The organism is Belliella pelovolcani, assembly GCF_900156785.1.
In the GTDB taxonomy this organism is placed as follows: Bacteria; Bacteroidota; Bacteroidia; order Cytophagales; family Cyclobacteriaceae; genus Belliella; species Belliella pelovolcani.
Genome location: NZ_FTOP01000010.1, coordinates 57,672 through 115,342, shown reverse-complemented (window position 1 = coordinate 115,342; position 57,671 = coordinate 57,672). Strand labels below are relative to the sequence as shown.

The following is a 57,671-nucleotide window of genomic DNA, read 5'->3' as shown; positions in this document are numbered from 1 at the left end:
AGAGGAATGGTGGGACAGGTTGTTTTTGATGCTAAAACAGAATTTGTCTTTAGAGAACATTCAGGAAAACGAACAGTATTTAGCTAAGGATTATTCCGCTGAACTAATTGAATTGTATAGCCAAAGACTAACAAATTATGTTGAAAAATTTGTCGGTCGAAATCATTATCAAAATGCTTGCAGATACTTACGTAGAATGAAAAAACTTGGAGCAAAAGAGAGAGTAAATGAGTTAATTGAATTGTTTAGAAAAAAGTATCCACAGCGCAAAGCATTAATGGACGAATTAACAAGAGTATAAAATGCCAACCCTTCAAAGCCACACACAACTTGTCCCGACTCTGCGGGATTGCAAAGCCGCACCAGCCAACAAACCCAAGTTTGGCGTCAGCGTGTGTCTGCCCCCACGCACAACCAAAACGATCTATAAATTAACAGATGAAAAAGAACATCGAAGCGATCATAGCAAGTATTTGATAATAGCGGGTGGAGTGGTAAATCTGTGCCATGCCAGCAGGCCGGCGCTACTGCTTATACACTAGACCTTTATCTCGGTATTTAATTTTTCACGACGTCTTCGATCCCTCCCTTGATTGCTTGAATCCTGTAAGTGGATCAAGAAGGCGGGGGTAATGCCCTCGCCTGACTCGATTAGCGCCAAGCATACAAAACGACAGTGCGGAGATTAAGAGATTAATCTCCGCAGTATTTGCGGAGAATGAAGATTTGTATACACGAGAAAGAGAACTGGACTGGCTTCACTTGGGACAATAAAAAAGTGATGGTAAAACAGGGTGAAGTTAGAAATTTACAAGGAAGACTATTGGGTAAAATGGAATCGCTTGGTTCGATTTGCAAAATGAAGCGGTATTAACCACCCTTACTTTGGATGTCATAAAGTCATCAGAAATTGAAGGTGAAATTTTAGATATTGAACAGGTGCGTTCTTCAATTGCACGTCGGTTAGGAATTGACATTGCAGGAGCAGTGGAAGAAGCACAAATTACGAACTAAAAAATGGCAGCCTATAACATTTACCCTACTAGCCGAAAGCCATTGATACCGATCTCTTTCGGATAGTCCTGAACAGTAGATAATTATCCTTAAAGTTATCCAAACTTTTAATTTTTACAAGATTGGATAACTTGTTTATATCTTTGCTTAATGACTGATTTCCGAAGTGGGAAGGATTTACTAGAGATACAAGTGAAATGGGCGACTTAAAAAAGAAAAAGAAAAGAGAGTTGGGAATTTAATTATCCAAATCTTTTGACCATCAAAACTTTAATTTCGTAAATTGAAGAAAAAAATCATGGCAAACCTCACTTTAAACAACAAGACATTAGAAAAGTATTTTGGTCTATTGAAAGGTTTGGATAATCTTTCCAAGAAAAAACTGATCATTAAGTTGACCGAGTCTCTTGATATAAAAGAAGAGAAGGTGGAAATTCGGACGCTTTTTGGCGCATGGGAAGATGATAAAGATTCGGATGAAATCATTAAAGAAATTAGAGAATCCAGAATAGAAAGAATAGGAAATCCTGGTTTCGAATGAAGTAGCTTTTAGACACTAATATCTGCGTCCATTTTTTAAGAGGGAAGTATGGATTGATAGAAAAGTTTGAACAGCTAGGTACTGAAAATTTTGCTATTTCAGAAATTACTTTGGCAGAATTGGTTTTTGGAGCTGAAAACAGTAAAAACCCTCCTAAGAATCTTGATTTAATTGAAGTGTTTGCTAATCAAGTTGTTGTCCTTCCGATTTTTGAGCGCGATTTACCTTTATGGAAAAGAGAAAGCCCGACTAAGATCTATGGGCCTGCAGATCAGTGATTTTGACCTCTTGATTGGTTGCACAGCAATAGAAAAAGACCTCGTAATGGTGACAGAAAATTTGAAAGAGTTTCGAAGAATCTCTGGTATAAGGTTAGAAAACTGGGTTACCAGATAAGAAACAACTTTCGCTAACATCACCATGGAAGATACCGGGCGCTTCCAAGTAAATTGAAAGTTTAGTATCTTTAAAAAGCTAGGAGTAGGCTGATTTTAGGAAGTGGTTGTTTTAATTTTTTGGTTCTGTCTGGAATCAAACCTCTACATATAAAACTTTTTGACATCTACGCTTTAAAAGGTAACTTTGAAAGGTTATCTAAAAGGAGTGATTTTCTTGAATGGATGAATTACTCACTTTTTTCAAGCCCAAATATTAACGCTTTATGAAATATAACTTATTTGAGGACTTTGCTCCTTCAAGTAAAGCAGACTGGATCGCGCAGGTGACCAAAGACTTGAAAGGCAAGTCCTTTGAGGAGACCTTGATCAGTCAAGCAGCTGGAAATATTGAAATACAACCTTTTTATACCCAAGAGGACATAGCTCAAGCTTTGCCGCTGGAACCTATTCATCACCGTGTCAATCCTATATCAGAAATACCTGGACTATCTCCTAGGAGATGGGCCAATACGGTCAGGATTCGTCCACTCAATGAAAAGGAAGCAAACGCTAGGATCCTTCACGCACTTCAGATGGGTGCTGATGGACTTGTCTTAGCTTTGACTGGAGAGGAGGATTTAGAAGTTTTACTTCATGAAGTTCAGCCAGCTTATATTCAGCTCTATTTGGAGCCACAAGGTGACCCTTTGGGGCTTTTCACCAAGTTTCTGACATGGTTAAAAGCCGCTGAGCTAGACCTCAATCAAGTATATGGGGGTCTGCTGTGGGATCCTGCAACTGTTTTTCTGAAAACAGTTCAGGAGAAATCAAAGCTAATGGCAACTGCCAAAGAGCTGATGAAGGCTGGCAAGGAATTGCCAGAGTTCAAGGTTTTGGCGATAGATGCTGCGCATTACCATCATGCTGGCGCCAATGCAGTTCAAGAATTGGCTTTTGGAATTGGGGCTTTGATTGATTTGAATGATGAATTGACTGAGGATGGATACACTGCTTCAGCGATTTTTGATAAGCTGCTATTTACCACAGGGGTAGGTTCTGACTTTTTCTTAGAAATCAGCAAAGTGAAGGTGTTGAGATTGATGATCCATCAGCTATGCGAATTGTATGGTCTAGATGTCTCAGCAGCGCATATCACAATCTATGCGCAGACGAGCTATTGGACAAAAGCAGGGAAGGACCTCGATACCAATATGCTGAGGAATACCACAGAAGCTATGGCTGCCATCTTAGGTGGTTGCAATGCGCTGGAGATCCTGCCACATGATTTTTCGGATGGACTAGACAATGACTTCTCGGCAAGAATGGCCAGGAATATCTCTAATATCCTCAAAGAGGAAAGCTACTTGGATAAGGTCATTGACCCAGTATCAGGGACTTATTTTCTAGAGAAGCTTTCGGGAGAGTTATTTGAACAAGTAAAGTCCAAACTCGAAAAGCTAGAGGCTGATGGCGGATGGAGGATTGCCGCTGAGCAAGGGCGTTTGCAGCAGGAGGTCAAGGAAGAGAGACAGGTAAAGCAAGCTTTGGTACGTGATGGTGTGCAGGTGAAAGTAGGCTTGAATAAGTACCCGAACCCTAAAGAGTCGTCTGCCCAATTGCTTCAAGAGCAGACAGAGACCGCTGCGCTGCAGCTGCTATGGAGCAGAGACAGCCTGTTATGGGAAACCCAAAATTCTGAAAAGTCATGAGAGTAGATATCAGTAAGCTAAGCTTATCCCGCACAGCAGCAAACTCACAGCAGGAAGCTGAAGTACAAGTATGGGAAACTGCTGAGAAGATTCAAGTTCCCTCAATAGTGACAAAAGAAGCACTTGAAGGAGCCCGCCACTTGAATTTTTCGGCTGGGATTGCCCCCTATTTAAGAGGGCCATACAGCAGCATGTATGTCATGCGTCCATGGACAATCAGGCAGTATGCTGGATTTTCTACCGCTGAAGAGTCCAATGCATTTTACAGAAGGAATTTGGCAGCTGGTCAGAAGGGGCTGTCTGTAGCCTTTGACTTGGCTACTCATAGGGGCTATGATTCAGATCACCCGAGGGTAGTTGGGGATGTAGGAAAAGCAGGTGTAGCCATAGATTCAGTGCTAGACATGAAGGTGCTTTTTGATCAGATTCCATTGGATCAAATGTCCGTATCCATGACCATGAACGGGGCAGTGATTCCGATTATGGCGTTCTACATTGTAGCCGCAGAGGAACAAGGTGTGCAAGCATCGCAGCTAAGCGGTACTATCCAAAATGACATCTTGAAGGAGTTTATGGTCAGAAATACCTATATCTATCCTCCTCAACCATCGATGCGGATCATAGCGGATATTTTTGAATACACCTCCAAGAATATGCCCAAGTTCAATTCCATCTCTATATCTGGCTACCACATGCAGGAAGCAGGAGCTACGGCAGACTTGGAGTTGGCTTATACGCTGGCAGATGGCTTGGAATACTTGAGAACAGGTGTGGCAGCTGGTTTGGATATCGATGATTTTGCTCCTAGACTATCATTCTTCTGGGCTATTGGGATGAATCATTTCATGGAAATAGCCAAGATGAGAGCAGGGAGATTGCTTTGGGCAAAAATCGTCAAGCAGTTTAACCCCAAGAATTCAAAATCACTGGCGCTGCGTACGCATTGTCAGACGAGTGGCTGGTCACTCACAGAGCAGGATGCTTTCAATAATGTCACGCGTACGGCTGTGGAAGCCATGGCGGCAGCTTTGGGGCATACCCAGTCCTTGCACACCAATTCTTTTGACGAAGCGATTGCATTACCTACCGATTACTCGGCTAGAATCGCGAGAAATACACAACTTTACCTCCAAGACGAGACTGGTATCACCAAAGTGGTGGATCCTTGGGGTGGTTCTTACTATATAGAATACCTGACAGACCAATTGGTACAAAAGGCTTGGACGCTGATAGAAGAAGTGGAGAAGCTGGGAGGTATGGCCAAAGCCATAGAAGCAGGGATTCCAAAGATGCGCATAGAGGAAGCAGCTGCTAGGAAGCAGGCTAGGATTGACAGTGGAAAGGATGTGATAGTAGGAGTCAATAGGTATCAGACAGAAGAGCAGGATGATTTTGAAATTTTGGAGGTGGATAATAACTCTGTGAGACTTTCTCAGATAGCAAGATTGAATCAATTGAAGGCTGAGAGAGATGGAGTAGCTGTCGCAGAGGCATTATCAAACATCACAGAATCCGCAAAAAGCCGTCAAGGGAATTTGTTGGAACTAGCTGTGGATGCTGCTCGAAAAAGGGCTACTTTAGGAGAAATATCTGATGCCATGGAAGAAGCATTTGGAAGACATAAAGCCACAGTAAAGTCTATTTCCGGAATATACTCTGGAGAGGCCAAGGATGATCAGAGTTTTCAAGAGGCTAAAAAGCTAGCCGATGAATTTGCAGCTTTGGAAGGTAGAAGACCTAGAATCATGGTGGCTAAGATGGGGCAAGATGGGCATGACAGAGGAGCTAAAGTGATTGCAACAGGTTTTGCAGACCTTGGATTTGATGTCGATATCGGGCCATTGTTTCAGACACCAGAAGAGGTAGCGCAGCAAGCGGTAGAAAATGATGTACATATCGTAGGAGCATCTTCTTTGGCAGCAGGCCATAAGACACTCGTGCCAGCATTGATAGCAGCGCTGAAAAAGCTCGGTAGGGAAGATATCATGGTCATAGCAGGAGGGGTGATTCCTCCCAAAGATTATGATTTCTTGTACGAAGCAGGCGTAGCGGCGGTATTTGGTCCTGGTACCATCTTGCCCAAAGCAGCAAAAGAAATTTTAACTAAATTAATGGAAGGTTGATTTGATCAACCTTTCTTTTTTTAAATTGGGATATGAAATCAATTACATTGATATATGACGAGCGATTGGAGGAGGAGGTAGAGTCCAAAGTGCTCCCGCTTTTGGAGAATAATGTTAAAATCAAAATCCCTTACAAGAATCACAAGAAATATGAATTTTCAGAAGAGGACTTTATAGTATGCTACCTGTCTGATGAGCAGGTTCGTGAGCTGTTTGATGTGATTATTGAGCATCATTGGAAGATTGGTTTTCTACCCCACCCTAAGATGACCGAAGCAAGACAAGGTTTTGGTGTATCTTCTAAGTTGGAGATAGCAGTAGACAATATCCTGAATACAGATGAAGTAGTAGAAGTTGATGTGCTTTTTGCCAATGGGCAGCCCGTTCTGAATAAGTTGATTGTAGGGAGTTCATTTAGTTTGCTTTACTCTTTGGACAATGAGGAGTTTTTCTTCAAAAAGTACCTGAATCGTTTCAAGCGTTTTTTGAATTCATTCAAGAGGGTGAAGCTTCATCCTTATTCCATCAATTGGAGTAAGGATAATGGAGAAATGCAATCCAAAGCAGTAGATACTGCTGCCCTTGGGATGGTCGTGGTACAGCATGGGCAGAGTTCGATATTATCCAGGAGAATCATAGAGGATTCTTATGCCAATGATGGGATGCTTCACTGTTTGATTTTGGCGCCGAAAAGCATTTGGGAGATTATCAAATTTGGATTTTACAGTATTTTTAAATCTTCCAAGCGATCCAAATTGCCAGATTATGTAGCCCATATCAAAACTGATAAGGTGTCGATAAGTAGCAATCAGCCCATCAGTTATGCGATTGACGAAGTGCTGGTGAGTGCAAAGTCTATAGAGCTCGAGGTGCAGCCAAAGGCAATTGGGATTGTGCCAGGGACCGCTTTGGAGACCAACGATCAGGTGAAAAAGACCAAAGTCTTTAAAGTTCAAAATTTACCCCAAGGCGAACTGAAGAATGAATTGCTGGAGCGCTATCTTCCTTTTACCAACCATGCCACAACGGAGGAGTTTAAGTGGCTTTTTACTACGCTGAGGGAAAACTCAAAGACTACTTCAAGCTACCTGGTTTTGATGGCTCTTTCTACCATTATAGCGACTTTTGGGTTATTTGGAGATTCATCTCCTGTAATTATTGGAGCGATGATTTTGGCGCCGCTGATGTCTCCTATCATTTCCTTAGCAATGGGTGTATTGAGACAAGATGATCAATTAATTAGCCGTAGTTTCACAACCATCGGCTACGGAATGGCGATAGGTTATGTATTTGCAATTCTGATTACTTGGTTTACCCCTCTCAACATCATGAATGGTGAAATTTCTGCTCGTATAAGACCAAACTTACTTGATCTAGGAGTGGCAGCTGCTTCAGGCGTAGCAGGAGCTTATGCGCATTCCAAAAAAGAAGTTGCCAAAACTTTGGCTGGGGTGGCGATTGCAGTTGCCTTGGTGCCTCCTTTGGCTGTATCTGGTGTAGGTTTTGGCTGGGGGGATTGGGCTGTTTTCTGGGGTGCTCTCCTGTTATTGGGGACGAACTTGGCGGGAATGGTATTAGCAGCTGCTTTGACTTTCTTATTTTTAGGCTTTAGCCCGTTTAGGTTAGCCAAAAAAGGCTTGACGATTTCTTTATTCTTTGTAGTATTGATCAGTACACCTTTAGCCTTTGGTTTCTCAAAAATGGTTAAGGAAAATAAAATCATTCAAAATCTCAGTGGAAAAGAAATATCTGTGGGCGTACTTCGAGATGTAAAAGTGATCAGAGTATCTCCATTGAAAATTTCATTAACTGTAGTCTCAGAAAGCCCATTAGATATCAATCAACTCAATGAAGTCAAAGAAGATATAGAAGATGCGCTGGGTCAAGAAATTGAGCTAGAGCTTTCGGTAGCTGTAAAATTTTAAGTACAATGGTATTTGTGATAATAAAAAAGAGGCTGTCTCATAAGTCTCTTAAAGTTTAAGGCTAGTCGATTTCTCGGCTAGCCTTTCTTGTTTAACTCAAAATGTTTATTTTGAGGTGTGCAAAAACAAGACACGAATATAGTCTTTAAAGACTATGATAACAACCAGTTGATGCTCCTACCTCAATCCCTCGAGGAGCTATTGCCGTTGAGTCATCCGGCTAGGACAGTTAACTCCATCATTGATCGGATCAATATGGGGTCGATTTTGGATCACTATTCTACTTTGGGGGCAAGTAGCTACCACCCCAAGATGTTGATGAAGGTTTTGATTTACGGTTATCTTGATAATTGTTTTTCATCACGAAAGATTGAAAAATCTATAAAAGAGAGTGTTCCCTTCATGTGGCTAGCAGGCATGCAGAGGCCAGATCACAATACCATTAATCGTTTCAGATCAGCAAAGCTCAACGGAGTGATACGTGAAGTTTTTTCTCAAGTAGTTTTGCTCTTACATGATGAAGGCTTGTTAGACATTAAAGACATTTACACAGACGGGACAAAGATTGAAGCAAATGCTAACAGATATACATTTGTCTGGGGGAATACAATAAAGACCAATAAAGAGAAGATAAGCTCACAGTTACAACAGCTATGGGATTATGCTAAAAAAATAGCAACTGAAGAGCTTGAAGATCAGTCCGAAGACTTTAAGAATCCAAGTCCAGAGAAAGTGATCCAGACAGTAGATAAGATCAATAAAGCTTTGGAGGGAAAAAAAGCTGACAAGAAGGTTAGGCAAAAGTTAAACTACGCCAAAAGAAACTGGCCTGAAAAGCTTCAGGAATATGCAAAAAAGGAAGAGATTCTTCAAGGGCGTAATAGCTTTTCTAAAACAGATGAAGGCTCTACTTTCATGCGTATGAAGGAAGATCACATGAAAAACGGACAGCTTAAGCCAGGTTATAATCTTCAGTTGAGTACAAGTAAACAGTTTGTAGTCAACTATTCAGTTCATCAAAACCCAGGAGACACCATCACTTTAAAACCACACCTAGAAGCATATAAGTCGATGTTCAGACATCACCCAGACACTGTGACAGCAGATGCAGGATATGGGAGTGAAGAAAATTATGATTATCTAGAAAAGAATGGTGTAGACGCCTATGTGAAGTTCAATACTTTTCATAAGGAATTGAGAGATAAAAAGAAGAGAAAGAAAACATTTACATTACTCGAAAACCTACATTACAACCAAGAAGATGATACATATACTTGTCCGATTGGGCAGAAGATGACCCAAATCAACCAAGTTCATCGAAAAACATCAACAGGCTATGTACAACAATATACCTACTACATGGCAAGAAACTGTCAAGGATGTCCATTAGCAGGAAGTTGCAAGAAAGGAGCAGGAAACAAAATACTGAAGATAAACAGAAAGCTAGAAGAATACAGGAACAAGGCTAGAGCTAAGCTAACCTCAGAAACAGGAATTCAAAAACGAAAGCAAAGAGCCACAGATGTGGAACCTGTATTCGGACACTTTAAACAGAACAAAGGACTGAAGAGGTATGCCTTAAGAGGACTTGAAAAAGTGGAAATAGAGACTGGATTGGCAGTAATAGCGCACAACTTAGAGAAAGCTTCTAGAAAGTAGAGGCAAATGCTCAAAAATGCTTCTTTGGCACCCTTTAAGACGATTTACTAACTTTTAACGGAGACAAAATCTCAAAAGAAGAAAAGAGGAGTTTTTTGACCCAAAGTCAAAAAATAAAGGCCGAAATCTAAGAAATCGGCCTCCATTGCTTAAAATCAGCTGTCAGAATTTAAATTTTACTTTTTGAGACAGCCTCTTTTTTTATTAATTATCTTCTCCTCTGAGTTTGATCACAGCGCCTTCAAGCTCTGGACTGATCCTGACTTGACAGGCAAGTCGGCTTGTAGGAAAATACTCGGGTAGATTTTCTAACTGATCGAGTTCTACATCTGTAGCTTCACCTAATGCATCTTCTCCTTCTAGCACTTCCACATGACAGGTAGCACAGAGCGCCATGCCACCGCAAGTAGCTAATACGGGATATTCCGAGGCCTTCAATATTTCCATGAGGCTTAGCCCCATGTCGTCTGGAGCTTCTATTGATTGACGATTACCGTCGTGATCTTCTACTGTGAATGTTACCATGCTGCAAAGGTAAAATTAAAATGCATTTACACCATTGACCGTGGTGTATTTGAAGCTCAATTTTTGGTCAGGATATACATATTTGAATGCAGAGTGCATCATGATAGCGGCTTCGTGGAATCCGCAAAGGATCAACTTCAATTTGCCTTCATAGGTATTGATGTCTCCGATCGCATAGATTCTGTCTACTCCTGTTGAGTAATCAGTCGTATCTACTTCAATGGCATTTTTGTCAATGCTCAATCCCCAGTCTGCTATTGGTCCTAACTTAGGGCTCAATCCAAACAATGGAATCAGATAATCTGCATCAATAGTGATTTCCTCCTTCGCTTTATTTTCCAACTTGACTGTTTCTAGTGTTCCATCTCCATTGATCTCTTTTAGGTTTGCTGACAGGATCAAGTCGATTTTGCCATTGTTAGCCAAATCAAAAACTTTGGACGCAGAATCAGGAGCTCCTCTGAAGGTTTCGTTTCTATGTACTAGTGTAACCCGCTCTGCGACATCAGCCAAGTAGATCGTCCAATCAAGAGCAGAATCTCCACCACCAGCGATTACCACCTTTTTGTCTCTGAAAGTCTCAGGGTTTTTGACCATGTAAACTACTCCTTTGCCTTCAAAGGTTTCTAGGTTTTCCAATACCGGCTTTCTTGGCTCAAAGCATCCTAGTCCACCAGCAATCACGATTACTTGTGCATGAACTTGCGTTTTGTCACTAGTCGTGATTACAAAAGAACCATCATCCTGCTTCGCCAAATGGTCTACTCGCTCTCCCAAAGTAAAAGTAGGGTTGAAGGGTTTGATTTGCTCCATCAGATTGTCCACAAGTTCTTGGGCTTTGACTTCAGGATAACCTGGGATGTCATAAATGGGCTTTTGTGGGTAGATTTCAGATAGTTGTCCCCCTACCTGAGGCAATGCATCGATCAAGTGGCAACGCATTTTCAATAAGCCTGCTTCAAAAACTGCAAATAATCCGACTGGTCCAGCCCCGATGATGCAAATGTCAGTATTAATCATGATGTGTAAGATTTATTGGTAAAACCAATGATGATTCAGATTGTTCGTATAAATATAATTAGTGTAACAACTATTTTTAAGCTGAGTAGATTTTCATTCCTCAAGATTAGTGTAGATGGTATTCAATATCCGTTTGAATTCTTCAAAATCTCTTTCATTCAAGTTCTCCCAAGCCTTCTCCCTGATTTGGGTAATCTGAGGTTTTAGCTCTTTTACTTTAGAAACTCCTTGATTGGTCAAGTGAAGTTGAAAGCTTCTCCTATCTTGAGGGTGAGGTACTCTTTCTACATAACCTTTTTTACAGAGGATATCTATAATTCTTGTCAATGTAGGATGGTCTTTAAACACCAGCTGTGCCAATTCAGTTTGACTCAAGAGTTCATTTTCTGATAGATTTTTCAATACCAGCCATTGATCAACCGTAATGTCAAAGTCACCCAGATTGAATTTTTGTTGGGCATATTGCTTGACTTTGCGGGCGGTCCGATCAAGGAGAAATGAGTACTTGCTGAATTGTTCCTGTGTCATACAAATAATTAGTGTGACAAATATATGAAGAAAAATAAAGGGAACAATAATTCCCTATAAAAAAGGTAGGGAATAAGATTTGTTTAATTTGATGCGATATTAGTTCTGTAGATGAGAGTACCTTCTTTGTCCCATTCGGCCCTGATGTAAGGTCTAAAGTTTTTGGTGAAGGGTTTTTCCTGGTATTGAATTTCTCTTTTTCGGATTGCTTGCGCATTTTTAGTGTCCCAGTATTCTGTCCATAAGCCCACTTTTTCTCCATACTGATATTCTCCTATTACAGCGACTTGGCCATTTTCATAGAAGTGATAGAAATTGCCTTCTTTCAAATCGTATTCGATTGGGGTGAGTTTTTCTATGACTTTATTGTTGCCATCATAATAAGTAGTACGGGAGTCTTTTCTCCATCCAGCTTGATAGTGACCTTTGTCGACCAATACACTTCTATTGTCAAATGTCATCCAAGTCCCATGCTTGGTTCCGAAATAGTACATGCCTTTTTCCACTGTGATTTCTCCGATGATTCTTTCAAATGGCCCGTGAAGTAAGACACCTCTGGAGGGGTCAAAATCCTTGGATCGGATCATTTTATCTCGCTGATCATACCAATAGATATCCCTCACATAAGGGTCTACAGTCTGCTTCTGTGTAGTATAGTTGAAAAAAGTAAATTGAACTTGCTCTCTTAAGTTCTGCCTGATACGTCCTTTTTTAGTGCGCTCTCCATAGTAGATATTCTTCTTTTCTTTCTTTTTCTCTTTTTTCTTTTTCTCCTTTTTACTCTGTTCATCAAAAAGTAAAAGCGGTGAGGTAGTAGGCAAAAGTTTATTACTCACAATACCAGAAGAGTCCGGGTCAACGGTTACTTTCTCTGCCTCCTTTTTATTTTTCCTCTGTGCCATCAGCATGGTAGGAAGTGCGAGAAACATCAATAAACAGAGCCAAAACGATTTCATATATGCAATAACGAGTATTAAAACCAAATATTGAATCTTAAAAGTACTAATTCGGAATCAATTCTCAGTTAAGTTTAGATTTAATAATTGGAATCTTTAATTTTGGTCAAATTTAAAAAAACAACCTCATAAAATGAATTCAATCCTATCCGACCGAATCAACCAAATGGAAGAGTCAGCTACGCTGGCAATGGCAAAAAAGGCAAGAGAACTTAAAGGCCAAGGTGTAGATATAATTAGTTTGAGTTTGGGTGAACCAGATTTCAAAACGCCTAAGCATATCCAAGAGGCAGCCAAATCAGCAATTGATGAAGGTAAATATTTTGCATACCCTCCTGTGGCGGGTTATCAGGATTTGAGAGAAGCTATTGCTAAAAAGCTCAGAGAAGAAAATCATATTGCTGAGGCGAAATCTGAGAACATTGTAGTCTCAACTGGAGCTAAACACTCCATTGCTAATGTCTTCATGTGCATGCTGAATGAAGGTGACGAAGTGGTGATTTTTTCACCTTACTGGGTGTCTTACGCCGAGATCATCAAGCTGGCAGGAGGTGTGCCTGTTTTGATTGAGGGTACTTTGGAGAATAATTTCAAAGCTACTTCGGCGCAGCTTAAAGAAGCCATGACCGATAAAACCAAGGCGGTCATCTATTCCTCTCCTTGCAATCCTACTGGATCGGTATTCAGTAAGGAGGAGCTTGAAGCTATTGCAGCGGTAGTGAAAAGTAAAGAAGATGTTTATGTAATTGCAGACGAGATATATGAATTGATCAATTTTACTGGGAAGCATTTTAGTATCGCTTCTATCTCTGGGATGTTTGAAAGGACGATTACAGTCAATGGATTCTCTAAAGGATATGCAATGACAGGTTGGAGAGTAGGGTATATCTGCGCACCACTATTTATCGCCAAAGCATGTGAAAAAATGCAAGGTCAGTTTACTTCTGGTGGTACAGGTATCGCTCAGCGTGCTGCTTTGGCGGCGATTGCTGGAGATCAGACTCCATCAAAAGAAATGGAGAAGGCCTACCTTCAAAGAAGAGAATTGGTATTGGGACTGTTGAAAGAGATCCCGGGGATCAAGACGCATGTCCCAGAAGGAGCATTTTACTTTTTCCCTGATGTGACAGCTTTCTTTGGTAAGCAGTCAGGAAGTCATCAGATCAATAATGCCGATGATCTTTGTATTTATCTTTTGGAAGAAGCAAATGTATCTGTGGTGACTGGGGCTGCATTTGGTGCGCCAGATTGTGTAAGGTTATCTTATGCAGCATCTGAGGAAGAATTAAAAGAAGCCTTGAAGCGAATCAAAGAGGCTTTGACGAAATTAGCCTAAATATGAAAGTAACATAGAAGCATTGTTGAAGTACAGCAGTGCTTCTTTTTATTTAATATGAAGCAAGTTATTTAATTTTTTTGAACCTATGGAATCTGATAAACCGATCTTGATCCAGTTTCATTTTCATAAAAGGAAAACTGGATTGACTTCCAGTATAGAAAATGTATTGCCTTATTTAGAGCAGGATTTTGAATTATATATTTTTGGTAGTTTGCTATCAGGCCAGAAAATTGGCTGGGGGAGAGTATTTAGATTGCTTAAGGCAAATAGAAAAGTAATTATTCATGCGCATAGAAATAATGAAATCATAAGAGCTTTGCTTTTAAGGATGCTAGGCTTTGACTTTAAGTTGGTGGCCACAAGGCATGCAGAAAGCCCACCTTCAAAGCTTACTCTTGGATTGCTGAGAAAAGCTGACCAGGTCATTTCTCTCACTTTTAATATGCAGCAATCGCTGCCATTATCATCATCCGTGATAGGACATGGAGTACAGACTGATTTTTTCGTGCCAGATCCTAGGGCTAAAATTCAAAATGTCTCTCAACAAAACATCATTTGTGTAGCAGGAAGAGTAAGAGAGCGCAAAGGACACCAAGTCGTCTTGGATGCATTGATACCTATTCTAGGAAATTACCCCAACTGGGCATTGGTAGTGGTAGGGAAAGTAGATGATCAGAATTTTGTGGAGAGATTGAAGACAGAGGTTTTACAAAAAGAGCTGACAATTCAAGTCTACTTTCATCCCGAAACCAAAGAAATCAAAAATTACTATCAGGCTTCAAAGATTGTGGTAGTTCCATCATATTCAGAGGGTTTTTCATTGGTTTGTTTGGAGGCCATGTCCTGTGGAGTTACGGTAGTTGCTACGAGGGGTGTAGGTGTTCATGATGATGTGATCGATGATCAAAAAACAGGCTATTTATTCCCACCGGGTGATTCCGACGGGCTTCAGAAGATTTTGCTAGGGTTGATTTCTAGGGAATTGAAATGTACCTCAGAAGCAGGGAGGAATAAAATAGTAAATGAATGGAGCGCTCAAAAAGAGGCTAATCAATTGAAATTGTTATATTTGCAATAAATTTGATTAAATGTTAGGTAATAGAAGTATAAAGAATTCTTTAAAATCTTTTTTAAGTCGTTACTATTGGGTCTCATACGATAAGCATAAGAATAATTTTGGTGACATCCTCACGCCGCATATTGTGGCACACTTATCTGACAAAAAAGTAATCAGAATCCCTTCCCTTTTTTATCGTTTCACCAACCATTTCTTTATGATTGGTTCAATTCTACAAAAGAGTACATCTAAGACCATCATCTGGGGAAGTGGTTTTATCTCAGCTAAAGTGAAATGCAAGGAAGAGCCCTTGGAGATATGTGCGGTAAGAGGACCATTGACAAAAAGTAAACTGGAAGCCGCTGGAATTGAATGTCCAAATGTGTTTGGTGATCCAGCACTTCTAATGCCTGAAATCTATCAGCCAAAAGTTAAAAAAAAGTATAGAATTGGGATAATTCCACACTATGTAGATAAGGCCAATCCTTGGCTGGAAAAATTTGATCATGATGAAGAGGTGACTGTAATAGATGTGCAACAATCTAACCCTCTTCATGTCATTGACGAAATTTTGGCTTGTGACCGGATTATTTCCAGCTCGCTTCATGGGGTCATTGTGGCGGATGCTTATCAAATTCCTTCGCTTTGGATTGAATTTTCGGATCAAGTGGTCGGGGAAGGTTTCAAGTTTTTAGATTATTTCATGTCTGTCAAAAGAAAAGATAGAAGGCCTATATGCATCAAGAAGCACACAAAAATCCATGAAATAGAGCGCAATTTTTATGATTACAAAATCGATATTGATTTAGAGCAGTTGAAGTCAAGTTGTCCCTTGTGATTTTGATAGACTCTAAAGCGTTTTGATTATTTGTTTTATTTGAATATAAATATAAATATTCTAATATTAATTTTTTATACCTAATGTAGGTGTTTTAATGTGGGTAAATTTTTTATCAAGCAGTTTTTTAGGACCTGATGGAAACTTCAAATATAATTGTTTGTGAATTTTGGGCTTATTTAATGATTTTGGGTTTATAATCAATTTTAATATATGTTTTAGGAAACCATGTATAGGGTGTATTGGAAGTTTTATTTATTAAGGTTAAGTCAAGACCAATGAGATAAATTGTATTTTAATAACCTTGTTAATTTTTGCATTGATATTATTTTAATATTAAACCAAAAAATTCCATGAATTTAATTTTGCATTTATGGGATATTCTTTTCTATATTTGTATCGGGTGATTAAGCAACTTTTTTTGCTAAAGACTTTTGATAGAAGTAAGAGATGAAGGTTATAATGACAATTGTTTTTTCTGACCTTCATTTCAAATTAATCCTGCTTTGGCAGGATTTTTTGTTTTAATTCGTGTTAAGGTAATTGGGAATGATAAAATTCATTGTTTAATGGTTGCGCTTTGAAAATGATAAAGGTGAAAACAAGTTTACTTATTTTTTTTCTCGTCATCATGGGAAAGGATGCGCTTGCTATGCAAAATGAATCATTAGATTCTGTGTATTATATAAAGTTTCCGGATCAGTTGACAACTAGGCTTTATGCATCGAGGAAGTATACGGCTTTTGAAGTAAAAGATAGGTTGTCCGATAGGAGGATTCGTTTTGAACCTAACTCAACTCTCAATATGGGGGTTGGTGCGACTTATAATGGACTTACATTGAATCTTGCGTATGGCTGGGGGTTTTTGAATCCTGACAGGGGTACAGGTGATACCAAGTACCTAGATCTTCAAGTGCATGCTTATCCTAAGAATTTTGTCATTGATTTATTTGGGCAATTTTACAGGGGGTATTATGTTGATTTAGCTGAGGATCATAGTTCAGGGATGCCTTTCTATGTAAGTCCAACGATGCGAGTCAGGAAATATGGAGCCAACGTTCAGTATTTATTTAATGGCGATAAAATATCTTTAAGAGCTGCTTTTTTGCAAAATGAGTGGCAGGTCAAATCCGGTGGTAGTCCATTACTTGGTTTTGAGATTTATGGAGGTACAGCCATAGATGATCGACCAATTTTCCCCATTGGATTTTTGGATGATCCGGGTCGGAATTTCAACCAAGCCAATTTCTTTCAGTTTGGTCCGAATGCGGGATATGTGCATACTTTTGTGATTCTGAGGCATTTTTTTATCACGGGATATGCGTCTACCAATCTTAGTTTAGGTCAGCAAAGGCTAGTTTTTAATGAAGGAGCAAGTAACCGATGGGGATTTAGCTCAAATCTATTTTTAAGGGGTTTTGTTGGTTACAATTCTGAAAAATGGTCTGTGAATTTTAATTATGTGCACAATAGGGTCAATATGATTCGAAATTCAGATTTCGACAATACCTTAATGACGGGCAATTATAGGGTCAATTTTATATATAGGCTCAGCCCAAGCCCTGGGCTTAAAAGGTATTTGGATGCCGTGGATTTGAAAAGATAGCTTTAAATATACTTAAGCATGATTTTGGGGTCTAAATCTACAAACTCTTCAAAATTGATCTTTTTTCTACTTGTAGGATTACCAAATCCTTTCAGAATTTTACTAGTTTTACCATGATACAAAGCATAGGAAACTCAAATATATGGCAGATCAATATGGAATAAAAGCAGCTTTGGAGAGGCTGGGAATCAAAGCGGAAAATCTTGGTACAAGTACTGGAAATCAATGGGTTGATACTGGAAAGGAATATATAAGTTCTTATTCTCCTGCAGACGGCGCGTTGATTGCCAAGGTGCAGTTGACGGATCAAGAAGCTTATGAAAGAGTGATTGTTCAGGCGCAAGAGGCATTTAAGAAGTGGAGGGAGATTCCTGCTCCTCAGCGAGGAGAAATTGTCCGACAAATAGGCAATGCATTGAGAGAAGTCAAAGCTGACTTAGGTAAGTTGGTATCTTACGAAATGGGTAAGTCTTATCAAGAAGGCCTCGGTGAAGTGCAGGAAATGATCGATATATGTGATTTTGCTGTAGGTCTTTCGAGACAATTATATGGTCTTACCATGCACTCGGAGCGCCCTTCACATCGAATGTACGAGCAGTGGCATCCATTAGGAATTGTTGGGATTATTTCAGCATTCAATTTCCCAGTAGCAGTTTGGTCCTGGAATAGCATGATCGCGATGGTATGTGGAGATGTGTGTGTATGGAAACCATCTGAGAAAGCTCCGCTATCAGGTGTTGCCTGTCAGCATATCATAGCCAAAGTGTTGTCAGACAATAGTCTACCTGAGGGTATTTCTGCCCTTATCGTAGGCGATTATAAAGTAGGTGAATACTTGTCAAAAGATCACCGAGTACCATTGGTGTCAGCAACAGGTTCGACGAGAATGGGTAAGCTGGTAGCGCAAGCAGTAGGTCAAAGACTTGGAAGGTCGCTACTGGAATTGGGTGGTAATAATGCCATCATTGTGACTGAAAATGCCGATATGGATATTGCTATCCGTGGAGCCTTATTTGGTGCGGTGGGTACAGCAGGGCAGCGTTGTACGACTACCAGAAGATTGATAGTGCAAGAGGGTGTATATGATGAAGTAAAAAACAGACTTGTTGCAGCCTATGGTAAGTTGGTCATTGGAAACCCTCTTGATGAAAAGAATCATGTTGGTCCGCTGATAGATCAGGATGCAGTCAAGATGTATTTGATTGCAATTGAAAAAGTCAAATCAGAAGGAGGGAAGGAATTGGTACGAGGAGGAGTGTTGCAGGGCGAAGGATATGAATCGGGATGCTATGTAAAGCCATGTATCATCGAAGCAGAGAATCATTTTGAAATGGTGCAACAAGAGACTTTTGCTCCAATTTTGTATTTATTGAAGTATAAAACTTTAGATCAAGCGATTGAAATGCAGAATGCAGTTCCTCAGGGATTGTCTTCCGCAATCATGACCCTCAATATGCGAGAGGCTGAGGCATTTCTATCAGCTGCAGGATCTGACTGTGGAATCGCCAATGTGAATATAGGTACCTCAGGAGCAGAGATAGGAGGGGCTTTTGGTGGTGAAAAAGAGACTGGCGGTGGTAGAGAATCGGGTTCAGATGCATGGAAAGCTTACATGCGTCGTCAGACCAATACGATTAATTACAGTACAGCTTTGCCATTGGCGCAAGGGATTAAGTTTGATATTTAAAAATTTTGATTCAGGTCTTTTCTTGATTTCCTTAGAGAAGACCTGAGTCAATTCTTTGTTTAAATAATTTATTGTTCATTATCAATCAATTAATTTAGATCAGCTTGTTTTTTTTTAGTTTTTGTTTGTGCGAAAAGAATTAAAATCTACCTTTGCAATCCATTAAGACAGCAACGGCTGTTATGATAATGGGAGTTTAGCTCAGTTGGTTCAGAGCATTCCGATTACAATCGGAAGAGTCGGGAGTTCGAATCAATAAGCGTAAAAAAGATAATGGGAGTTTAGCTCAGTTGGTTCAGAGCATTCCGATTACAATCGGAAGAGTCGGGAGTTCGAATCAGTAAGAGTAAATAAAGATAATGGGAGTTTAGCTCAGTTGGTTCAGAGCATCTGCCTTACAAGCAGAGGGTCGGGGGTTCGAATCCCTCAACTCCCACATTAGATTTAAATTATTTTCCCTCGGGAGTTTAGCTCAGTTGGTTCAGAGCATTCCGATTACAATCGGAAGAGTCGGGAGTTCGAATCAATAAGAGTAAATAAAGATGATGGGAGTTTAGCTCAGTTGGTTCAGAGCATTCCGATTACAATCGGAAGAGTCGGGAGTTCGAATCAGTAAGAGTAAATAAAGATAATGGGAGTTTAGCTCAGTTGGTTCAGAGCATCTGCCTTACAAGCAGAGGGTCGGGGGTTCGAATCCCTCAACTCCCACACAAAGCCTCAAGAAAGAGGCTTTTTTTGATTTATGCCATGCTATTTTTACATATTGTATTCAAGATCAAGGGATCAGTATTATCTAGGGCACAGTTGTGATAGTCTAATGGAAAGAGTACGGCGTCACAACTCTAAACATAAAGGTTTCACTGGGAGTACCTCAGACTGGGAGCTTGCTTATTTTGAAGAGTTTGACACTAAGGAAGAAGCCTATTTTAGGGAGAGACAAGTTAAGTCATGGAAAAGTAGAAAACGAATAGAGACTCTCTTGTCTGAGGGTTCAATTGGTTAAGAGCATTCCGATTACAATCGGAAGGGTCGGGGGTTCGAATCCCTCAACTCCCACACAAAGCCTCAAGAAAGAGGCTTTTTTTGATTTATGCCATGCTATTTTTACATATTGTATTCAAGATCAAGGGATCGGTATTATCTAGGGCACAGTTGTGATAGTCTAATAGAAAGAGTACGGCGTCACAACTCTAAACATAAAGGTTTCACTGGGAGTACCGCAGACTGGGAACTTGCTTATTTTGAAGAGTTTGACACTAAGGAAGAAGCCTATTTTAGGGAGAGACAAGTTAAGTCATGGAAAAGTAGAAAACGAATAGAGACTCTCTTGTCTGAGGGTTCAATTGGTTAAGAGCATTCCGATTAAAATCGGAAGGGTCGGGGGTTCGAATCCCTCAACTCCCACACAAAGCCTCAAGAAAGAGGCTTTTTTTGATTTATGCCATGCTACATTTAGATAACATGATTTCCGATTTCTTGTCAGTACAACCTTAAAATTGGAAAAAGCCTATGATCTCAAACCAATATCAATGAGTATCCAATATCTATTAGTATCGGGTTGAACTAGGATTTAATCATAATTGGTTAGTTGTCTAATTGCGGATATGCATATTACATATTTTTATTTTATTGAATTGCTCATGTACCCCATCAACAATCTTTGTGAATCTCCGTAATAATTGCAAGGTTTGATTATCTTAGTTTTGTGTAAGGAGAGTTCATATGATGTATAAGCGGCAATTTTGCTTAATAGCAATATTGGTTTTATGGTTTTTAAGTGGGGGGGTGTTTTCTCAAAGTTACCTTCAATTTCAAGCTTCTCAAGGCTATACTGTCGCTCACAATTCTGATGTAAGAGAGGTGCAAGGGTATCCATTTCTTTTTAAACTTGATTATGCATCCCGGCTCAAGGGAAAGGAATATCACGATCATTTGAAGCATCCTCTTGCAGGTATGAGTCTTACATATATCAATCACGATAATAGAGACACAGGACGTTCCTATTCTATCAGTGGATTTTTGCAGCCAACTCTTGGTAGATGGGGGAGTAATGAGCTTTCTACTAGAATTTCACTGGGTTTAGCTTATGTGACCAATCCATTTGACCCAATCAATAATCAACTCCAAAAGGCAATAGGTTCTAATGTGAATTATTTAGGAGAAGCTCAGTTGATCTATAGCTTTGACCTCAGTGATAAGTTTGACCTCAATTTTCAAACTGGAATAACCCATATCAGCAATGCGGCGCGCAAATTGCCCAATTCAGGTTTGAATATACTTTTTTTTGGAGCGGGATTGAGTTATCAGCTTTCCGAAGAAAGTTCTGAGATATATAAAAGATTTAACCATAAGAATCTTGCTTATGAAATTGGAAGGTTTACACATACTTTCATGCTACGTTCAGGGGTGAAAAGTATCAGAGCGCTAGATTTTGCTGTATTTCCTGCCTATGGAGCAAATTACACGACAGCTTTAAGGTATTCTCCGATTGGTTCTTGGACTGCGGGTTTAGATTTGGATTATAATAGAGGGTATGTAAGGGAGAATATGGCGGTCAATGAATCTTCTGGAGAGGAAAGAGACTTTGTAAGATGGAGAACGGGCTTTGCTATGGGTCATGAGTTCCATATGAATAAGCTCAGTTTCTTGACACAGTTTGCCACTTACCTGAAGCGACCAAGGGCTGATCATAACCTATTTTATCAAAGGTACGGTTTAAAATATCACTTGACGAAAAATTGGTTGGCGGCGGCTACTTTGAGAGCACACGGTGGGAGAGCCGATTATATGGAGTGGACTTTGGGGTATTCTTTTTGAGAGGATTAGGCTGATAATAATCAAGGCCCGAGAATTCTTATGCTCGGGCCTTGATTATTTTATTTGAAAAGGTTGAGGTTGATGCCAGCTCTGAACCACCTGCCAGGCATTTGTACAAATCCAGCTTCAATATAATTTGCATTGGTCACATTAGAAGCTTCTGCAAATAGGCCGAATGTTTTGAGCCTGTTATAATCAAGTCTGATGTCAAGTAAGAAATATGGATCCAAGGCCATTCTTTCTATGTATCTAGCTTTGATGTTTGTTTCGAAGTTTGAGAAAAATTCAGCTTGAAATCCACCGATCACTTGATGTCTCAGTGCCGTTAAAGTATTTCTTGATTCTATACCCGGGATTTGCTGCAAATTGGCATCAATAAAATTGTAACTAAATGATGCTTCTCTGATTTTGAAGTTTTTGCCTCCAAGATTTAAGGCATATTGAATACCAGTCTCTATCCCTTGAAAAGTTACTTCAGAGATGTTGCTTGGTGTCCATCTGTTTGGATTAGGGCTAACATCGCTTGGAGCCCTGCTCCAGTCTATCAGATTTTTGGTGTATCTGTTGAAGTATACCAATTCAAATCGCACACTTTTGTTGAAGTATTTGTAGCCTACTTCAAAACTTTGCGCTTCTTCAGGAAGTAGGTTGGGGTTAGATACATTACTTGGATCTTCATAATAGAGGTCATTGAATGATGGGATTCTATAGCTTGCGCCGTAGTTGGTGTAGAACCTAGAACGATCGGTAAGTTGGTATCCTAATTCCGCACCTGGGAAATGTCTCCAGCCATATTCATCATAGTAGTTGGAATACACCCCTGCTCTGAAGTCAAAATCAGACCAAAACTCAATCCTGTGTTCCGCGAAAACGCCAAGAAAAGCCCTCTCTCTGTCCCCTAGATTAGTGCTGCTAATCTTTTCACTTCTTCCTTCTACTCCAAAACCACTCGTTCCGAAATTGCTCTGATATCTTCCATTTACCTCTAAAGCTAGTACATCTGAGACGTGGTTGTTGGTGAAAAATTCAGGTTCATTTCTTCTCAACCTGAACTCGTCAGTATTTTGTCTCCAATAAGCCCTTGTTTGTATATAAATGTCATTGTGATCATAAGTATGACTTATGGATGCAAGGAATGTCTGAATGCTTTCCCATTGATCAGGAAATCTATCGGTATAAAAGCCATTAGCACCAAAGGTTCTATCAGTGTACCCGGCCATCGCTCTGATTTCATTTTTCTCGTTGAGATCCATTCCCGCTTCATAAAATACATTGGTGACTTTATAGTCAGAATTGTACCAATGACCATTTGATGCGTCGTGAGAGATGGATAGCGTTTGCTTGTATTTACCAAATGGTAAATCTACTGGTAGTGAAGAGACCATACTGATGCCTTTCATGCCAAAATCTCCAGCATAAGATTGAAGATTTAGACTCCTCTCTTCTGGCAGCATGGTGACGATATTCACAGCGCCAGCATAAGCATTTTGTCCAAAAATCCTTGAACCTGGACCTTTCATAACTTCGACCCTTTGGATAGCCTGCAGTGGTACAGGGATATTCATGATATGATGTCCTGTCTGCGGATCAGTTAGCTTGATGCCATTGATCAACATGAGGGTCTGCTCAAAACCACCACCTCTGATGCCAATGTCACCTTGTACACCTGTCACACCCCGCTGCCTGACATCTACTCCCGGAGTAAATGAAAGCACTTCTTGAAGACTTCGGGCAGGGGTAGTTTCTATATCTTTTCTACTGATGATTGATATATTCCTTGAGACTTTGTTGAAAGGAATCTCAATTCTATTCTCTTTGATAATCACTTCACCGAGATCAACGGTCACGCTGTCTTGATTTGCAATTACTTGTAAAGTGCCAAGTAATAAAGCGGGTAGTAGTAATCTTTTTTTCATGTGTTTGATTTTGTCTCTCAATCGTCATGGTAGCATGTGAATTAGTAAGTCCACTTCATAATTGACTTGATGGAGACTTTATGTTTTGTACGGTTGGTTTAAAATAAGGAGCAAAATAGATTCTAAAATCTCAGTGATGCAAATAATGTAAGGGATTTGTCACTTTAAGAAATGGAAACCAACAGAATATTTGGTTAGTTTTTTCTTAGGTTTTGATTCATTATTTTAGCCGAATAAATCAATATAATCCACAAAATATGAAAATGAGTATTAGGGGGCTATTATTTGCCTTTTTAACTTTTGGTAGTATCTGGACATCAGATGCGCAAGTAGTGAAGGACAACAAGGATGGGGTTTTTACTGAATTTGGCTATCGTCAAGGCTCTGCTTATAGAACTGCTTCTGGAAAGCCTGGACCTAGCTATTGGCAAAACAAATCTGACTACAGTATCAATGTAGAGCTTGATGAAGAGAATCACTTGATCAAAGGAAGTCTTACACTTACCTACACTAACAATAGCCCAGAATCTTTGGATTTTATATGGCTGTATTTAGAGCAAAATAGATTTACGGAAGATTCTAGAGGCACCTTGACAACCCCAGTACAAGGGAATAGATATAGTGGAGATACAGATGGTGGATACAAAGTTTCAAATGTAAAAGCTCAGTTAACAGGAAAAAACAGACCGACGAGTAGTGATTATTTGATCAATGACACGCGCATGCAAGTGGTTTTTGCAGAGCCATTGCCAGCAAATGGGGGAGTAGCTACAGTATCCATGGATTTTGAGTATAAAATCCCTGTCAAAGGGATGGATAGAATGGGTAGATTGGATGTGAAGGACGGAACCATCTATGCACTTGCTCAGTGGTATCCTAGGGTAGCAGTGTTTGATGATGTGACAGGTTGGAATACAGATCCATATTTGGGAGCAGGTGAGTTTTATTTGGGTTATGGAGACTTTGATTATAAAGTGACTGTGCCATTTGACCATATCGTGGTAGCTTCTGGAGAATTGCAAAACCCAAATCAGGTTCTTCCTAGGGAATTGCAAAATAGAATGAAAAAAGCGTCTGAAAGTGACGAGAGAGTTTATATTATCGAGCCTGCTGAGGTAGGAGATGTTGCTAAGACTAGACCTAAGCAAGAAGGAAAGCTCACTTGGCATTTCAAAATGAATAACTCTAGGGATATAGCTTTTGCTTCTTCCAAAGCATTTATATGGGATGCAGCTAGAATCAATCTTCCAAGTGGTAAAAAGGCAATGGCACAATCTGTCTATCCTCAAGAAAGCGACGGTCAAGAAGCTTGGGGTAGATCTACGGAGTATTCAAAAGCATCTGTGGAGCATTATTCTGAGATGTGGTACGAATATCCTTATCCTGTAGCTGTAAACGTAGCTGCAGATATAGGAGGAATGGAGTATCCTGGATTGAATTTCTGTAGTTACAGATCCAAAGGTGAATCCCTTTGGGGTGTGACTGATCATGAATTTGGTCATAACTGGTTCCCAATGATAGTAGGTACTAATGAAAGAAGGCATGCTTGGATGGATGAAGGATTCAATACCTTTATCAATTATTACAGCTATTTGGCTTTCAATGATGGTGAATATACCAATGACTTGATCCAGACTAGGAAATATGTGGGTTGGTTGACAAGTGAAAATAGAGAACCTATAGCGACACACCCAGATCGTACGCAGTCCAATAACCTTGGTATGGTGGCTTATATGAAGCCAGCCTTAGGATTGATGATGTTAAGAGAATATATACTGGGTCATGAAAGGTTTGATAGAGCCTTCAAGTCATATATCAGAACTTGGGCTTACAAACACCCTCAACCTTCTGACTTCTTCAATCACATGGAAAACGTAACTGGTGAAAACTTGGATTGGTTTTGGAAAGGTTGGTTCTATAGCAATGCTAATATTGACCTTGCTGTTGAAGGCGTTTATCCATATGGAGCAAATTATGTGGTAGTATTCTCCAACAAAGGCGATATGCCAATGCCAGTGAATTTTGAAATCACGTATGAAGATGGGTCTAAAGAAAGACGTGAACTTCCAGTTGAGATATGGTTCAAGGGAAACACCTGGCAGCATCTGATGAAGGTAGATAAGAAAGTAGTCAAAGTAGAAATTGATCCTGACAAAGTCATCACAGATGTCAATTCAGGAAATGATACCTGGCCGTCTACCTTGTACCAAGATTAATTAAATTAAAAAAGGAGGCAATTGCCTCCTTTTTTAATATTCGTCATTGAACTCTATCCAATACCCATCTGGATCTCTGAGATATATCTGCTTGATACCATCTGGCCTAATAGTGATTTTATTTTTCTCCCCAGGCCAATCTTCAAATTCTACCTGATGCTGTCGAAGGATTGTAATGAAATCATCCATATTTGGAACGCTGAAGCAAAGATGATTAATTTTATTGATGGTCACTGGCTCCCATTCTGCTTCAATTAGATGTAATTGTACTTGATTGCCAATATCAAACCAGGCATGCAGCCCATCTTTGAATGGCTCTTCTATTTCCTTGAAATTTAGAACATCACGGTAGAATTCCGAGCTTCTATTGAGCTCACTTACATAGACAGCGATGTGGGTGATTTTAGCTTGTGCTTTTACTGAATGATTCATTAGCAATAGGAGTATTGACAAAAATAGGATTGAGGAAAATTTTTTCATTTTGGGTTTGCGCCAGGCTTGTTTCTTATTTCAATGCTAATTTAAGGATTTCAATCCAAATAAAAGGGGAGTCAAATTTGACTCCCCTTTTTGATTCATTTATTCCTGTTGACTGACTTTCCCAGCAAAGGCCAACTTTTCTGCTTCATCAAATAACTTGATGGCTTGTAAATAGATTTCATTGATATCATTGATGACTTTATAATAGGCATTGTCATCAAATAAGTTTCTCCCCATATTAGCTTTTACCAATACTTTGAGATAATCTTTCGACTTTTTGTAATCTTTCTCGTCGAACTTAACCTTATTCTTTTCTCCTACCTTGATCAATTCCTGAAGCATAGCGTCTGAAACTTGATACTTGGAATAATAATCCTCAAATGACATACCTTCAAATTTCTTCTTATTCTTATCGAGATAATCTAGTACAAATTCCCTTGCAGAATCAGAATTGAAAAGTCTATTGACATAGGCAGATGACATGGTAGTATCAAGCGGTACGAAGAAATCTGGCATAATGCCTCCTCCACCATAAACAGCTCTTCCAGATACTGTCTCATATCTCAAGCTGTCATTGAATTTGACACTGTCAGCGGAGAAAAATTCACCATGTTCAAATCTTTTGATCCAATCTAAACTGTAATCATCTTCCTCTCCATAAGGCTTCTGAATAGATCTGCCTGAGGGTGTATAGTATCTAGCAATTGTCAACCTTAGTTCTGCTCCATCAGATAAGTCAATTGGCATCTGAACCAGTCCTTTTCCGAAAGACCTTCTTCCCACGATCAAGCCACGGTCATTATCTTGGATGGCTCCTGCTACGATTTCTGATGCAGATGCACTGCCTTCATTGATCAAGACTATCACAGATCCATCTTCGAAAATCCCCTGTCTTACTGCATAGGCTTTTTGACTGAAGCGGCTGGTCTTTCCCTCTTGAGAGACAATCACTGCATTGCTACCTAGGATTTCATCTGCCATATTGATCGCAGCGCCCATGTAGCCACCAGGATTACTTTGTAGGTCTAATACCAGCTTTTTCATGCCCTGCTCACGCAATTCGGCTACCGATTTCTTGAACTCTTCATAAGTGGTCGCTGCAAATCTGGTGACTTTGATATAGCCGATTTCATCATTGATCATGTAGGAAGCATTCACCGAATATTGCGGTATTTTGTCTCTTACAATATCAAAAGAGAGCAAGTCTCTTTGTGATTTTCTTTTTATCTCAACATTTACTGTGCTGCCACTTGGGCCTCTTAAAAGGTCAAATACATCTCTATTGGTAATACCCGTGCCTGCAACAGTTTTGCCATCTACACTGATGATTTGATCGCCTGATTGAATTCCAAGCTTCTCAGAAGGACCACCAGTCAATGGAGCTACCACGTAGATTGTATCTCTGATGATACCAAATTCTACTCCTATGCCATCAAAATTACCATCCAACTGAGACCTGGCCAATGCCGCGTCTTTTGCAGGAATATAGCTGGAGTGGGGATCAAGCTTTTCAAGTATTTTCTCAATACCAAATTCTACCAATTCATTGGTATTGACACTGTCAACATAGTCTCTGTTGATGTATGTGATGATCTCTTGAAGCTTGTAGATAGCAGCTTTGAGGTCATTTCTGTCACTTTTGGGTTCTGCAAAAGTAGCTCCGACCCAAATGCCAGCTGATATAGCAAGGGCTATAATGATGGGAAGTCTTACTTGTGCTTTTGTGTTTTTAATTTCGCTCACGATATCCTCAGGTTATTGATTATGCTTACTTTTTGGAAATTCTTCAAATATACTATTTAACAGTATTTGTTTCCATAACGTTTTGATAAACGTAACAATTTCAATTTAGATAAAGAATTCGGGCATTTTCACTCAAAATGCCTTACTTTTGTTTTTATGTTGGATCCAAAAAAAATGCAGAATAAACCAATCAGAGATCTCGTCTCCGATAATTATGTTTTTGCGGCTGTCCTACATTATTTTGGGATTGATTTTTATCAATACGAAGAAAGTTCATTGCAAGAAGTGTGCGATAAATTCAAGGTAAACCCAAATCATTTGATAGAAGAACTTGAAGCTTGGGCATTGATAAAGGAGCCAACCAAAGAGGAGCTCTTTTTGCATCCCATTGAAGTACTCTTGGCTTATTTGAAAAAGAAGCATTATTTTTTTGTAAGACAAGAGCTACCCTTTTTGTCTAACATGGTTGGGGGGATCAAAGTGTCGGGGGATTATGCTGGTATTCTAGCAGATCTTAAGATCATGTTTCCTTTATTTGTTGAAGATTTTATCCATCACATACATGAAGAGGAAAGTAGGGTCTTCAAGAGAATCAAACTCCTTCAAGACATTGAATCGGGTCAATTTGCTACCGTTGATGCTTTGAAAATATTAGAGTCAAGTCCAATAGCCTCTATGGCTCATGCGCATGAAGATCATGATGATGAAATGGTGGGGATCAGAAAGTTGACCAATGGATATTTTTTGCCAGAAGAGGCGCCTTTAAGTATGAAGATTTTATACAATGAGTTGCAAAATTTTGAAAAAGAGCTGATAATTCATGCGACGATTGAAGATGAATTGCTTTTTCCGAAAGCTGTTCAATTGGAAATAGAGGTGCTTAGAAAAGTTAAAAAACAAATTCATAGCAACTGATGGGAAGAGTTATAGCGATTGACTTGGGAACTAAAAGGACGGGGCTGGCAGTTACAGATATATTGAAAATTACCGCAAATCCCCTAGAAACAATCGAAACGAGTAAGCTTGCAGATTATCTCACTCAATACTTCCAAAAAGAAGATGTGGAGACTATAGTTCTTGGTTATCCAAAGTCACTCGACGGAACTGATAATCAAATGACACCTAGGGTAATCAGTTTGAAAAGTAGACTCTCAAAGTTGTTTCCTGACAAGAAATTAGTCTTGGTGGACGAGCGTTACACTTCTAAAATGGCCATGCAAAGCATGATTGCCATGGGGAGTAAGAAAAAAGATAGAAAAGAAAAAGCTGGCAACTTAGATAAAATTAGTGCCGCAATCATTTTACAGACATACCTTGAGCAATTATGATATATCCGATAGTCGCATACGGAAATCCAATACTAAAAAAAGAAGCAGAAGAGATTCAGGAGGGTGAAGATATCGCTAGCCTGATTCAAGATATGTATAGCACCATGGATCATGCAAATGGTGTGGGACTAGCAGCACCCCAAATCAATAAGGGAGTTAGACTTTTTGTAATCGATAGCTCTTTGATGCTAGATGAGGATGATTCAGAAAAGGGAATTCGCAGAGCGTTTATCAACCCAATTATTTTGGATGAATATGGGGATAATTATGGATTTGAGGAAGGCTGCTTGAGTATTCCTGATGTAAGGGCCGAGATTATCAGGCCTGAGAAGCTTACCATAGAATATTATGATGAAAACTGGAATTTGAAAGAAGAGGAGTTTTCAGGAATGACAGCACGCGTGATTCAGCATGAATATGATCATTTGGAAGGGATACTTTTTGTAGATTATCTCAAAGGTTTGAAAAAAAGACTGGTACAGAGCAAGTTGATTGAGGTGAGTAAGGGGCGTGTGCCAACTGACTACCGTATGATCTACCCTCTGAAATAATATTTCTAGCCAACATGCCCTGTTGGCTTTTTCATTTGAGACATGAATACAATGAAGGATTCAAATATTCTAAAATTAGCCCTAGTTCAAACAGCCTTATACTGGAAGGATAAGGTGGCGAATTTTGCCATGCTGGAAGAAAAAATCTGGGATTTGGATCAAGATATAGATTTGGTAGTACTACCAGAGATGTTTTCTACAGGTTTTACAATGGATGCAGCAGAGATGGCTGAGCCCATGAATCACACAGCTTGTAAGTGGATGAAGCAAATGGCAGCTCAGAAGCAAATGGTATTGACAGGAAGTGTGATCATTCAGGATGAGGGGAGATTTTATAATAGAATGCTTTGGGTAGAGCCATCTGGCAAAATACAGTGGTACGACAAAAGGCATCTTTTTAGAATGGCAGATGAAGATGCCTCTTTTGATATGGGGCTTAATAGAGTTGTGTTTGAGTTGAATGGATGGAAAATTTTACCTCAAGTTTGCTATGATTTGCGGTTCCCTGTTTGGTCTAGAAATAGAGTGATTGGAGAAGAAATGGAATATGACCTGTGCATTTATGTAGCGAGCTGGCCAGCACCGCGCATAGCTGCTTGGGATATATTGCTACAAGCACGTGCAGTTGAGAACCTCAGCTATAGTGTTGGTGTCAACAGAATCGGCAAAGATGGCCATGGAATTCCATTCTCAGGTCATACCAGTGCTTATGATTTCAAAGGAAATCAGCTGGCTTTCAGTGAAAACGAAGAAGAGATTCTCGTGGTGGAATTAAATAAGCAAGAATTGAGTTCTTTTAGACGGAAGTTTCCAGCATGGAAAGATGCTGATGACTTTCAGATCAATGGATAAAATATCTTTAGTAAGGTAAATCTAGGCTTTTGCCTTTTTCGCTTAATTGCTTCGCCCTTTGAAACTGGGATATTTTATTTAATTTAGCCCGAATTTTGAGCAATAGACCGTTTTTCTGATAAGAAAAGCTGTAGGATTGCTTTTTTATAGTAAAACCTATTTGATATTAAATATAAAAAGATGACCACGAAAACAGCTAAGATTCTCTATACGCTGACAGATGAAGCGCCTGCATTGGCTACTTATTCCTTATTGCCTATTGTTAAGGCCTTTACTGATTCTGCTGGTGTAGCAGTAGAAACCAGAGATATATCACTTTCGGGTAGGATTATTTCTCAATTTCCAGACTTTTTAAAACCTGAACAGCAAATTAATGATGCCTTGGCAGAATTAGGAGAGATTGCTAAAACTCCTGAAGCCAATATTGTAAAATTGCCGAATATCAGTGCGTCTATTCCTCAGTTAAAAGCTGCTATTAAGGAATTGCAGGCGCAAGGTTACGCTTTGCCCAATTATCCAGATGATCCAAAGACAGATCAAGAGAAAGATATCAAAGCAAGATATGACAGAGTCAAAGGAAGTGCTGTAAACCCAGTTTTGAGAGAGGGTAATTCAGATAGAAGAGCTCCCTTGGCTGTTAAAAATTATGCAAAGAAGAATCCGCATAGCATGGGGGCATGGTCTGCTGATTCTAAATCTCATGTGGCCAGTATGAGTCAAGGGGATTTTTATGGTAGTGAAAAATCAGTGACTGTAGCCAAGGCTACTAGTGTCGATATAGAGTTTGTAAGTGCTACTGGAGAAGTAAAGCCGCTCAAAAAGGGCCTAGCGCTGAAATCGGGTGAGGTTATAGACGCTTCTGTCCTGAGCATCAGCGAACTTGTAGCTTTTTTACAATCTCAAAAAGAAGCAGCTAAGAAAGAAGGAGTGTTATTCTCTCTTCATATGAAAGCTACCATGATGAAGGTGTCTGATCCTATTATTTTTGGTCACGCAGTCAAGGTGTTTTTTGCTCCTGTATTTGAAAAGTATGCACAATTAATTAAAGATCTTGGTGTTGATGTTAATAATGGTTTTGGAGATTTGATCTCTAAAATCAGCACATTACCAGCTGATCAAAAAGCAGCTATAGAGGCAGATATTGAAGCTTGTCTAGGAGAGGGGCCAGATTTGGCAATGGTAAATTCTGACAAGGGTATTACCAATCTTCATGTTCCATCAGATGTGATCATCGATGCTTCTATGCCAGCAATGATCAGAACATCTGGACAGATGTGGAATAAAGCTGGCAAGCAACAAGACACCAAAGCAATCATACCTGATAGATCTTATGCAGGGATTTACCAAGAGACTATAGATTTCTGTAAGCAGCATGGGGCATTTGACCCAGCAACTATGGGCTCTGTTCCAAATGTAGGCTTGATGGCTCAAAAGGCTGAGGAATATGGCTCACATGACAAAACCTTTGAATTAGAAGCTGATGGGGTGGTGAGAGTAGTGTCAGGTGATCAGGTACTGATCAGCCATGAAGTGAAGCAAGGAGATATTTGGAGAATGTGTCAGACCAAGGATGCACCCATTCAAGATTGGGTAAAGTTGGCAGTAAATAGAGCAAGGGCTACTAGAGATCCTGCCATTTTTTGGTTAGATGAAAATAGAGCGCATGACAGGGAATTGATTAAGAAAGTCAATACTTATCTCCAAGACCACGACACCAAAGGACTCGAGATTCATATCATGTCACCAGTGGAGGCTACCAGATTTTCCTTAGAGAGAATCAAAGCAGGGAAAGACACTATTTCCGTTACTGGAAATGTGCTGAGAGATTATCTGACAGATTTGTTCCCAATATTGGAACTTGGTACTAGCGCTAAGATGCTTTCTTTTGTGCCGTTGATGAATGGGGGAGGATTATTTGAAACTGGTGCTGGAGGTTCTGCTCCAAAGCATGTGGAGCAACTGGTGGAGGAAAATCACCTAAGATGGGACTCTTTAGGGGAGTTCTTAGCACTTGCCGTTTCATTAGAACATTTGTCAGCTACATTTTCAAACGAAAAGGCGAAAGTTCTAGCCGAGACTTTGGATCAAGCTACAGGTAAGTTTCTAGAAGAGGATAAATCTCCTTCTAGAAAAGTGAAAGAATTGGATAATAGAGGAAGTCATTTTTATTTAGCCATGTATTGGGCGGAGGCTTTGGCTGCACAAGATAAAGATGCTGAGTTGAAATCTAAGTTTGGGCCTATTGCCAAAGAAATGAAGGATAAGGAAGCTCAGATCCTGACTGAACTTAATGAAGCACAAGGAGTGAAAGTTGATATCGGTGGATATTACAAGCCAAATGAAGAGAAAACATCTTCTGTTATGAGGCCATCCAGAACATTGAATGCAATTTTATCCAAAATAGCTTAACATTAGCTAATTATATGATAGAAAGGCTGTCTTCTTTTGGACAGCCTTTTTTGTTTTAATATAGTGGGGTATTTCAAGTTCCTTTTCTATACTTGGGTGAACTTTATCTGATATTTTCTAAGGAATTCTTTGATGATATCTACATGTATATACTCGCCTAAGTGGATAAATGAATAGTCATTGATTTTTGAAGATGATTCTTGAAAATTAGGTGTGGACAAGAAAATATTATTTTTCGAAATCGATTGTAAAATCAACTTTTCCAAAATGCTCACTTGGAGGATGATGGATAATTTGGGTAGCAGAGATATTATTGGTAATTTTATCACATCTAAAACATGTGTTTAAGTGGAGAATTATTTTAAAATTTTGATTCAAATTATTTTGTAATCAAACCTATAAACAATAAATATATAATAACTATGAGCAAAATTAAAGTTGGAATCAACGGATTTGGAAGAATCGGTAGATTGGTTTTCAGAGCTGCGCAGCAAAGAGGTGATGTACAAGTTGTAGCTATCAATGATTTGATTGATGTAGACTACATGGCTTACATGCTGAAGTATGATTCTACGCACGGCAAGTTTGACGGTACAGTAGAAGTGAAAAACGGGAAGCTGGTCGTCAATGGCAATGAAATCAGAGTAACATCTGAAAAAAGTCCTGCTAACCTTAAGTGGGGTGAAGTAGGTGCTGATTATGTAGTAGAATCTACTGGTATATTTTTGACAAAAGAAACTGCTCAAGGTCACATTGATGCAGGTGCCAAGAAAGTGATCATGTCTGCACCTTCCAAAGATGATACGCCAATGTTTGTAATGGGTGTAAATGAAGGGTCTTACACACCTGATATGGTCTTTGTATCTAATGCATCATGTACTACCAACTGTCTTGCTCCAATAGCCAAGGTATTGAATGATAACTGGGGGATTGAGGAAGGTTTGATGACGACTGTGCATGCGACGACAGCCACTCAAAAAACGGTGGATGGTCCATCTGCAAAGGACTGGAGAGGTGGTAGAGGGGCATCTCAAAACATCATTCCATCTTCCACTGGTGCAGCCAAAGCAGTAGGAAAGGTAATCCCAGAATTGAATGGTAAACTGACAGGTATGGCGTTTAGAGTACCTACTCCAAACGTATCTGTTGTAGATTTGACTGTGAGACTGAAAAAAGGTGCATCTTACGAGGAAATCTGCGCTAAGATGAAAGAAGCATCTGAAACTACCATGAAAGGAATCTTAGGATACACGGAAGATGCAGTCGTATCTACCGATTTCAATGGAGATAGCAGAACTTCTATTTTTGACAAAGACGCTGGTATACAATTGAGCGATACTTTCGTGAAGGTTGTTTCTTGGTATGACAACGAGTGGGGCTATTCTAATAAGGTTGTTGATCTTTTAGCTTACATTGCTAGTAAGTAATAGACCTTAATTTTAAAATATATAGAAGTCCCCAGAGACTCTAATCAATACAACTGTATAGGTGATTGGTTAGAATATTCTGGGGATTTTTATTTTGGCCCCTGTGTTATTTTTGGAATTGTATAACTTTTTTGCTATAATATGACTTTACAGAAAAACACTACCATGCTTAATTTAATCCTCCCCTTACTTCTGTTACTAACACCAGCTGATAGTCTGAGCTCAAATTCACTTGAAGAGAATAAGCAAGAGAAATTTGAAGTGGATAACAAAACCATCCCTTGGGAGATCAAGGATGCGGTCGTGGAAGCGCTAGCCTACTTTCCGGAACTAGCTGGAGTAAGGATTGATTTTGAATTCAAAGATAGAATTAATGGAGCTGTCATGCAGGCGCAGCCAAGGGTCTTGACGCTTTTGGTTACAGGCAAGGAGAAAAGAGAATATAGGATCAAGATTACTCGAGAATTAGACCTAGGAGATGAGATCTTAGCCATAGAAAATGTGCCACATGATGCTTTAGTGGGATGGATAGGACATGAGCTGGGTCATATCATGGATTATAAGGACAGGAGCACGGTCAATATGATGCATTTTGGGATGAGGTATATGATGTCAAATAAAAGGCTGACAGAGGCTGAAATCGCAGCTGACACCTATGCTATTTCCTGTGGTATGGGACATCAAATCCTGACAGTAAAAAATTACATTTTGAATCAAGAAGGTTTTGATGAAAAATACAGAAATAAGATTAGAGATCTGTATATGTCACCAGCACAGATATTGAGTTTGCAAGAAGAGCTGGAAGAAGATGAAGGTTGAGTGTTTTGATAACTTTTAATGGTCAAATACTGTTGAAAGTGTATGATGACCGAGACCATTCCCATTTTTCCCCTTAAGCTAGTTGCATTTCCTGGAGAGCAACTTAACCTTCATATTTTTGAGCCAAGGTATAGACAGCTTGTTACCGATATTGATCAGGCTGATGGAAGATTTGGTATATCGGTTTATATGGACAAATTGATGCCTTTAGGGGCTGAGGTTAAGCTTAAGGAAATTTCGAAAGTCTACGATGATGGTAGGATGGATATAAAAACTACCGTGAATCGAGTTTATGAGATGATCCGGTTTGAAAATCCCTTTCAAGACAGGCTCTATGCAGGAGGGGAAGTAGTCTTGTTTGAAAATGATTTCCACGTTTCAAAATCAGCCCATGCAGAGTTTGTTTTTTATCTCAAAGAATTCTTTAGATTGGTCGATTATCAGGTTGAGGTTTCGGTAGAAGCTGTGAATACTTTCACATTTGCACATAAGATAGGTCTTACATTAGAAGAAGAGTATGAACTTTTAAAGCATCGAAGAGAATCTGATAGAACAATTTTTTTGATTAATCATCTTACCAAGGTGATTCCTGTGATGCGAGAAGTGGAGAAAGCTAAGGAGAAGATTAAAATGAATGGTCACTTTAAAAATCTCGATCCTTTAGAGTTTTAAGTCTCAAAGTTTGGTGATACTTGCTTTTTTGATAAAAGCATTTTTATTCCCCCATTTTACCTCGTACCAGATGTCCTTTGATGATTTGATGATGACTCTATGACCGGGGTCAACATTTTGGATCATTTTCCCGCCAGCCGTCGGTTTATCCATGACTATGGTTGGGCTACCTGTCACAATTCCAGTTGAGGATTCTTGTAGGAAGTTATTGGACATAAAAGCAAGGAATATAAAAAGTAATACAGGTATATAATACTTGGGTTGATTTGCTTTTTCCTTGAAAATTAGCAACAGAATGATACTGATCAAGACAAATAGGCTAAATACAGCTGTGATTTCTTGTTGTAAATCTGAGGCAAATTTAAAGAACCTGTCCCAATCCGATAATTCGTAGCCAATCAAGTTTGATTGGTCAGTCAGCGATTTGATTTTGGAGATAACTCTGGGGTTTGGGTTGATGTCATAATATTTTGCTAAATAGAAGCTCGCATTGGCATAATCTCCCCTTCCTTCAGCCACAAATGCCATTTTCAATAACATAGCAGGAGAGTAAGATTCTGCTTCAAGAAGCATGGATTCATAGATTTCCATTGCTTCTTGGTAGTTTTTTGAAATAAACAAAGAATCTGCTTTTTTGAGGCTGCTTGTATTGGCTTGACAATTAAAGCTTTGTAAAATAACCGATAAAAATATTATAAATTTTGTCAGAAAGATTGCCTTTGAGTTTTGCATTTTAAAATAGTCCGCTTAAATTTGCAGTCCAATTACGGCAATGATTTAAGAAAAAACAAATCAAAAAGCGTAAAAATCTAAGTTATAAAACTACTTAGAAGTTTGAAATAATAAGATTCCGTAGCTCAGCTGGTAGAGCAATACACTTTTAATGTATGGGTCCTGGGTTCGAGCCCCAGCGGGATCACAGCAAGATTCATTGTCCTTTGAATCTTCAGTCAACACGTAAGGAGTTGAAAAATTAATGTTCGGGGTGTAGCGTAGCCCGGTATCGCGCCACATTTGGGATGTGGAGGTCGTAGGTTCGAATCCTGCCACCCCGACACTTTCCTTTTAGGAATTTAATTGAAGTACTTAGAATAAGTATCCAGGTCCTGTAGCTCAACTGGATAGAGCAACTGCCTTCTAAGCAGTAGGTTTCAGGTTCGAGTCCTGACAGGATCACATTAGAGAGTCTATTTGACGATGGAGCATTTTTGAAAAAGTGCTCCATTTGATTTGAATGGAGAATATAAATTCTGGTAAAAGACCAGAAAATTCAAAAATATGATTCCGTAGCTCAGCTGGTAGAGCAATACACTTTTAATGTATGGGTCCTGGGTTCGAGCCCCAGCGGGATCACAATAAACCTCCTTTTGGAGGTTTTCCTTTTTACCGGTCTTGTAGCTCAACTGGAAAGCGCATCCCGACTTAATCGGGAAGGTTTCAGTTTGAGTTTGGGAATAGAAATTAAACAAAAGGTCTTGTAGCTCAGCTGGATAGCGCATCCCGACCTAATCGGGAAGGTTTCAATTTGAGTTCAGGAATAGAAATTAAACAAAAGGTCTTGTAGCTCAGCTGGATAGCGCATCCCGACCTAATCGGGAAGGTTTCAATTTGAGTTCAGGAATAGAAATTAAACAAAAGGTCTTGTAGCTCAGCTGGATAGCGCATCCCGACCTAATCGGGAAGGTTTCAGTTTGAGTTTGGGAATAGAAATTAAACAAAAGGTCTTGTAGCTCAGCTGGATAGCGCATCCCGACCTAATCGGGAAGGTTTCAATTTGAGTTCAGGAATAGAAATTAAACAAAAGGTCTTGTAGCTCAGCTGGATAGCGCATCCCGACTTAATCGGGAAGGTTTCAGTTTGAGTTTGGGAATAGAAATTAAATAAAAGGTCTTGTAGCTCAACTGGATAGAGCATCCCGACTTAATCGGGAAGGTTTCAGGTAGAGTTCGGGAATAGAAATTAAACAAAAGGTCTTGTAGCTCAACTGGAAAGCGCATCCCGACTTAACCGGTAAGGTTTCAGTTAAAGTTCGGGAATAGAAATTAAATAAAAGGTCTTGTAGCTCAACTGGAAAGCGCATCCCGACTTAATCGGGAAGGTTTCAGTTAGAGTTCGGGAATAGAAATTAAACAAAAAGTCTTTTAGCTCAACTGGATAGAGCATCCCGACTTAATCGGGAAGGTTTCAGTTTGAGTTTGGGAATAGAAATTAAATAAAAGGTCTTGTAGCTCAGCTGGATAGCGCATCCCGACCTAATCGGGAAGGTTTCAGTTTGAGTTCGGGAATAGAAATTAAACAAAAGGTCTTGTAGCTCAACTGGATAGAGCAACTGCCTTCTAAGCAGTAGGTTTCAGGTTCGAGTCCTGACAGGATCACTAAGCCTCCGTGATGGAGGTTTTTTTATTTTTATAAGCTATATAGGGGATATTTATCCTTCAATCTGTATGTGATTTTTGGTTTTAAACTTTTCTTTTACTTTCTTTCAGAAGTAATAAAATCTAGTAGATTTTTGCGTTCGTATTCAAGAAAAAACCCAAATTGAAGAGACTATGAAACCCCCAAAATCTTTAACAAACAAACTTAAGGCAGCCATAGTGTTAACTTTTCTATTGTTAGTTATTTTTGGAAAAAATATCTTAGATAGGAAAAACTTCAATGAACTTGAAGCTTCTTTTATTTCAGTGTATGAGGATCGTTTGGTGGTTGAAAGTTATATATTTTCTATTTCTGAAAATTTATTCCGAATTAAATTATTGGTAAATCATTGCTGGGAAGAAAGTGATTATTCTCACGTGTTGGAGGAGATCGAAGATTATGAAGACCAAATTCTGAAAACTGTTGAGACATTTGAGAGGACCAATCTAACAGTCGCAGAAGAGCAGTTCCTGACAGATTTCAAAGAGATAATCATGAATAAGTTACGAATCAATGATTATGAATCACTTTACTCTGAGGAGGCTGGTATCAATACCACTCAGGTACATATTTATAATGAGCATATTGAGCGTGCTATAAATGATTTGGAAAAACTATCTCAAATACAAATTGAAGAAGGCAGAAGGTTAGCTGATAATTCAGAAAAAGTAGTCAATAGATCAAGGATATGGGCTCAATTTGAAATTGCCGCTTTAGCCATACTTTTATTAATTATCTACCTGCTGATATATACTTCTCGAAACATCAAGTCTGAATTGATAGATTGAGTATTAATTCGGTTAATAAACAACAAAGCCCCTTTTTCAGGGGCTTTGTTGTTTTTAAAGGCTAAGGTTTTTCATGTAATTAGCATTCTTTTCAGCTGCTTCCATTGGAGAAGTTCCTTCAAAGCGTTCTTGCTCCACTACGAAGTAATTCATTCCATTGTCTTTTCCTTTTCCCAAAATTGCAGGAAAATCTAAAACTCCAGTGCCTAAAATAGTAGAGCCTTTCGGATCTGAAATTTCAACATCACCGTCTTTATCCTTTACATGCCCTATTGGGAATCTATTAGGGTATTTTTCTAGCCATTTGATAGGATCATGTCCAGCTGTATAGACCCAATACAGATCTAATTCAAAATCTACTAAGTTGGGATCAGTATTCTCCATTAAGTATTCTTGAGGTATTTGACCCTCTAGTTCTTCGAAAGTATAACCATGATTGTGATAGGCAAAACGAACCCCATTTTGCTTACAAATTTCACCATGCTTATTGAAATCATCAGCCAAGCGCTTGAAGTCATCCATAGACTTTTGAGGTCCCACATAAGGATTAATCAGGTACTTCATACCTATTTCTCCAGCTTCTGCTGCTTGCTTTTCTAGGTTTTCAAATGTATTGGTATGGGAAGCAAAAAAATCTAGCCCAAGATCATCCATTATGCTTTTAAATTCAGTGTTCTTCATACCCCAAAAAATCCCTTTACCTCCGTTGAAGCCTTCGATCTGTGAATAACCAAAAGAAGCTACTTTCTTTATGGTTTCTATTGGGTCTTCAGACATACTTTCTTTGACAGACCATAACTGTAATCCAAAGGCTCCCAAGCTCCCTTCCAAAGGTCCAATTGCGGCTTCCTGAGAGCTGCTGTCACTTTCTTTTTTTGGACTACAAAACTGTAAAGGTAAAATGGCTCCCATGCTCATGGCAGCTGTAAGTTGAATGAATTTTCTTCTATCTTTCATAGGTGTGAGGTTTTTAAAGCTGAAGGGAGACCTAATACAGTCTCCCTTGATGTTGAATCATTATAATGCAAATAAGCGATCACCTTTTTGGTAATCCATACAGCCATCATATCTTCCTGGAGCCTCAACAAACCTTAGCTGTTGCGTAGCGCCAATCTCAGATGTGAAATATCCCAAAACGGTAAGGTCCTTGAGCATCCCGATGACTCTTGGTTCCCTGTCTTCACTTTGCATAGCTTTCTGGTTCATTTCATTTAGAAAAGCAGTACGTTCCTCGATGGTTGCTTCCATGAAATCTTTGCCATTAGCAGATTTGAAGTCTTTTTTGAGGCTATTCAGTCCTGAGATAAATGTTGATTGCTGGTCTCCATTGTAGGTGTCTTTGACCATCATCACCATGAATTCACCAATTCCAACAGCCTTGGCACCTGGAGTATCAGTAGTAGGAATGATAGCTTCTCCTATTTCATCCAAAAAAGCGATCTGCTCAGGAGTAAACTCAAGACCAACTATTTGGTCTTCAGGGCTACATCCTGTTAATATTACATTGGCACCAACCATGGCTCCGCCCATCATTAGGGCAAAACTTTTAATTGCGTCTCTTCTGTTCATTGCCATAATTTTTTCTTTAAAGATTAGAGATTGCCTTTTTTGAGTTCATCCACTGCAAATGCTGCTGCTCTTGCGGTTAAGGCCATATAAGTCAAAGATGGGTTCTGTGCAGCAGCGGAGGTCATACAAGCTCCGTCTGTGACAAATACATTTTTAGCATCCCATACTTGGTTGTTTCCATTTAGGACTGAAGTTTTTGGGTCACGTCCCATTCTTGCAGTTCCCATTTCATGGATGCCTTGACCGAATGTGTAACCTGAATCAAAGGTCCTGACATTTTTCAAGCCTGCCGCTTCGAGCATTTCTGCGGCATCATTCATCATGTCTACTCGCATTTTTTTCTCGTTCTCTTTGATTTCTGCATCCATTTCAAGTGCTGGAAGTCCCCATTTGTCAACGACAGTTTTGCTGAGTGAAATCTTGTTTTCATGGTATGGGAGAATCTCTCCAAAGCCAGTGATACCCATACTCCACGGTCCTGGTTCACTCAAAGCTTCTTTGAGAGAGGCTCCAAAATTGATTTCTGCTACATTTCTGCTCCACCCTGCTCTGGAAGCACTTCCTTGGTAGCCAAAGCCTCTCAGATAGTCTCTTTTGTCATCTCCGATATTTCTGAATCTAGGAACGTAGATTCCATTTGGTCTTCTACCAAAATAATATTTGTCATCGTAACCCTCCATGGTGCCATTGGCTCCAACTCTAAAGTGGTGATCCATGATATTGTGACCTAGTTCTCCAGAACTCGACCCTAATCCCTCCGGCCATACGTCAGTTGCTGAGCGCATCAAAATTGCTGCGGAAGCTATAGCGGAAGCACATAAGAATACTATTTTAGAATTAAACTCAATCACCTCTTTGGTTTCAGCGTCCAAGACTTCTACTCCAGTTGCTTTTTGGGTGTCTTTATCATATAGTAGTTTGGTTACTATTGAGTAAGGTCTCAAAGTCAAATTACCAGTTTTCATAGCTGCTGGCAGCGTAGAAGATTGAGTACTGAAATAGCCGCCAAAAGGACATCCTAGCCAGCATTTATTTCGGTATTGACAATTGGTTCTTCCAGGTAGTGGCTCGGTGATATTGGCCACTCTACCAATAGTCATATGTCTGGCATTACCATATTTTGCTTTGATTCTAGCAGCGACATCCTTTTCCACACAATTCATATCCATTGGCTTTTGGAATTCACCGTCAGGAAGGTGAGGGATACCATCTTTTGAGCCAGATATTCCTGCAAATTTCTCTACATAACTGTACCAAGGCGCAAGGTCTTTGTATCTGATTGGCCAGTCTACTGCAATACCTTCTCTAAGATTGGCTTCAAAATCTAGATTTGCTAATCGGTAGCTTTGTCTTCCCCATAGCAAGGATCTTCCGCCTACTACATTTCCTCTAAACCATGTGAAAGGTTTTTTCTCAACATATGGTGAGTCTGATTCATGAGCCCACCAATCTAGATTTTGCTCGTTGAGGACATAGTCTCTTTTGAGATTAGGATGATTTTCTATCATTTCGATAGTTCTTCTTCCTCTGTGAGGAATCTCCCAAGGAGCCTGTGTTGCTGTCTTGTAATCTTTTATGTGTTCTACATTTTGACCTCTTTCGAGTAGAAGGACTTTGAGTCCTTTTTCTGTAAGTTCTTTCGCAGCCCAGCCGCCACTGATTCCAGAGCCGACTACGATTGCATCATATTGATTTGCCATGATAATTATTTTGAGCTTATTGTATTATTTTTTAAACGTCGCAGATTCTGATTGCCTCTTCCAATGATGCCAATTTATCTTCCTTTTTAGGGGTAAATTCCTGGCAGACATAACCTTTGAATCCAGTTTCTACGATTGCACGAATCACAGCTGGGTAGTAAATCTCTTGCGTGTCATCGATTTCGTTTCTACCGGGATTTCCAGCTGTGTGATAGTGAGCGATATATTGGTGATTATTTCTAATCGTTCGGATCAAGTCTCCCTCATCAATCTGCATGTGATAGATGTCATAGAGTAGCTTAAAGTTATCACTTCCAAGTCTTTTACACAACTCTACGCCCCAGGAGGTTTTGTCACACATGTAGTCTGGATGATTGATTCTACTATTGAGCAATTCCATGACTAAGGTGACATTGTGCTGTTCTGCCAATCCGATTATTTTTTTTAAACCTTCAACTGAGTTTTGAAGCCCAGTTTCATCATCCATGCCGTCTCTGTTTCCAGAGAAGCAGATCAGGTTTTTGTAGCCTGCTTTGGCCACAAGGGGGATGACCTCAGTATAATTTTTTACCAGCTGATCGTGATATAATTTATTATTAAATCCGTGGACAAGATTGATCTCGGCACCATTGCACATGGAGCAGTCCACTCCATTTTCTTGGAGAATATGCCAGTCTTTGGGACCAACTAGATCTATGGCATTGAATCCAATTTTCTTGATAGCTTTACAGAGTTCGTCAAGAGATAAATTTGGAAAAGTCCAGGCACAGACGGCATGATTGACATTTCCTTTGAGTTTTGATTGAGGCATAGCTGACGCATTCAGGGGTATCAATGGCGCGGCTCCTGCGACCAATGTACCCATCATCATTTTTTTCAAGCTATTCCGCCGATTGATTGATTTCATAATAATATATAGGTTAAGATAGGTTTGTTGCTTTTTTTGATTCATCCTTGAAAAAGATCAAGAAGAAGACGACTACTACAGCAGCAATTCCTGCAGGAATCATCCAGATAGATTCCCAAGTATGTGAGCCATCAGCTGCCAAGTACATGTCAGAAACTTTCCCTGCTACAAAGAACCCGATTAGCATCCCTATTCCATAGGTGGCTAATGTAATCAGTCCTTGGGCAGCAGATTTGAATTTTTCACCTGCTTTTGAGTCTGTATAAATTTGTCCCGATACAAAAAAGAAGTCATAACAAATACCATGTAGTGCTATTCCGATGATCAGTAAGAAAAGTCCACTGTCAGCATTGCCAAGGGCAAACAAAATGTATCTCAATACCCAGGCGATCATTCCTAGAAGCAGGGTTTTTTTGAACCCAAACCTCTTGAAGAAAATCGGTAATAATAGCAGGAACAAAGCTTCTGAAATTTGGCCGATCGTCATTTTTCCAGTAGGATTGGTGACGCCAATTTCTGTCAAAAACGGATTGGCGTTTTGATAATAGAATGCCAATGGGATACAGATTAGAATAGAAGAAATGAAAAATACAGCAAAATTTCTTTCCTTAAGTAGCCTGAGTGCATCTAATCCTAGAATTTCGGAAACTTTCAGTTTTTGTGACCTGTCCGCTTTTGGCGGAGTGGCAGGAAGTGTAAATGAAAATAAGCCCAAGATTACAGCTGCAATACCAGCCATTAGGAATGTGTTTTTTAGAAATCCATTGGCAATATTTTCAGCTGTATCCCAAGTAAACGCATAGCTGATCGCTAATCCTGCAACGATCCATCCTATGGTTCCCCAAACACGAATACTTGAAAAGTCTTTTTCAGGGTCTTTCATCTGATTGAAGGAGACTGAATTGACTAATGCAAGCGTGGGCATATACAAAATCATGTAGAGCAGCAACATGGGATAAAACGCTGTAAAATCTGTAGACTGATATAGTAAAAACATCAATCCACCGCCTACAAGATGAAGCAGACCCAGGATTTTCTCAGCATTGAAGTACCTATCAGCAATCAGCCCAATTATAAATGGGGCAATGATGGCGCCAAAGGATTGAGTAGAAAATGCAGTGGCAATTTGTGTTCCTGTAGCATTGAGATTGGCACCAAGAAAAGTGCCTAGAGTTACGAACCATGATCCCCAAATAAAAAACTCGAGGAACATCATGAAAGAGAGGCGAAAACGAATTCCTGTACTCATTAATTTAGAATGGTTAATAGGTTTACAGTAGCTTTATTTTAATCGTATAGAATGGCAAACTATTAATTTTAAGTTTAAAATTTAGGCTTTTTCTGTTAATTTTAAGATTTACTAATCCGAATAGCATTATAAGTCATTGGAATGGTAAGTATCAAAAATAAGTGAAAAAATGGATTTTCAATTTATTTGGCAATGGATAGTTAAAGTCAAAGAAAACGATCTTTTTATTTCAAAAATGCAAAATATTAAGTCGAAATCGATTGCGGAGACATATTCTCAGTCTGATAAGCTACTATAAAAAAAGAAAATGAAATTCATCAAATTCCCTTAAAGAATAAACTACTTTAATATCAAACCCTATAAATATTCAAACCTATGAAAACAATAAAAGGGCCGGCGATTTTCCTTGCTCAGTTTGTAGATGACCAGGCGCCGTTCAATAATTTAAAGAGTATATGTGAATGGATGGCTTCTGTAGGGTATTATGGTGTGCAGATTCCTTCTTGGGATGCTAGACTGATTGATCTGAAGAAAGCCGCAGAAAGCCAGACCTACGCTGACGAAATCAAAGGCATCGTAAACGAAGCAGGCTTAGAAATCACAGAATTATCAACGCACCTCCAAGGTCAGTTAGTGGCTGTACATCCAGCTTACAATGAGTTATTTGATGGTTTTGCTCCTGATAATCTCAAGGGAGACCTAAAAGGAAAATCAGCATGGGCTACTCAACAATTGAAATATGCAGCCAAAGCTTCCAAAAACCTTGGGCTCAATGCCCATGCTACTTTTTCGGGTGCGCTGATGTGGCATACAGTATACCCTTGGCCACAGCGACCTGCTGGCTTGGTAGAAACAGGTTTTACTGAATTAGCGAAACGCTGGACGCCAATTTTGGATGTTTTTGAAGAAAATGGTGTAGATCTTTGTTATGAATTGCATCCTGGAGAAGACCTACATGATGGGGTCACTTTTGAGATGTTTCTAGAAAAAGTCAATAATCACAAGCGTGCCAATATCCTGTATGACCCAAGTCATTTTGTATTGCAGTGCTTGGATTATTTGCAATTTATTGATTTCTATCATGAGAGAATCAAGATGTTCCATGTCAAAGATGCTGAATTTAATCCGACTGGGAAACAAGGGGTCTATGGTGGTTATCAAGGCTGGGTAGACAGAGCTGGAAGATTCCGTTCACTCGGTGACGGTCAAGTTGATTTTAGTGGTATCTTTAGCAAACTTTCACAGTATGACTTTGACGGTTGGGCTGTGTTAGAATGGGAGTGTGCGATCAAGCACCCGGAGCAAGGAGCCATAGAAGGCGCTCAGTTTATTGCTGATCATATCATCAGAGTGACGGATAAGGCTTTTGATGATTTCGCAGGAACTGGAGCTGATGAAAACTTCAATAAAAAAATATTAGGAATCTAAAACCATCAATAAATTAAACAAAATGAAATCACTCAAATTATTTTCTTTTGGCCTTGTTGCCTTTTCTTTGATGACATACGCTTGTGGCGGAGGAAGTCAAGAATCTTCACAGTCTTCAACTACCTCTTCTGCACCTGCGCAAGAGACTAAGGTAAGTCTCGAAGATAAATACAAAGATGACCCTGTATTCATCACAGGTTCAGCCAAGGCAAAAGAAGCGGGTTGTACAGCTTGTCACATGGTAGAAAGAAAAGTCGTAGGGCCATCTTATGCTGATGTAGCTGAGAAATATGAGAATACTCCAGAAAATGTGGCTTTGCTTACCGACCATGTGATCAATGGCAACGTGGGGAATTGGGGAGAAATCCAAATGCCATCCCATCCACATCTAGAAAGAGCAGATGTGGAAGATGTGATCAAATATGTATTACTACTTAAAAGATAAACCATGAAGAAATCAACTTACGGCTTACTACTGATTGCTTCCATGACATTTGCATGTGGAGGTATTCAAGAAGTAAGAGAAGTAACTATTCAGACAGAAGGCGTAGAAGTAGAAGTAGAATCAGAATGGATCAGCTTATTTGACGGAGAGTCTTTCGATGGCTGGAAAAAATATGGAGGGGGAGACGTAGGTGCTGCATGGAAAATTCAAGATGGAGCAATCTATCTAGATGCTACGAATAAAGATGGTTGGCAGACTGGAGATGGAGGAGACATTGTGACTGAAGGTGAGTTTGATGATTTTCATCTTAAAGTAGAATGGAAAATTGCAAAAGACGGCAATAGTGGGATTATATTCTATGTGCATGAATCAGAAGAATATGCTTATCCATGGATGACAGGTATGGAGATGCAAGTACTGGACAATGATGGACACCCTGATGCAAAAATCAGAACCCATCGTGCTGGTGACTTATATGACTTGATTGAGTCTTCCGAAGAATCAGTGAGACCTGTAGGTGAATGGAATCTTGCAGAGATTATCTCAAAGGATGGGCTGCTGCAGCTTCACCTCAACGGGACTAAAATTGTGGAAACTACACTTTGGACTCCTGAGTGGGAGGAATTGATCGCAGGTAGTAAGTTTAAAGACATGCCTGGGTTTGGCACTTTCAAATCAGGTAAAATTGCTCTCCAAGATCATGGGGATGAAGTTTGGTTCAGAAATATTGAGATCAAGAGGCTTTAGGTCTTAAGAGGAATTATTTTCACAAAGCGCACTAAGCTAATTATAGAGCACGGCGATTTTGACCTATGCAGGTCAATGTCTCGAATTTTGTAAAAGTTTAGTGCGCTTTGCTTTTTGGTCATTCAAAAGCATTATTTATTCATGGGTCAAGATCATCGCTTCTAGCCTGTTGAAGCATTTTTCTGATAAGCCTGAAATGTCCTGTGTTTTCATATATGGTTTTGGATCAATTGGTGATGAAAAATAGATATTGATTACACCTGGGCTTAGCAAAATTGAGCCTCTTCGCATGACTTGGTCAGCACCGATCACGGCCATGGGCATGATCTGTACACCAGTGTCAATTGCCATTCGGAATGCTCCCTTTTGAAATGGAAGTAAAGTTTGGTCTGTATCATTTCTTGTTCCTTCTGGAGCAACCACGATGGATATTCCTGTTTGTAGAATTTCAAGTAGCCTTTTGACGGATGCTTTTCTTGATGCTGCATCCTTTCTATCTACCCAGACTGCTAGCCTGGAGGTGATGAAGCCGAAAACAGGGATTTTAGACAATTCTTTTTTTCCAATAGCCCTTACCTCTTGCATGATCGCCATAGGGATGACCGGAGCGTCAATAAATGACCTATGATTGAAGATATAAATGTAAGGTTGCTCTAAATCAATATGCTCCTCCCCATGTACTTTGTATCGAATACCAACTAAAGTGGACCAGCCCCTTACCCAAATACGGATAAAGAAAAATGCAAACTTTCCTGCTTTCGATGATATGGCATATGGGATGACCACAAACCAGCCGAAGATCAGCATGAAAACTGCAAAAAGCACAGCAGCATAGATGGTATAAATCCACTGAATAATTTTCATTGTGTTGGGACTTTGATTAAATTTGAGCAATTAAATTAATTATTAACTCTTTGCTTGCAGCCCATGGGAGAGATCCCATGGGTTTCGTTTTTGAATTTCTAATTCAAATATATAGTGAAGTTCAGTTTAAGATCAATTATCAGAAATACTTTTTGAAAATTTCAATCATATATAAGGTTTTCTTCAAAATTCCCTACCTTTGCAGTCCGTTCGGGTGAACGGGGCTCTGGAATCTGTATTTCAGGGTTTTATCCAAAACTAAAAACCTCATCCCGATGACCCTAAGGATGTTGAAAATCAGGGTTATTTGCAATATGTCTAATCAAAAAGATTTTAACTGGGAAGATTTCGACACCAAAGGTTTTGGTGAAGGTTATTCTAAAGACAAAAGAGCCGAAATGGAAGCTCTTTACGCTGGAACTTTGAACGAGATCACCGAAAAAGAAGTCATCAAAGGTACTGTAGTAGGTATCAATGACAAGGATGTGATCATCAACATTGGTTTCAAATCTGACGGTTTGGTTCCAAGAACAGAATTCAGAGACCTTCCAGATCTAAAGATCGGTGACGAAGTGGAATTGTTCATCGAAGAGCAAGAAAACTCACTAGGTCAGTTGGTTCTTTCTAGAAAGAAAGCAAGAATGGTCCGTGCATGGAGCGATATCGAAGCGGCATTGGAGCATGACAATGTGATCGAAGGTCTTGTGAAAAGAAGAACAAAGGGTGGTTTGATCGTAGATATCTACGGTGTAGAAGCATTCTTGCCAGGTTCTCAGATCGACGTGAAGCCTATCAGAGATTTTGATATCTATGTAGGTAAGAAAATGGAAGTGAAAGTGGTGAAAATCAACCACACTAACGATAACGTAGTAGTATCTCACAAAGTGTTGATCGAGAAAGATCTTGAGAAGCAAAAAGCAGAGATCTTGAACAACCTTGAGAAAGGTCAAGTACTAGAAGGTGTGATCAAAAACATGACAAACTTCGGTGTATTCATCGATTTGGGTGGTGTTGATGGTTTGCTTCACATTACAGATATCTCTTGGGGAAGAATCAATCATCCAGAGGAAGTTCTTAACCTTGATGACAAAGTTCAGATCGTTGTTCTTGACTTTGATGATGACAAGAAGAGAATTTCATTGGGTATGAAGCAGCTTACTGCTCATCCTTGGGATGCACTTTCTGCTGACCTTGAAGTGGGTTCAAAAGTTAAAGGTAAAATTGTAAACGTAGCTGACTACGGTGCATTCCTGGAGCTTGCTGCTGGAGTTGAAGGTTTGATTCACGTTTCTGAAATGAGCTGGTCTCAGCACTTAAGAAACCCTGCTGACTTTGTAAAAGTAGGTGATGAAATCGAAGCAGTGGTATTGACTCTAGATAAAGACGAGAGAAAAATGTCTCTTGGTATCAAGCAATTGACTGAAGATCCTTGGACTAAAGGTGACATGGCAGCTAAATATGCTGTAGGTACTAAGCACACTGGTGTGGTAAGAAACTTAACTAACTTCGGTCTATTCCTTGAATTGGAAGAAGGTATCGATGGTCTAGTTCACGTTTCTGACCTTTCTTGGACTAAGAAAATCAAGCATCCATCTGAATTCGTTAAGGTTGGTGACAATCTTGATGTAGCAGTACTTGAGCTAGATGTTGAGAATAGAAGATTGGCACTAGGTCATAAGCAATTGGAGGAGAATCCATGGGATACTTTCGAAGGTATATTCCCTGTAGGGTCTGATCATAAGTGTACTGTCGTTTCTAAAAATGATAAAGGTGCAGTTCTTGAACTTCCTTATGGTCTTGAAGGATTTGCTACTTCTAAAAACTTGGAGAAAGCTGACGGTACTTCAGTAGAAGTAGGTGAGTCTATCGAGTTCAAAGTGACTGAATTCTCTAAGGACGATAAAAGAATCGTACTTTCTCACACTGCTACTTTTAGAGAAGAGGCTAAACCAGCTGCTGCTCCTAAGAAAGCTAAGAAGAAAGAAGATGCTCCAACTGCATCTGCTCCAGCTGAAAAGTCTACTCTAGGTGACTTGGATGCATTAGCTGAGTTGAAAGAGAAGATGGAAGGTGGGAAAAAATAAGACAAGAGACTAAAGACGCAAGACTTTAGACTTAACTCTTCCTATACTAAAAAAGGTGGCTACCGAAAGGTGGTCACTTTTTTTTATTTTAGTTAGTTTTGGGAAAACCTATTTTTTATACTATAATTAATAGTCGATTTTTAAATCACATTTAACTTCTTAATTGATAAAGCTTTTCTATGAAACAGATCATTTACTTATACCTTGTTCTAGTAGCCATCATTTCATGTTCCAGTCCGAAAGAGCAAAGCCTTGAAAATGAAGATGGCTATTCTTTGGTTATTGTCGATTCATTAGAAATCAATGTTTTAGGTAGCCCTATGCTTGTGGACGTCAGCCCTATGGCGGATCGATTTGCATTCTATGATTATTCTAGCAAAGAGTTTCTCTTTACTGATAGGAATGGGGCAATTATTGGTAGATTTTCTAAAAAAGGAGACACACCTGATGCATATGGTTTTTTGATGGAATTTCCAGGATTCATAGATGAAGAGCAAGTTGCTTTGGCAGGTATGAATGGTGTTTTTGTTTTTGACCTAGGTGGTAATATGGTCAAAAAAATGTCTCATCCTGAATCTTTAGGAGGGGCAGGCTTTATGAGTTTTGTCGGTAAAGGGATGGAAACTGTAAATTTGGCGGGGAAGCCATACTTGTTGAGTAAATCTGTTAGAACAAGGGACACCTACCCAGGTGAACAGCGGTTTTATGATGAATTCAAGGCGATTGAACTTATTGATATAGAACATGGTGAATTTACAGAAATCGTACCCTTTGAAGAAGGGAGTTTATTTTTGAATGGTAATGGATTTTATGAGAGTGATTACGCGCCAGCTTTGGAAGCGAGTGGTGATCGACTTTATGTTGCATTAGGAGGAGAACCTAAATTGCGTGTTTACAAGCTCAATCAGACAGGAGCTGAGTTAGAAAGTACGGTCGATCTTATTATTCCGGGTTTTGAAAAGCTGCCTTTGACGTCTAGGGAAGAGTTTTATAAAGGTTCTGTGACGATCAAAGGAAGTACGCCTGCGATTAGAAATATCCATGTAGTGGATGATTACCTTATCCTACATTATTATGGAGGGATTCCAGAAAATATAATGAAAGAACTTGATGCACTTTGGGAATCAGGAGATCAAGAAGAATCAGAAAGACTTTATGCCAAAGCAGCTGAAGAGGTGTCCCAAGGAATGTTAATTCTTGAAAAGGAGAGTTTAATACAAGTTGGGAATATTCCATTTATGAAAGGTGTAAGCACAAGTGGCTTTGCTTCTGGCGATGGGTTTCTGTGGATGCAAAGGAGTCCTAATGTAGAAGAGGAAGAGGATTTTTTGAGAGTTTATAAGGTTAAATTGGTCAGAAAGTGAATTGAACGTTCTTAGCTTTATCTTAAACCCTTCTTAACTTTTAAGAAAAATACTCCCTCAAGGGCAAGTCATATATTCTCCTTCCCAAAATAGATGATAGCGCATTGACAATCGCTGCAGCAACTGGGCCTTGGGCTGCCTCGCCTGCGCCAAGTGGTTTTTCTTCAGGTCGATTGATGATGTGGACTTCGACTTCGGGGACGTTATTTGTCCGCAAGATAGGGTAGCTACTCCAGTCTTTGCTTGTGATTCCATTTTCATCGTATTGGACCGCTTCCAAGATTGTCCAACTCGCAGACTGAATCATTCCTCCTTCAGTTTGATTTTTTAAGCCGTCCGGATTGATGCATTGACCCGAATCGATGACTCCTGTGAGTTTGTGTAATCGAAATTTGCCTTCTTGTTCACTTTTGTGGATTTCTGCAAGCACCGCATAATAGGAAGCAGAGTTCTTGTATTGGGCAAATGCCAAACCGTAACCAACATCTCGGCTTTGATCTCTATTCTCCCAATTGCTTTTAAGTTTTAAGCTTTGAATGACCTCAATGGCTCTTGGGTTATTGAGGTTTTTAATTCTAAATTCAAATGGGTCTATTTCAGCTGCTTTTGCTAACTCGTCCATGAATGACTCTAATGCAAAAATATTCCCATAAGCCCCGAGGCCCCTCAATGCCGAAGTTCTTAATGGTCCTTCATAATTATGAAGTAGGAGTTCTCGATCAGGAATTGTATAAAGTGGAGCGGCATTTCTGTAGGATCCACCTGAAAACCCTCCCTTTTGAAACTCAAAAGCATTTTCCAGATGTCTAGCAGAGATGTAATGGCCTGCTTTTCCATTGGGCCGAGTGCTGTGGGTATCTGACCAAATCTGTGTTTTCCAAGCTGTGATTTTGCCTTCTTGATCTATACCTGCTTCAAGCGCAATCTGCATAGCTGATCCATAAGGCTCCCATTGATGTTCACTATCTCGCATCCACTGAAGTCTGATGTGTTTCCCTGGTACCTGCTTGGCGATCAATGCTGATTCTGCAGATACATCATCAGCACTGTTGTGGCCATAGCAGCCAGACCCCGGCATACCTATGCATCTGATTTGCTCTTTTTTTAGTCCAAATAAATCCGAAAGCGTGTTTTGTAAGGGATAGACCCCTTGTGTCGGTGACCAAACAGTAAGCTGATCATCTTTCCATAAGGATATAGAACAGCCTGGCCCTGTTGAGCCGTGCATGTGATAAGGTTTGGTATATGTTGATTTTAAAGTTTTTGCTGACTTGTCGATTGCTGAATTAATATCAAGGTGCTTTTCCACTTGCTGTGGGGCTGCTGAATTTCGCTTCATATCTTCAAAAAGAACCTTAGGGCTGATTTTGATTAGTGATTTTTCCCACTCGCTTATTGCTCTGATTTTTTCCCAAGCTTTGATGGCTTGATACTCTCTTTTGGCGACAACAGCTACAAAGCTCCCATCTACAATTACATGCTCAACTCCCGATATTTCCATAATCGAGCTTGTGTCAAGAGATTTTAGTTTTGAACCATAAGAGGGGGGATGAACGACCCTTGCATGTAGCATATCTGGGAACCTCAAGTCATGGACAAAGTGCGGTTTTCCTTGAACCATATCTAGGATTTCTGCCCTTTGATATGGTTTGCCTATGATTTGATGTCTGTCTGGGGACTTGAATTCTGCCTCTCCTGTGATATTTTCTTCCAAATACTTACCATTTAGGATTTCCCAAAATGTTTTTTTCTTTCCTTCAGGGCCAAGGATGATCCCGTCTTTTACTTTGAGATTTTCTATTGAAATATTCCATTCTTTACCCACTTCTTTTAATAAAAATAATCTAGCTTCTGCCGCAGCTTGACGAATTGCACTACCACTTCCTTCTACGGAGTTGCTTCCAGCAGTGTAGCCTTCATTAGCAGTTTGTCCAGTGTCACCATTGATGATACGACATTTTTCGAAAGGGACATCAAGTTCTTCGGCTGCGATTTGCATCAATGCTGTCCTGATGCCTTGACCCAGCTCTTGCTTTCCTGTCAAAATGGTAACGTATCCCTCAGCATCCAACCTGATCCAAGAATCAATGATCTCCCGGCCTTTATGCGGTCGCTCTGGAATTCCATGATATAAATTCTTTAGTTCTTCAGTTTCTTTGGTACTACAAAATGAAAGAGGGAAAAGATTGAACCCAATCAATAAGTGTCCAGATGTTTTTAAAAATGACCGTCTATTTGTGAGGGGTAATTTGAAGTTTTTCATAATCTAAAGTTTATCTATATCCGGAGACATTTTTTACGGCTTTAACAAACCTTGAATGCGTACCACAACGACAGATTACTTTATGTAACGAAGCCTTGATTTCCTCTTCTGTAGGGTTTGGATTTTCTCTTAGCAAAGCGACAGCGCTGATGATCATACCATTGAGACAGTAGCCGCATTGTGCAGCTTGCACTTCAATAAATGCTTTTTGAATAGGGTGTAGCTTATCTCCTTTGCGAAGACCTTCAATTGTTTCTATAGTTTTTCCTTCAAAGTTCTCACATGGGCTTACACAAGTGTATTGGGCTGAGTTATCTACTAACACGAGGCAAGCTGCACATTGCTGTAATCCACAACCGAACTTTGCTCCTGATAATTGAAATTCTTCTCTGAGGATGTACAAAAGTGGTTCTTCTGGCTCTACTTCAACCTGATGTTTTTTACCGTTGATTTGCAAGGAAATAGTTTTCATAGCAAAGATGATTTTTTGATATTTTTTAAGATATCAAATAACCTGTAGGAATGCTAAGAAAAAATGTCAAATGGATAGGTTCTTGGATCAATGGGTGAGCATACTTAAAAAATAAAAGCATCCCTGTCAAGAGATGCTTTTTTGATTTTGGAGGTCGAGAGCGGATTCGAACCGCTGTACAAGGTTTTGCAGACCTCTGCCTAGCCACTCGGCCACCCGACCCTTTGTAAACGGAATGCAAATGTAGAGATAATCTCAATTTTTCCAAAATAGCATCCAGAAATTAATCCAATAAGTTTTTACAAATTTCATTAATAATAACCATCCATATATTTTATGCATTCTAAGATTTATTTATAAAGATTCTAAATTATCAGGTCTTTGAGATTAATATTTGTAAGGTGTTGAAAAACAAATAAATACAATTAGCGTAAGGCTGTTTACTGTTCCTTACCATGTATGGAAGTCAAGTTTGAAATGTAGAATTGGGGTAGTACATTTGCACTGTTTATTTGAAAACCGTGAATTAAACTGTTTAATAAGTAATAAATATGTCGATCAAACGCTCAATATTAAGTGTTCCCTTAAGAATTAGCACAATGGCCATGGTGTTCTTCCTCGTGTTGGGAGCGCAAGCCTTTGGAGCTAATCCTGATGTTTCTGACAGTGAAGAAGCGATTGCTGCTGGTAAATCCATCTTCAATGCTAACTGTAAAACTTGTCACAAACTGGATCAAAAGTACACAGGCCCTGCCCTGAGAGGAGTGACTGATAGAAGATCTATCGATTGGGCTAAAAGTTTCATCAGAAACTCTGGTGCTTTAATTGCATCTGGAGATGCACAAGCTAACGCCATCTACAAGGAGTACAACAACCTTGCGATGCCAAGTCACGAGTTTTTAAGTGACACTGATCTTGATAACCTACTTTCATATATTGAATATGGTGATAAAGAAGCTGCCGTAGCAGATGGCGGTGACGGTAGTGGAGCAGCATCAGCAGGCGGAGGCTCAGGTGTACCTAGTGAATATTTGACAATCATCCTAGCTGTATTAGTCGTTGTACTTTTGCTTATTCTAATTGTCCTAGGTCTGATTATCTCTGTTTTGACCAAGTATCTAAACAGTCAGAAATTAGATGAGGAGGATCAAGAATTCATCAATCAGAAATTTAATTTCTCTAAAGTACTGAAAAGTGATGCTTTTGTAATTATCGTTACGGCTCTTGTAGTGGCTTTAGTGGCTAAAACAGCTATCGATGGTCTATATTCTGTTGGTATACAGCAAGGATATGCACCGAAGCAGCCTATTGCCTTCTCGCATCAGTTACACGCTGGCCAATACGAAATTGAGTGTCAATACTGTCATACTGGAGTAGAATTGGGTAAATCAGCAAATATCCCTTCAGCCAACATTTGTATGAACTGTCATACACACATTCAGAATGTAGGTGGAAAAGATGGTATTTCGCCAGAAATTCAAAAAATCTATAATGCAGTCGATAATAATCAGCCAATTGAGTGGGTGAGGATTCACAACCTTCCAGATTTGGCCTATTTTAACCATGCTCAACACGTAGCGGTGGGAGGTATCGAGTGTCAGACTTGCCATGGTCCAATAGAAGAAATGGAAGTGGTCTATCAGCATAGCTCCTTGACAATGGGCTGGTGTATTGACTGTCACAGACAGACTGATATCAATGCTGCTGGCAACGAGTATTATGATAAATTGGTGCAATTACATTCCGACAGCAAGAATGCACTTAAAGTGAAGGATATCGGAGGCTTGGAATGTGCTAAGTGTCACTATTAATTAAATCAATTCAGAACCTACTTTTCTTGACTATAAAATGAAAGAAAATAATAAGACATATTGGAAAGGAATAGAGCAATTGACAAACGATCCTGAGTTTGTTAAAAATGCTGATAGAGAATTCCCTGAATTTACATCATCTTCCAACGGTGAAGAAGGACCTTCAAGAAGAGACTTCCTCAAGTTGATGGGATTTAGCTTGGCGGCTGCATCATTAGCAGCCTGTGAAGCTCCCGTAAGAAAGGCTATTCCTTATGTCAACAAACCTGTTGATATCAACCCATCTATACCAAACTATTACGCTTCTACTTTTGCTTCTGGTGGAGATTATGCCGCAGTCGTAGTGAAAACTAGGGAAGGTAGACCTATAAAAGTTGATGGAAACGAACTTTCTCCAATCAACGGTAAAGGTGTCAGCGCTATAGTGGAAGCCTCTGTACTTTCTCTTTATGACAAGCAAAGATTGGCTGGACCATATATCAATGGTGAAAAATCTGACTGGTCTACAATTGATGCAGAAGTGAAATCTAAACTTGCTGCAGCAGGTACAGTTAAAATTGTTACAAATACTATCCTTTCTCCTTCTACAGAAAAGGCTTTAGCTAAGTTTGCTGATTCTTTTGGTGGAGCTGAGGTGATTACTTATGATCCTGTTTCAAGTTATGGTATCACCAAAGCAGCTGAGACTGTATATGGATATGCTGTACTTCCTACCTATAGATTTGATAGAGCAAAAGTCATTGTTAGTTTCGGTGCAGATTTCCTAGGTACATGGATTTCACCTATTGAGTTTGCAAAGCAATACGCAAAAGGTAGAAAGATTACCAAAGAGAAGCCTGAAATGTCAAGGCATTATCAGTTTGAATCCAATCTTTCTTTGACAGGTTCAAATGCTGATTATAGAACACCAATGAAAGCATCAGCTAGTGGATTGGCTGTTCTTGCGTTGTACAATGCATTGGCTAGAAAAGCTGGTGCTGCTTCATTCAATGCAGCAACTGTTGATGTTGCAAACCTTGACAAAGCAGCCAACGAACTATGGGCTAATCGAGGTGCTTCCTTGGTAGTTTCAGGTTCTAATGATCCGAATGTTCAAGTCATTGTCAATGCGATTAATGATTTACTAAATAACAATGGTAATACAGTAGACTTCTCTACTCCTTCTTATTTCCGTAAAGGGGATGATGCAAAAATGAATCAGTTTGTTACTGATTTGAATGCTGGAAGAGTTGGAGGGGTAGTTTTCTACAACTGTAATCCTGTATATGATTTTGTTAGGGGTGCTGAGGTAGCTTCAGGAATAGAAAAAGCAAAAGTATCCATTGCAACAAATGGCACTATGGATGAGACTGCTTCTTTGGTGCAGTATGTAGCTCCTGATCATCATTACTTAGAGTCTTGGAATGATTTCAATCCAAGAAAAGGTGAATT

At 39.5% G+C, this 57,671-nt stretch carries 48 protein-coding genes, 10 tRNA genes and 1 pseudogene (2 of these 59 cut by a window edge); 42 read left to right on the top strand and 17 right to left on the bottom strand.

The features are described from left to right. The 8 genes and pseudogenes from BW935_RS12190 to BW935_RS12155 form a co-directional block, all read left to right on the top strand. Positions 1-301, top strand: partial view of an SWIM zinc finger family protein gene (locus tag BW935_RS12190; RefSeq protein WP_076501831.1) — the final stretch only. 1,385 nt of this gene lie to the left of the window's left edge; 301 of the gene's 1,686 nt are visible here — the last part of the coding sequence; its start codon lies beyond the left edge, outside the window; it ends in the stop codon at positions 299-301. A 417-nt stretch (positions 302-718) separates the two neighbouring features. Beyond that, positions 719-1,014: pseudogene (locus tag BW935_RS18870) on the top strand (DUF4172 domain-containing protein). Between the two features lie 298 nt (positions 1,015-1,312). Beyond that, positions 1,313-1,555, top strand: a complete 243-nt coding sequence (locus tag BW935_RS12180; protein WP_076501830.1) for a hypothetical protein — start codon at positions 1,313-1,315, stop codon at positions 1,553-1,555. Positions 1,556-1,608: 53 nt separating this feature from the next. After that, on the top strand, positions 1,609-1,833 hold the full coding sequence (locus BW935_RS18690) for a PIN domain-containing protein (protein ID WP_245802695.1): 225 nt from the start codon (positions 1,609-1,611) through the stop codon (positions 1,831-1,833). Positions 1,834-2,216: 383 nt separating this feature from the next. Continuing rightward, positions 2,217-3,641, top strand: coding sequence for a methylmalonyl-CoA mutase family protein (locus tag BW935_RS12170; protein WP_076501828.1), 1,425 nt, complete (start codon positions 2,217-2,219; stop codon positions 3,639-3,641). Beyond that, a complete protein-coding gene (gene scpA, locus BW935_RS12165) occupies positions 3,638-5,764 on the top strand; it encodes a methylmalonyl-CoA mutase (protein WP_076501826.1) in 2,127 nt (708 codons plus the stop codon). The genes BW935_RS12170 and scpA overlap by 4 nt, the downstream gene beginning before the upstream one ends. Positions 5,765-5,796: 32 nt before the next feature. Continuing rightward, positions 5,797-7,689 carry a DUF389 domain-containing protein gene (locus BW935_RS12160; RefSeq protein WP_076501825.1) on the top strand — a complete coding sequence of 631 codons (1,893 nt, stop codon included), beginning with the start codon at positions 5,797-5,799 and terminating at the stop codon, positions 7,687-7,689. 117 nt (positions 7,690-7,806) lie between these two features. Then, on the top strand, positions 7,807-9,348 hold the full coding sequence (locus BW935_RS12155) for an IS1182 family transposase (protein ID WP_139325547.1): 1,542 nt from the start codon (positions 7,807-7,809) through the stop codon (positions 9,346-9,348). Between the two features lie 204 nt (positions 9,349-9,552). Here the strand turns inward: BW935_RS12155 and BW935_RS12150 are convergent, their stop codons facing one another. The 4 genes from BW935_RS12150 to BW935_RS12135 form a co-directional block, all read right to left on the bottom strand. Next, positions 9,553-9,873 carry a 2Fe-2S iron-sulfur cluster-binding protein gene (locus BW935_RS12150; RefSeq protein ID WP_076501822.1) on the bottom strand — a complete coding sequence of 107 codons (321 nt, stop codon included), beginning with the start codon at positions 9,871-9,873 and terminating at the stop codon, positions 9,553-9,555. Between the two features lie 15 nt (positions 9,874-9,888). Beyond that, positions 9,889-10,893 carry an NAD(P)/FAD-dependent oxidoreductase gene (locus tag BW935_RS12145; RefSeq protein ID WP_076501820.1) on the bottom strand — a complete coding sequence of 335 codons (1,005 nt, stop codon included), beginning with the start codon at positions 10,891-10,893 and terminating at the stop codon, positions 9,889-9,891. A gap of 93 nt (positions 10,894-10,986) precedes the next feature. Further along, the gene (locus BW935_RS12140) at positions 10,987-11,421 is read right to left on the bottom strand and encodes a MarR family winged helix-turn-helix transcriptional regulator (RefSeq protein WP_076501818.1); all 435 of its coding nucleotides are present in this window, start codon (positions 11,419-11,421) and stop codon (positions 10,987-10,989) included. 83 nt (positions 11,422-11,504) lie between these two features. Then, the gene (locus tag BW935_RS12135) at positions 11,505-12,377 is read right to left on the bottom strand and encodes a toxin-antitoxin system YwqK family antitoxin (protein ID WP_076501817.1); all 873 of its coding nucleotides are present in this window, start codon (positions 12,375-12,377) and stop codon (positions 11,505-11,507) included. Between the two features lie 133 nt (positions 12,378-12,510). On the opposite strand from BW935_RS12135, the gene BW935_RS12130 reads away from it, so the two are divergent. From BW935_RS12130 to BW935_RS12075, 12 genes are all read left to right on the top strand, one after another. Then, positions 12,511-13,713, top strand: a complete 1,203-nt coding sequence (locus BW935_RS12130; protein WP_076501815.1) for a pyridoxal phosphate-dependent aminotransferase — start codon at positions 12,511-12,513, stop codon at positions 13,711-13,713. An 88-nt stretch (positions 13,714-13,801) separates the two neighbouring features. Continuing rightward, the gene (locus BW935_RS12125; RefSeq protein WP_076501814.1) at positions 13,802-14,794 is read left to right on the top strand and encodes a glycosyltransferase family 4 protein; all 993 of its coding nucleotides are present in this window, start codon (positions 13,802-13,804) and stop codon (positions 14,792-14,794) included. A 10-nt stretch (positions 14,795-14,804) separates the two neighbouring features. Continuing rightward, a complete protein-coding gene (locus tag BW935_RS12120) occupies positions 14,805-15,611 on the top strand; it encodes a polysaccharide pyruvyl transferase family protein (protein WP_076501812.1) in 807 nt (268 codons plus the stop codon). Between the two features lie 595 nt (positions 15,612-16,206). Beyond that, positions 16,207-17,217 carry a DUF4421 domain-containing protein gene (locus BW935_RS12115; RefSeq protein ID WP_245802694.1) on the top strand — a complete coding sequence of 337 codons (1,011 nt, stop codon included), beginning with the start codon at positions 16,207-16,209 and terminating at the stop codon, positions 17,215-17,217. Positions 17,218-17,359: 142 nt separating this feature from the next. Next, positions 17,360-18,904, top strand: a complete 1,545-nt coding sequence (gene amaB / locus BW935_RS12110; protein WP_076501811.1) for an L-piperidine-6-carboxylate dehydrogenase — start codon at positions 17,360-17,362, stop codon at positions 18,902-18,904. A gap of 361 nt (positions 18,905-19,265) precedes the next feature. Continuing rightward, positions 19,266-19,340 (top strand) — tRNA-Val (locus tag BW935_RS12105). Positions 19,341-19,537: 197 nt separating this feature from the next. Further along, positions 19,538-19,612 (top strand) — tRNA-Val (locus BW935_RS12100). A gap of 34 nt (positions 19,613-19,646) precedes the next feature. Further along, complete coding sequence (locus BW935_RS12095; RefSeq protein WP_076501809.1) at positions 19,647-19,907, top strand: GIY-YIG nuclease family protein; 261 nt, start codon at positions 19,647-19,649, stop codon at positions 19,905-19,907. Then, positions 19,893-19,953 (top strand) — tRNA-Val (locus tag BW935_RS12090). Before BW935_RS12095 ends, BW935_RS12090 begins: the two co-directional genes overlap by 15 nt. Before the next feature lie 41 nt (positions 19,954-19,994). Beyond that, positions 19,995-20,255, top strand: a complete 261-nt coding sequence (locus tag BW935_RS12085) for a GIY-YIG nuclease family protein (RefSeq protein WP_076501808.1) — start codon at positions 19,995-19,997, stop codon at positions 20,253-20,255. After that, positions 20,241-20,301 (top strand) — tRNA-Leu (locus BW935_RS12080). The genes BW935_RS12085 and BW935_RS12080 overlap by 15 nt, the downstream gene beginning before the upstream one ends. A 388-nt stretch (positions 20,302-20,689) precedes the next feature. Further along, positions 20,690-21,721: an acyloxyacyl hydrolase gene (locus tag BW935_RS12075; RefSeq protein WP_175606669.1), complete on the top strand. Its 1,032-nt coding sequence runs from the start codon at positions 20,690-20,692 to the stop codon at positions 21,719-21,721. 59 nt (positions 21,722-21,780) lie between these two features. Here the strand turns inward: BW935_RS12075 and BW935_RS12070 are convergent, their stop codons facing one another. Continuing rightward, on the bottom strand, positions 21,781-23,637 hold the full coding sequence (locus BW935_RS12070) for a TonB-dependent receptor plug domain-containing protein (RefSeq protein ID WP_076501805.1): 1,857 nt from the start codon (positions 23,635-23,637) through the stop codon (positions 21,781-21,783). 263 nt (positions 23,638-23,900) lie between these two features. On the opposite strand from BW935_RS12070, the gene BW935_RS12065 reads away from it, so the two are divergent. Beyond that, on the top strand, positions 23,901-25,853 hold the full coding sequence (locus BW935_RS12065) for a M1 family metallopeptidase (RefSeq protein ID WP_139325548.1): 1,953 nt from the start codon (positions 23,901-23,903) through the stop codon (positions 25,851-25,853). Between the two features lie 33 nt (positions 25,854-25,886). Here the strand turns inward: BW935_RS12065 and BW935_RS12060 are convergent, their stop codons facing one another. Both BW935_RS12060 and BW935_RS12055 read right to left on the bottom strand, forming a co-directional pair. Then, positions 25,887-26,285 carry a VOC family protein gene (locus tag BW935_RS12060; protein WP_139325546.1) on the bottom strand — a complete coding sequence of 133 codons (399 nt, stop codon included), beginning with the start codon at positions 26,283-26,285 and terminating at the stop codon, positions 25,887-25,889. Between the two features lie 147 nt (positions 26,286-26,432). Then, positions 26,433-28,076, bottom strand: a complete 1,644-nt coding sequence (locus tag BW935_RS12055) for a S41 family peptidase (protein WP_076501800.1) — start codon at positions 28,074-28,076, stop codon at positions 26,433-26,435. A 156-nt stretch (positions 28,077-28,232) separates the two neighbouring features. Between BW935_RS12055 and BW935_RS12050 the strand changes: the two genes are divergently transcribed. From BW935_RS12050 to BW935_RS12010, 8 genes are all read left to right on the top strand, one after another. Next, entirely contained in the window at positions 28,233-28,991 is a 759-nt protein-coding gene (locus BW935_RS12050; RefSeq protein WP_076501798.1) for a hemerythrin domain-containing protein, read from the top strand. After that, positions 28,991-29,404 carry a Holliday junction resolvase RuvX gene (gene ruvX, locus BW935_RS12045; protein WP_076501797.1) on the top strand — a complete coding sequence of 138 codons (414 nt, stop codon included), beginning with the start codon at positions 28,991-28,993 and terminating at the stop codon, positions 29,402-29,404. Before BW935_RS12050 ends, ruvX begins: the two co-directional genes overlap by 1 nt. Further along, a complete protein-coding gene (gene def, locus BW935_RS12040; protein ID WP_076501795.1) occupies positions 29,401-29,955 on the top strand; it encodes a peptide deformylase in 555 nt (184 codons plus the stop codon). Before ruvX ends, def begins: the two co-directional genes overlap by 4 nt. 51 nt (positions 29,956-30,006) lie before the next feature. Continuing rightward, positions 30,007-30,807, top strand: a complete 801-nt coding sequence (locus BW935_RS12035; RefSeq protein WP_076501911.1) for an amidohydrolase — start codon at positions 30,007-30,009, stop codon at positions 30,805-30,807. 180 nt (positions 30,808-30,987) lie between these two features. Next, positions 30,988-33,216: an NADP-dependent isocitrate dehydrogenase gene (locus BW935_RS12030; protein ID WP_076501793.1), complete on the top strand. Its 2,229-nt coding sequence runs from the start codon at positions 30,988-30,990 to the stop codon at positions 33,214-33,216. 422 nt (positions 33,217-33,638) lie between these two features. After that, positions 33,639-34,643, top strand: a complete 1,005-nt coding sequence (gene gap, locus BW935_RS12020) for a type I glyceraldehyde-3-phosphate dehydrogenase (protein ID WP_076501790.1) — start codon at positions 33,639-33,641, stop codon at positions 34,641-34,643. Between the two features lie 165 nt (positions 34,644-34,808). Continuing rightward, a complete protein-coding gene (locus BW935_RS12015; protein WP_076501909.1) occupies positions 34,809-35,462 on the top strand; it encodes a hypothetical protein in 654 nt (217 codons plus the stop codon). Positions 35,463-35,504: 42 nt separating this feature from the next. Then, the gene (locus BW935_RS12010) at positions 35,505-36,134 is read left to right on the top strand and encodes a peptidase (RefSeq protein ID WP_245802693.1); all 630 of its coding nucleotides are present in this window, start codon (positions 35,505-35,507) and stop codon (positions 36,132-36,134) included. Between the two features lie 3 nt (positions 36,135-36,137). Here the strand turns inward: BW935_RS12010 and BW935_RS12005 are convergent, their stop codons facing one another. Continuing rightward, positions 36,138-36,755 carry a tetratricopeptide repeat protein gene (locus BW935_RS12005; RefSeq protein WP_245802692.1) on the bottom strand — a complete coding sequence of 206 codons (618 nt, stop codon included), beginning with the start codon at positions 36,753-36,755 and terminating at the stop codon, positions 36,138-36,140. Between the two features lie 225 nt (positions 36,756-36,980). Here BW935_RS12005 and BW935_RS12000 point away from each other — a divergent pair. From BW935_RS12000 to BW935_RS11975, 6 genes are all read left to right on the top strand, one after another. Further along, positions 36,981-37,053 (top strand) — tRNA-Lys (locus BW935_RS12000). Positions 37,054-37,115: 62 nt separating this feature from the next. Further along, positions 37,116-37,189: transfer RNA gene (locus BW935_RS11995), tRNA-Pro, on the top strand. 47 nt (positions 37,190-37,236) lie between these two features. Beyond that, positions 37,237-37,310, top strand: a tRNA-Arg gene (locus BW935_RS11990). A 104-nt stretch (positions 37,311-37,414) separates the two neighbouring features. Further along, a tRNA-Lys gene (locus BW935_RS11985) sits at positions 37,415-37,487 on the top strand. 948 nt (positions 37,488-38,435) lie between these two features. Continuing rightward, positions 38,436-38,509: transfer RNA gene (locus BW935_RS11980), tRNA-Arg, on the top strand. Between the two features lie 174 nt (positions 38,510-38,683). Then, positions 38,684-39,337: an MCP four helix bundle domain-containing protein gene (locus BW935_RS11975; RefSeq protein WP_076501787.1), complete on the top strand. Its 654-nt coding sequence runs from the start codon at positions 38,684-38,686 to the stop codon at positions 39,335-39,337. A 54-nt stretch (positions 39,338-39,391) separates the two neighbouring features. Here BW935_RS11975 and BW935_RS11970 read toward each other — a convergent pair whose 3' ends face one another. The 5 genes from BW935_RS11970 to BW935_RS11950 are packed head-to-tail and all read right to left on the bottom strand — an operon-like array spanning position 39,392 to position 44,762. Further along, positions 39,392-40,294, bottom strand: a complete 903-nt coding sequence (locus BW935_RS11970; protein WP_076501785.1) for a sugar phosphate isomerase/epimerase family protein — start codon at positions 40,292-40,294, stop codon at positions 39,392-39,394. A gap of 60 nt (positions 40,295-40,354) precedes the next feature. Further along, positions 40,355-40,912 carry a gluconate 2-dehydrogenase subunit 3 family protein gene (locus tag BW935_RS11965; protein ID WP_076501784.1) on the bottom strand — a complete coding sequence of 186 codons (558 nt, stop codon included), beginning with the start codon at positions 40,910-40,912 and terminating at the stop codon, positions 40,355-40,357. 17 nt (positions 40,913-40,929) lie between these two features. After that, entirely contained in the window at positions 40,930-42,606 is a 1,677-nt protein-coding gene (locus BW935_RS11960; protein ID WP_076501782.1) for a GMC oxidoreductase, read from the bottom strand. A 31-nt stretch (positions 42,607-42,637) separates the two neighbouring features. Next, entirely contained in the window at positions 42,638-43,513 is an 876-nt protein-coding gene (locus BW935_RS11955) for a hydroxypyruvate isomerase family protein (protein WP_076501904.1), read from the bottom strand. Between the two features lie 13 nt (positions 43,514-43,526). Further along, positions 43,527-44,762, bottom strand: coding sequence for a nucleoside permease (locus BW935_RS11950; RefSeq protein ID WP_076501781.1), 1,236 nt, complete (start codon positions 44,760-44,762; stop codon positions 43,527-43,529). Positions 44,763-45,137: 375 nt separating this feature from the next. On the opposite strand from BW935_RS11950, the gene BW935_RS11945 reads away from it, so the two are divergent. From BW935_RS11945 to BW935_RS11935, 3 genes are read left to right on the top strand one after another with little or no spacing between them, the layout of a single operon-like run. After that, the gene (locus BW935_RS11945; protein ID WP_076501779.1) at positions 45,138-46,190 is read left to right on the top strand and encodes a sugar phosphate isomerase/epimerase family protein; all 1,053 of its coding nucleotides are present in this window, start codon (positions 45,138-45,140) and stop codon (positions 46,188-46,190) included. Between the two features lie 22 nt (positions 46,191-46,212). After that, positions 46,213-46,635: a c-type cytochrome gene (locus tag BW935_RS11940; protein WP_076501778.1), complete on the top strand. Its 423-nt coding sequence runs from the start codon at positions 46,213-46,215 to the stop codon at positions 46,633-46,635. A 3-nt stretch (positions 46,636-46,638) separates the two neighbouring features. Beyond that, positions 46,639-47,382, top strand: coding sequence for a 3-keto-disaccharide hydrolase (locus tag BW935_RS11935; protein ID WP_076501776.1), 744 nt, complete (start codon positions 46,639-46,641; stop codon positions 47,380-47,382). 135 nt (positions 47,383-47,517) lie between these two features. On the opposite strand, the gene BW935_RS11930 is transcribed toward BW935_RS11935, so the two are convergent. After that, on the bottom strand, positions 47,518-48,246 hold the full coding sequence (locus tag BW935_RS11930; RefSeq protein ID WP_076501775.1) for a lysophospholipid acyltransferase family protein: 729 nt from the start codon (positions 48,244-48,246) through the stop codon (positions 47,518-47,520). A 314-nt stretch (positions 48,247-48,560) separates the two neighbouring features. On the opposite strand from BW935_RS11930, the gene rpsA reads away from it, so the two are divergent. Beyond that, positions 48,561-50,330, top strand: a complete 1,770-nt coding sequence (rpsA, locus tag BW935_RS11925) for a 30S ribosomal protein S1 (protein ID WP_076501773.1) — start codon at positions 48,561-48,563, stop codon at positions 50,328-50,330. 179 nt (positions 50,331-50,509) lie between these two features. After that, positions 50,510-51,694, top strand: a complete 1,185-nt coding sequence (locus BW935_RS11920) for a hypothetical protein (RefSeq protein WP_076501772.1) — start codon at positions 50,510-50,512, stop codon at positions 51,692-51,694. Between the two features lie 40 nt (positions 51,695-51,734). On the opposite strand, the gene BW935_RS11915 is transcribed toward BW935_RS11920, so the two are convergent. The 3 genes from BW935_RS11915 to BW935_RS11905 all read right to left on the bottom strand — a co-directional run bounded on the left by BW935_RS11915 (position 51,735) and on the right by BW935_RS11905 (position 54,651). Further along, positions 51,735-53,957, bottom strand: coding sequence for a xanthine dehydrogenase family protein molybdopterin-binding subunit (locus BW935_RS11915; RefSeq protein WP_076501770.1), 2,223 nt, complete (start codon positions 53,955-53,957; stop codon positions 51,735-51,737). Between the two features lie 10 nt (positions 53,958-53,967). After that, complete coding sequence (locus tag BW935_RS11910) at positions 53,968-54,429, bottom strand: (2Fe-2S)-binding protein (protein WP_076501769.1); 462 nt, start codon at positions 54,427-54,429, stop codon at positions 53,968-53,970. 148 nt (positions 54,430-54,577) lie between these two features. Next, positions 54,578-54,651, bottom strand: a tRNA-Cys gene (locus BW935_RS11905). Positions 54,652-54,980: 329 nt separating this feature from the next. On the opposite strand from BW935_RS11905, the gene BW935_RS11900 reads away from it, so the two are divergent. Together BW935_RS11900 and BW935_RS11895 are read left to right on the top strand one after the other, a co-directional pair. Then, positions 54,981-56,240 carry a c-type cytochrome gene (locus tag BW935_RS11900; RefSeq protein ID WP_076501767.1) on the top strand — a complete coding sequence of 420 codons (1,260 nt, stop codon included), beginning with the start codon at positions 54,981-54,983 and terminating at the stop codon, positions 56,238-56,240. 37 nt (positions 56,241-56,277) lie between these two features. Then, positions 56,278-57,671 carry the beginning of a TAT-variant-translocated molybdopterin oxidoreductase gene (locus tag BW935_RS11895; protein WP_076501766.1) on the top strand. 1,690 nt of this gene lie beyond the right edge of the window, so the window shows 1,394 of its 3,084 coding nt (coding positions 1-1,394); the start codon lies at positions 56,278-56,280; the stop codon falls past the right edge of the window.

Coding starts and splice junctions, on each gene's coding strand:
- BW935_RS12180 (WP_076501830.1), top strand. CDS start 1,313: ATGGCAAACCTCACTTTAAACAACAAGACATTAGAAAAGTATTTTGGT.
- BW935_RS12170 (WP_076501828.1), top strand. CDS start 2,217: ATGAAATATAACTTATTTGAGGACTTTGCTCCTTCAAGTAAAGCAGAC.
- scpA (WP_076501826.1), top strand. CDS start 3,638: ATGAGAGTAGATATCAGTAAGCTAAGCTTATCCCGCACAGCAGCAAAC.
- BW935_RS12160 (WP_076501825.1), top strand. CDS start 5,797: ATGAAATCAATTACATTGATATATGACGAGCGATTGGAGGAGGAGGTA.
- BW935_RS12150 (WP_076501822.1), bottom strand. CDS start 9,873: ATGGTAACATTCACAGTAGAAGATCACGACGGTAATCGTCAATCAATA.
- BW935_RS12145 (WP_076501820.1), bottom strand. CDS start 10,893: ATGATTAATACTGACATTTGCATCATCGGGGCTGGACCAGTCGGATTA.
- BW935_RS12140 (WP_076501818.1), bottom strand. CDS start 11,421: ATGACACAGGAACAATTCAGCAAGTACTCATTTCTCCTTGATCGGACC.
- BW935_RS12135 (WP_076501817.1), bottom strand. CDS start 12,377: ATGAAATCGTTTTGGCTCTGTTTATTGATGTTTCTCGCACTTCCTACC.
- BW935_RS12130 (WP_076501815.1), top strand. CDS start 12,511: ATGAATTCAATCCTATCCGACCGAATCAACCAAATGGAAGAGTCAGCT.
- BW935_RS12125 (WP_076501814.1), top strand. CDS start 13,802: ATGGAATCTGATAAACCGATCTTGATCCAGTTTCATTTTCATAAAAGG.
- BW935_RS12120 (WP_076501812.1), top strand. CDS start 14,805: ATGTTAGGTAATAGAAGTATAAAGAATTCTTTAAAATCTTTTTTAAGT.
- amaB (WP_076501811.1), top strand. CDS start 17,360: ATGGCAGATCAATATGGAATAAAAGCAGCTTTGGAGAGGCTGGGAATC.
- BW935_RS12095 (WP_076501809.1), top strand. CDS start 19,647: ATGCCATGCTATTTTTACATATTGTATTCAAGATCAAGGGATCAGTAT.
- BW935_RS12085 (WP_076501808.1), top strand. CDS start 19,995: ATGCCATGCTATTTTTACATATTGTATTCAAGATCAAGGGATCGGTAT.
- BW935_RS12070 (WP_076501805.1), bottom strand. CDS start 23,637: ATGAAAAAAAGATTACTACTACCCGCTTTATTACTTGGCACTTTACAA.
- BW935_RS12065 (WP_139325548.1), top strand. CDS start 23,901: ATGAGTATTAGGGGGCTATTATTTGCCTTTTTAACTTTTGGTAGTATC.
- BW935_RS12060 (WP_139325546.1), bottom strand. CDS start 26,285: ATGAATCATTCAGTAAAAGCACAAGCTAAAATCACCCACATCGCTGTC.
- BW935_RS12050 (WP_076501798.1), top strand. CDS start 28,233: ATGTTGGATCCAAAAAAAATGCAGAATAAACCAATCAGAGATCTCGTC.
- ruvX (WP_076501797.1), top strand. CDS start 28,991: ATGGGAAGAGTTATAGCGATTGACTTGGGAACTAAAAGGACGGGGCTG.
- def (WP_076501795.1), top strand. CDS start 29,401: ATGATATATCCGATAGTCGCATACGGAAATCCAATACTAAAAAAAGAA.
- BW935_RS12035 (WP_076501911.1), top strand. CDS start 30,007: ATGAAGGATTCAAATATTCTAAAATTAGCCCTAGTTCAAACAGCCTTA.
- BW935_RS12030 (WP_076501793.1), top strand. CDS start 30,988: ATGACCACGAAAACAGCTAAGATTCTCTATACGCTGACAGATGAAGCG.
- gap (WP_076501790.1), top strand. CDS start 33,639: ATGAGCAAAATTAAAGTTGGAATCAACGGATTTGGAAGAATCGGTAGA.
- BW935_RS12015 (WP_076501909.1), top strand. CDS start 34,809: ATGCTTAATTTAATCCTCCCCTTACTTCTGTTACTAACACCAGCTGAT.
- BW935_RS12010 (WP_245802693.1), top strand. CDS start 35,505: ATGATGACCGAGACCATTCCCATTTTTCCCCTTAAGCTAGTTGCATTT.
- BW935_RS11975 (WP_076501787.1), top strand. CDS start 38,684: ATGAAACCCCCAAAATCTTTAACAAACAAACTTAAGGCAGCCATAGTG.
- BW935_RS11970 (WP_076501785.1), bottom strand. CDS start 40,294: ATGAAAGATAGAAGAAAATTCATTCAACTTACAGCTGCCATGAGCATG.
- BW935_RS11965 (WP_076501784.1), bottom strand. CDS start 40,912: ATGGCAATGAACAGAAGAGACGCAATTAAAAGTTTTGCCCTAATGATG.
- BW935_RS11960 (WP_076501782.1), bottom strand. CDS start 42,606: ATGGCAAATCAATATGATGCAATCGTAGTCGGCTCTGGAATCAGTGGC.
- BW935_RS11955 (WP_076501904.1), bottom strand. CDS start 43,513: ATGAAATCAATCAATCGGCGGAATAGCTTGAAAAAAATGATGATGGGT.
- BW935_RS11950 (WP_076501781.1), bottom strand. CDS start 44,762: ATGAGTACAGGAATTCGTTTTCGCCTCTCTTTCATGATGTTCCTCGAG.
- BW935_RS11945 (WP_076501779.1), top strand. CDS start 45,138: ATGAAAACAATAAAAGGGCCGGCGATTTTCCTTGCTCAGTTTGTAGAT.
- BW935_RS11940 (WP_076501778.1), top strand. CDS start 46,213: ATGAAATCACTCAAATTATTTTCTTTTGGCCTTGTTGCCTTTTCTTTG.
- BW935_RS11935 (WP_076501776.1), top strand. CDS start 46,639: ATGAAGAAATCAACTTACGGCTTACTACTGATTGCTTCCATGACATTT.
- BW935_RS11930 (WP_076501775.1), bottom strand. CDS start 48,246: ATGAAAATTATTCAGTGGATTTATACCATCTATGCTGCTGTGCTTTTT.
- rpsA (WP_076501773.1), top strand. CDS start 48,561: ATGTCTAATCAAAAAGATTTTAACTGGGAAGATTTCGACACCAAAGGT.
- BW935_RS11920 (WP_076501772.1), top strand. CDS start 50,510: ATGAAACAGATCATTTACTTATACCTTGTTCTAGTAGCCATCATTTCA.
- BW935_RS11915 (WP_076501770.1), bottom strand. CDS start 53,957: ATGAAAAACTTCAAATTACCCCTCACAAATAGACGGTCATTTTTAAAA.
- BW935_RS11910 (WP_076501769.1), bottom strand. CDS start 54,429: ATGAAAACTATTTCCTTGCAAATCAACGGTAAAAAACATCAGGTTGAA.
- BW935_RS11900 (WP_076501767.1), top strand. CDS start 54,981: ATGTCGATCAAACGCTCAATATTAAGTGTTCCCTTAAGAATTAGCACA.